A 43,492-nucleotide genomic window follows, 5' to 3' on the forward strand; every position below is an offset into this window, starting at 1 on the left:
GGATTTGAACAACGGCACGTTTGCCTGGCGCATCCCGCTGGGCTCCTACCCCGAGTTGGCCGATAAGTCCACGGGCTGCGAGAACTTCGGCGGCTCGATAGTCACCGCAGGCGGCCTCATTTTTATCGCCTCCACCCGTGACGAGCTGCTCCGCGCCTTTGACAAAGACACCGGCAAGCTCCTCTGGCAGCACAAGCTCCCCGCAGGTGGCTACGCTTGCCCGGCAACTTACTCGGTCAACGGCAAGCAATTTGTGGTGATCGCAGCAGGCGGAGGCGGCAAGATCGGCACCAAATCCGGTGATAGCTATGTTGCTTTTGCGCTGCCGTAACGAGACGTTCGATGATTTTCAATAGAGAAGCCTCCGTCGAAGATCGGACGACTCTTTCCACGCAACTGCCGATAGAATAGAGCCATGGGAAACAAAGACGAAGAAGTAAAGGCACTTCAAGAGGCCTTCAAGGCGGAGTTTATCGAGCACCAGAAAAGCGAGGATGCAACAGTCCCCCTTCGCTTTCTCGCCGAGGCACTGGAAGCCGATACTGCGGGCTATAAAAAGCGCTTTAAAGAGAGTGCACTGGCCATGATCGGCCTCGTCTTTCTGCTGATCCAGTTCCGCGACACGCCCTACGAACAGTGGGCCTTTATCATCGTTCCGCTGGGCCTCGCCTACGCCGCCCAGCGCGTCGGGTCGCCCAAGCGACCCGCGATTCTGGCCGCCGCCAGCGAGACTCTGCTCTCTCCCGTCCTCTACACCCCCGAGCAGCAAGTGCTCATTCGCCGGATCGAGGAAGCGGCCTTTGGCAGCGAGCGCGGGCTGAAAACAGCCTGCGAGCAAGCCCTCCAGCAGAGCGCCTAGCCCCCCTGAGTTCCCCCATCGGACGGGGGCTAGGGGGCAGGATACGGCTTCTCCCCATGTAGGTTGTGCCAGAGCACGCGGTTGAGCGTGTTGAAGTCCGCAGCGTCCATCTCGCTCCAGTCCAGTGAGGCGGAGAGGTCGTACCACTTTTTCTCACTTGGTGCGAGGGCGGTGCGCGGCGTGTTCATCTCACCGATCTTGGTGCGATTGGGAACGGAAGCGAAGGCGGTGAAATTCGGCGTGTCGGTAAAGCAGGCGGCCATCGGCGGCGTGTTGGCATCGAACTTGTTCATGGGGTCCAGGCCGAGCATCTTCTCAATAGTGGCAAGCATGGTCACCGTGGTGTAGAAGTTCGAGTCCACGAAACCGCGCTTGACGTAGGGTGAGTAGCAGGCAAAGACCGTCCGGTGACCGTCCACGTGGTCAGGCCCCGCCTGGGCATCATCCTCGATCACGAAGATTGCGGTGTTCTTCCACTGCGACGACTTGCTCACGGCCTCGATAATGCGCCCGAGCGCCAGATCGTTGTCGGCGACCATGCTCTTGGGCTTGGGGTACTCGGCGGAGAGTCCCTCGGTATGATCCGAAGGCAGTGAGAGTACCATTAGGTTCGGTACGGTGTTGGCCTTACTGAATTTCCCATACTCCGCGATAAAAATATCCGCTTTGACCTGATCGCTCTGGAGCAGCGGCCAGTACAGATAGTTCGGGTGCGCGAGCGCCTTGACACTGTGCACACGCGGCACGGACTGATACGTGAACTTGTTGGTGCCCCGCGCCTGCCAGACCTCCAGCCAGTCTTTGGGTTTAGGTGTGATGATATTGCTGCCATCGTCGCAGAACTCCCCGTAGATGCGGACACTCTTTTTCTTCCTCAGTGCTGCATCCCAGAGCGTCCCCGACGACGCCACGCCCATTGGGTCATCGCCATCGTCGGGGTAAGTCCGGTAGCCGGTGTACATGTGCTCTAAGTAATCGTTGGCCTGCGCGGTATCGGTCCAATGGTGCCCGTCGGCGGAGTTCGTCCCGCTGACGTAGCCATTGTCAAAGAGCGTGAAAGCGCGGGCGAGTGCGTGGTGGTTGGGCGTCACCTCCTCGCCAAGTCCGCAGAGCTTTGCATCTCCATTGCCCTCTTTCATGTCGCCAAAGACCTCATCGTAGGTGCGGTTCTCTTTAATAATATACAAAATGTGCTGGATCGCGCCGTTAAAGACCTTCAGCTTCGGCGTGATGCGTGGCGCGTCCCAGCCATTGAGCTTGGCAACTTTGGCCGTCGCCGCTTTTAAATCCGTGCTGCGGTCAATCACCGAGATGCTTCCCTGGAAATCATGCGCGTTGCCCGGCTGTCCCAGAAGGGTTTTACGGACGGAGCCATTGCCTTTGGTGTTGAGGGCGAAGACTTTGCCTACCCCCTGGCCCCCGTCCGATGGGGGAATGGCAAGTGCCATGGGGTAGTAGCCTGCGGGCCGGTAGCCAAGCACTTTCCCCGTCGCCGCATCCATCTCGGCGATAGCGTTGTCACCGCCACACGCAACCAATAAAACGCCCCCAACCGCATCGTCCCCCCGCCGGGTGGGGGTTAGGGGGGAGGCCATCGCAAGCGCCCCTGGCATCGCGCCTAGGAGTTTATTTTTGCCCCAAGTGAGCGGCCAAGTGGCGGCGACGCGCTTCTGCGCGAGATCAATCACGCTGATGCTGTCGCTGGCGGCGTTAGTGACAAAGGCGCGGTTGCCATCTATTAAAAGCGTGGTCGGGTGCAGCCCGATGGGCACGTGCGTTGTGGCACTGCCATTGCCCTCCCGCGCCACTAAACTGACGCTGCCCGTGGCGGTGAAGCCGCGCGGGTCGCTCACGAGCCAGGCTCCGTTGGACTCGGCCCGCTCCCCGTTTTCCAGCTTGTCGTCATCGGTGACGGGCCGTCCCCCCCAGTTACTGGCGACCAGTGTCTTCTCATCGGCGGAGAGCGCTACCATGAACGGGAGTTTTTGGGTCGGGAAAGTGCGCGTGATCTTGCCACTGACAATCTCCAGCTCTGCCACGGCATCGCGATCCATGAGGGCCACAAAGAGTGTCCTGCCATCGCGCGTGATGCACATCCCACCGGGGCGCGGGTTGCCCTTCCCGCCAAACTCCAGCTTGCGCCCCGCGCTCAGCTTACCGCTTTCGTAGAGGCACTCTTGCACCATCCCATTGCTCACGCTCGCAAAGAGCCGCGTGCCATCGGGGCTCCAGAGCAAGCCGTGAAAGCCCGCCCCCGCCGCCAGTGGCACGTCGGTTCCCGCGATGACACCCGATTCCGTCGCCAGAAAGACTTTGTTTTGCCCTAGCACCGCGAGGGTCTTGCCATCGGGATGCAACGCGATATCTACTGGGCGACCGTCGAAGGCAATCGTCCCCGGCTCAACAGTCTGCCCCGACGAGACTAAAAACGTGCCATCGAACTGCTTGCCTAACTTTCGTGTCTGAGTGGCCTGGAGCGTAAAGCCGATAACGGCGATGCCGAGCACAGCGGCAAGAATTGTCTTCATACGGGGATTTTACCTGACCCCGCCGGTTGGAGCGGTAGGACTACGCCAGTATCTTCTTGACCACAGTGCCTTCCACATCCGTGAGGCGGAAGTCGCGGCCTTGGTAGCGATACGTCAGGCGGGTGTGGTCTATGCCCAGCAGGTGCAGGATCGTGGCGTTGAGATCATGGACGGCCACGGGATCTTGGGTGATGTTATAGCCGTACTCGTCGGTGGCTCCGTGAATGACGCCTTTCTTCACCCCGCCGCCTGCCATCCAGAGCGAGAACGCCCGCCCATGGTGATCGCGACCGTAGTTGTCGCGCTTCAAGTCCCCCTGGCAGTAGACCGTGCGCCCAAACTCCCCGCCCCAGATCACGAGGGTATCGTCGAGCAAGCCGCGCTCTTTCAAGTCCAGCACCAGTGCCGCCGATGGCTGATCGGTGTCCTTGCACTGGCTCCGAATCGCGCCGGGCAGGCCGCCGTGCTGATCCCAGCCTCGATGATACAGCTGGATGTAGCGCACCCCGCGCTCCGCGAGCCGCCGGGCCAGCAGGCAGTTGGCGGCAAACGTCCCCGGCTTGCGGCTCTCGGGGCCGTAGCGCTCAAACGTGGCGGACGACTCTTTGCTCAAGTCCATCAGATCGGGGACGCTCGCCTGCATCTTAAAGGCCATCTCGTACTGGGCGATTCGGGTGACAATCTCCGGGTCATGCACCTTGGCAGACTGCATCGCATTGAGTTTCTCCAGCGCATCCAGCATCCGGCGGCGATCGTCGCGCGTGAAGCCCGCCGGGTCGGTGAGGTGCAGCACGGGAGCGCCGACGGAGCGCAGCTTCACGCCCTGATTGATGCTGGGAAGAAAGCCACTGCCCCATAAGCGCCCAAAGAGTGGCTGGTCATTGGCCCCGCTGGAAGCCAGCGAGAGCAGCACCAGAAACGCGGGAAGCTCACTATTTTCGGACCCGAGACCGTAGCTCAGCCACGCGCCCATGCTCGGCCGTCCCGGCTGCTGTGAGCCGGTCTGGATAAAAGTCATCGCGGGATCGTGGTTGATCGCTTCCGTGTGCATCGAGCGGATGAGGCAAATCTCGTCCGCGATCTTGCTCGTGTACGGCAATAGCTCCGAGAGCTCAATGCCACTCTTGCCACGTGGCGCGAACTTGAACATCGAGGGCGCGACCGGCAGGCGCTTCTGCCCGCTGGTCATTCCGGTGATGCGCTGGCCTTGGCGAATGGCATCGGGCAGGTCTTCGTCGAAACGTTTCTCCAGCCCCGGCTTCGGATCAAAGAGATCTAAGTGGCTGGGCGCACCGCTCTGGAACAGATAGATCACGCGCTTGATCTTGGCCGGGTGGTGTAGCGCCTTCAGCGCCCCCTTACCCTCCAGGCTTGCCAGTGCCGCCGCGCCCAGTCCCGTTCGGGCAGAGCTCGAGAAAAGCTGGCGTCGCGTCTCGATCAGTGCGGCTTCGCGTCGTGGGTCCATAAGGCTATTCTAGCAGATTCGCTGGCCGTATTGGAGCAGTGTGGGGTTCCAGCCGGAGTAATTCAGCGGGAGCTTGCGCCAATAGTACTGGAGCTCGTCGGATTCCCAGCCCTCGTAGATTTGCTTCCAGGTGAGTCCGCAGTGTGGTAGGAGCGATTTCTCCTCAACGGGCTCCGAGAGAGCCTGGTAGCGTACGTCAAAAGAAAGGCGAATCCGATCTTTGAACTGGCTCGGGAGCGCCTTGTGAACCGTGAGCGCCGGAAACGTCAGCACATCCCCGAGGGCGAAATCTCCTTCCACCCAGTCGTCTTCGCTCTCCTCATCTGGGCAAGTCTGCACCGTGATCCCGCCCGCACCTAGGGCACGCTTTAGGGGCAGGTAGCCCAGCTTGTGCGAGCCGCTCAGAACCTTGAGAGAGCCCATGGTACGTGGGCACTCTCCAAGGGGAAACCAGCACGTCCAGGTGTTTTGGGTTCCCTGCACCAGCGGAAAATCCTGGTGCGCGGGGGTGGGAAAGATGGCGGGATGGGGGGAGATCATGCGGATAATATGCCGCGCATGCACCAACACCTCGTCGGCGAGGAGCATTTTATAGAGCGCAAGTAGCCTCGGGTGGTGTGGAAGCCGGTGCACGTTTTCCAGCCGCTGCACATCATCGTAGGCCGCCACTGAAACCCCAATATCGGTGCGCATTGCACTCTCTGGCACGGCGGCGAGGGCTTCGACATTCAGCGTCCCCGTAGCTTCGTCGGCAAGCCAGCCGTGTTTTGCCACCACCTCCAGCAAGTCGGCGCGAACCGGCAAGATCGCTTCGGCAGGGAGCAGACCGCGAAAGAACAGATAGCCGTCGGTTGCAGCGCGGGCGCGGAGAGCCTCGCCCTCGCTGAGGAGGGGTGTGGAGTCTGTGAAAGGCATCGGCATGGCGTCTAGCCCGGCTTCTTCCAAACCAGCGGGTTGAGTGCGTCGTTGTTAAGAAGATCGCCAATCTTGAGCGAATGGAAGTAGTCGTCAGGGAGGATATTCTGCGTCCCATTAAAAACGGAACCGTCGGGCAGGTAACCGCAGGTCATGGCGCGGCGGGGCTTGTTGGTCATGTTCGCCCCCGCTCCGTGCGCGGTCAGGCCGTTGTGAAACACCGCCGAGCCCGCCGGGCACGGGCAGGCAACGGGCTCGATCTCGCGCCACTGGGGGTAAACTTTGAACAGATCGCTCATATTTTGGCCGATTCCCGAGTTTTCCCAAGTCGCCGTTTTATGTGAGCCGGGAATGTACCACATGCAGCCATTGCCCAGAGTCGCATCATCGAGCGCCACCCAGAGTGAGAGCGTGTCGCGCGTCGAGAAGCTCCAGTACGGGTTGTCCAAGTGCCAGCCGGTCGGGTTGCCAAAGGGCGGCTTAAAGAGCGCTTGATCGTGCCAGATCCGAATCCCCTCAATGCCCGCCAGTGTCGCCGCCAGCTCACCCAGGCGCGGGTCCAGCATGAGTTCCTTCATGCCCGCGTGGGTTTCCAGCAACTTAATGCACTGGGTGAATACTTGGGCGTAGTAGCTATCGGGATTCTGCTGGTTGGAGAGAATCCGGTTCGTCTCCGTAGATTTCACCCCTGCCGCCGTCATGGCAAGCCGCTGATCTACCGCCTCCTGCGTGGTGTTCTGCCAGTGCGCCAGCTCGTTTGCGTCTAGAAAGTTCTCTATCACCAGAAAGCCGTTCTCACGGTAGGAGGCAATCTGCGCCCCGGAAAGTTCGTTCCTCATAGTAGCTTGTATTGTACAGTTGATTTTGGTATCGTATCAGCGCACCGATGCACCGAGATTTCCCCCTTGCCCCCCACTACGACATCGCCATTGTTGGCGGTGGCGCGACGGGTCTGGGTGCGGCGGTAGATGCGGCATCACGTGGACACTCCGTGATCCTGATCGAGCAGAGCGATTTTGCAAAGGGAACCTCAAGCCGCAGCACGAAGCTCGCGCATGGGGGCGTGCGCTATCTCAAACAAGGCAATCTCTCGCTGGTGCTGGAAGCGCTTCAGGAGCGCGAGCGACTCTATCGCAATGCCCCCGGCATCGTCCAGCCCCTGCCCTTTGTGATCCCCAGCTACAGTGCCCTCGACCAGCCGTTCTATGGCATAGGCCTGAAGCTCTACGATCTGCTGGCAGGCAAGGCGAATCAAAATCCGTCTCGGTTGCTCTCACGTAACGATGTGCTTAAGCGCGTGCCGACGGTGTCGCCAAGGAATCTGCGCGGGGGCGTGCTCTACTACGATGGGCAGTTCGACGATGCCCAGCTCGCGCTCGCGCTGGTGCGAGCCGCGCAAGAACACGGCGCGACTCTACACAACTATGTCCGCTGCGATGGTCTGCTCAAGCATGAGGATCGCGTGGTTGGAGTGCAGGCCACGGACACAGAGACGGGCTGTAAGTTTGACGTGCGAGCAAGCTGCGTGATTAATGCCACGGGGGTCTTTGCGGACACGCTACGCCAGCACGATGCGCCCAAAGCGCCTCCTCTGCTAACGATCAGCCAAGGAGCACATCTGGTGCTTCCCCGAAAATTTCTGCCGGGAGACACTGCACTCATGATTCCCAAAACTTCTGATGGGCGGGTGCTCTTTGCAATCCCTTGGCACGGCGCGACACTGATCGGCACTACGGACACGCCCGTTACACAAGCGACACTAGAGCCCCGGGCAAGAAGGGAAGAAGTCGAATTCCTGCTCACCCACGCCGCAAAGTACCTCACGCAAGCCCCATCTCCCACGGACGTCCTCAGTGTCTTTGCCGGACTACGGCCCCTCGTTCAGCGCGGTGGTCGCTCTCTACACACAGCCTCGCTCTCACGGGATCATCATCTCGAAGCGTCGGAGTCCGGGTTGTTGACGATTACGGGCGGCAAGTGGACCACGTACCGCAAGATGGCCGAGGACGTGGTCAATCACGCGGAGCGCCTCGGGAGGCTTACTCCACGTCCCTGCCGCACGCACGATTTGCCGCTTGACGAAGTGCGCAGCGGCGCGGAGCCCGGCACGCCCGATGATATCCGCTGGCACGTGCAAAATACGCAAGCCCGCACGGTCGAGGACTTTCTTGCCCGCCGCACCCGTGCGCTACTTCTGGATGCAAAAACCAGCGCCGCGACGGCTCCACAGATCGCCGACGAAATGGCTCTTGCGCTGGGCTGGAGCCCCGACGAAACGCAGCGCCAAGTAGCGAGCTACCGCACTCTAGCAAAGGACTATTGTCTATGAACCCTCCCGATGCCGACTATCCCCGGCTCCGTCGCCAGGTCTTTTTTGCCATCTTTATCGGCTACGCGGGCTACTATCTCGTCCGCAAGAACTTCGCGCTCGCCATCCCGGACATCCTCAAGGAGTACCCACAGTACACCAAGGCCAGCCTTGGCACCGTCATGACCGGCCTCTCGTTTGCCTACGGCTTTTCCAAGTTCCTGATGGGCGCAGTCTCGGATCGGAGCAATCCGCGCTGGTTTCTACCACTGGGCCTGCTGCTCTCCTCGGCAATTCTGATGATCTTTGGCTTTGTCAAAGAAGTCTACACATCGCTGGCTGTCATGATCGCCCTCCAGAGCCTCAATGGCTGGGTGAATGGCATGGGCTGGGCTCCCTGCGGCAAGACCATGGTGCACTGGTTCAGCGCCCAGGAGCGTGGGCGCGTGGTCTCTTTCTGGAACGTCTCGCACAATATTGGCAGTGCGCTCGTGGCGACCATCGCGCTCTGGGGCGTGACTCTCTTTCATGACTGGGGCGCAAAGTTCTATTTTAACGCCGGGATCGCCGCGCTGATTGGCGTGCTGGTGTTTTTTCTGATGCGCGATACCCCGCAGAGCTGCGGCCTGCCGCCTATCGAGCACTACAAAGGCGACATCCCCGAGGGCTACTCCGAAACCCATGAGAAGGCGCTCTCGTTTCAGGAGATCTTCTTTGAGAACATCTTCAACAACAAGCCGCTCTGGCTCATTGGAATCGCCAACGCCTTTGTGTATTTTGTGCGCTACGGGGTAGTGGACTGGGTGCCCACCTATCTGGAGACGTCCAAGCACTTCTCTTTTAAAGAGTCCAGCTTCGCCTGGGCCGCGTTCGAATGGGCCGCTGTGCCGGGGACAATTCTCTGTGGCTGGGTCTCGGACCGCTACTTCAGGAGCCGCCGCGCACCGGCAACCATTTTGTTTATGGGCATCACGCTGCTCGGGCTGGTTGTCTACGGCCTGAACAACAAAGGGCCGCTCTGGCTGGATGTGGCCTCGCTGATCTGGATCGGATTTTTCATCTACGGCCCTTTGATGCTTATCGGGCTGCACGCGCTGGAGCTGGTTCCCAAGAAGGCAGCGGGCACGGCGGCAGGCTTTACGGGCTTCTTTGGCTATGTTTTTGGCTCCGCGCTCGCCGGAACGGGAGTCGGCTGGATCGCGGATAGCTTTGGCTGGGGCGGCGTCTTTGGCACGATGATCGCCTGCTGCCTGCTCACCATGTTTTTTGTCGGACTCACGCTAAAAGGAAACTCAAATGAAAGAACTAATGCTTAAACCAACCGTCATCGCGCACCGAGGCGCCAGCGGCTACCTGCCGGAGCACACGCTCGAAGCCAAGGCGATGGCCCATGCCCTGGGCGCGGATTATTTGGAGCAGGACCTAGTGCTCACCAAAGACGACATCCCGGTTGTGCTTCACGATATTCATATTGACACCATCAGTGATGTCGCCACCAAGTTTCCCAGTCGCAAGCGCCCCGATGGCCGCTACTACGCCCTCGATTTCACGCTGGCGGAGCTCAAAACGCTACGAGTCTCGGAGCGCTTCGATCCTAAAACGGGCGCGGCGGTCTTTTCGGGGCGCTTCCCCGCGCACTCGGGCGCGTTTGAGATTCCCACCCTGATCGAGGAAATTGAGCTCATCCAAGGCCTCAACAAGAGCACGGGGCGCAAGGCGGGGGTCTATCCTGAGCTAAAGTCACCCGATTGGCACCGGCAACAAGGCCACGATATCAGCAAGATCGTCCTGCCGATTCTCCAGCGCTACGGCTACGCAACTAAATCGGATGACTGCTTCCTCCAGTGCTTCGAGCTGGGCGAAGTCAAGCGCCTGCGCACGGAGCTAGGCTGGAAAGGCCGCTTGGTCATGCTGATAGATGATGTGCCCAAGGGCGACGATGGCACGGACTATCGGGCGCTCCACACGGCGGAGGGGCTGAAAGAGCTGGCAAAAATCGCCGATGGGATCGGTCCCGCGCTCACCAGCGTCTTTGATAAGAACGGAAAACCGACGGGTTTAGTGAAGTTTGCCCATGCTGCCAAGCTGGTAGTGCACCCGTACACTCATCGAAAAGATGCGCTCCCCAAGTACGTGAAGTCCAGCGAGGAGCTGTTCCAGAAACTCTTTGTGGAAGCCAAAGCCGATGGCATTTTCTCAGACTTCTGCGACATGGTCGTGCGCTGGCGGGCAAAAACCAGGTAAAACACTCAGTATGGCACGAAATGTTCTAGGCGACCCGCTCGTCCCCTGCTCCCACGCCCCCCTGACGGGCTTCTACCGCGATGGCTGCTGCAACACAGGCCGAGAGGATCTCGGTCTGCATCTTGTGTGTGTGGTACTGACAGCGGAGTTTCTGGCGTTCTCCAAAACACGCGGCAACGATCTTAGCACACCGCATCCCGAGTATAGCTTCCCTGGTCTGAAGCCCGGCGACCGCTGGTGCCTGTGTATGCAACGCTGGGTAGAGGCCTACCAAGCGGGCTTCGCTCCCGGTATCGTTCTGGAGGCGACCAATGAGCTGGCACTGGAGTGGGCGGATCTCTCAACGATGAAAGAGTACGCCGTATGAACCGTCTTCAGCCACACATGCTTAGAACGGCGGCTCGCGGTCGGTGCTCACGGCGTTGAGCCATACGGGGGTGGGAGGAATATCCCCTGGTTGCCACAAGTGTGAAATATTCCACTTGCGGGGGGGGGATATGTTAGACTAAGTAAAGTAGTCCACTGAAGGAAATTATTCAATAATGTTATTGGTTATGATTTTGCCCGCGATATTATCAATAAACGCATTCAAGAATGCACCTGCTCCCAAAATGGTTTTTCAAACCGAAGGAAATATTAATGAAATAGCAATTTCAAATGGGTCAAATGGAAACCCCATAATAGAAACAACACTAACGGTATTCACGGGAATAGGAAATACACCAAAAGAAGGTGAGGAGGTATCTTTTGAAATTGCTTCTGGTTTTCAAAATGATGTAGTTCTGTCTTCAAGTAGTGCAAGTACAGATTCATCTGGTCGTTGTTATATAACTGTCAAATCCAGCAATTCTATGCCAAATTCTGTAGTGCCTATCAAAGCAATTTGGACTCCATCTTGGTCTGAGCCTGTACCCATAGAAAAATCAATAGAGATAACTCTGGTGGGAGTAACTGGAAGTTTTACAACTACTACAACTTGGCTGGTTCCACTCGAGCCGAGTAATCCTTGTCATTATATTGATAATTCACCATTTTATATTTCGGATTATGTAGCATTATCACGTAGTTCCTGTATCGTAAGTGGAAAAATATCTTTTTCAGCGTCAATATCGAACCCCCAAATCACATGGAATTCCACATCATTAGATGAAGAAAATCCTCATTGGGGTGAGTGTAGTGAAGACAGAGATATTTCATTCAATGAGAACCATATTAACCATGATCCTTTTGGAAATGGCTTTGTTGGTGCTCCAATTACTGAGAGGAAAAACATATTAAATCTTGTGAATCATGAATTAGGCCATGCAATTTTCCTTGATCACAACATTACCTATCTATCATTAATGCGAGACGATTGTAGTGCAGCATATTTCTTGACGGGCATAAAAACATTACAATTATGGGATTTTACAATTATCAACAGCACTTATCCGAGACCGTATTAAATTCTCTTAAAAATGGAGTTCTAAAAATGATAGTTTTCATCCCCCTAGTACTATGTTTACAACAGATTCAGCCTACTGTACCGTATAAATTTCTTACGCCATTAGACCCTAAGTTCAAAGCTGACTATTCTGTTATGGGATCGTCAATGGGTGTGCCTTCAACATTAGCATCACTGGTAAGTAATTCCGATATTATTGTCGTAGGGAAATTTGAAGGAATTATCCAACACCGTCATAATCCTCATAACAGTAAGGGTTATGAACAATCAACAATTTATAGTTTCAATGTTGAATTATATCTCAAAGGTTTAGGAAAAAACAAAATTAAAATATATCAAGTAGGAGGCCCATTAGATTGGATTGATAGTAAACGTAATAAATCGGGTCTAGGATATAGACTGCGGGGAGACCCGTTTCCTCTCATTGGTGCCAAATATATTCTTCTCCTAAATGACCCTTCGGAACACAACCTAATAATGGCAGAAAAAGGATTCCGAGAATCGGAACGTAATGGAGTGAAAGGTATCAGCCATTATGCAGATGAGTTCAACTATTCTTTTCCAACTCGAAGTAAAATTATCATCCAAAATGGAATAACTTTTCCAGGTCAAATAGTTGAAGACTCTAGTGCTTCTTGGGTACTTGTACCAGGGACTTTTGGTGGAAATTTACAACTAACTGGCATACCAGAACAAAAAGCAATTGATAATATCCGTCTTGCCGTCAAGGAGACAAGTCTGGATAGCATCAATCGTCGCTATAAATTTGTTCCGCCTACTGTCTCTGGCAAAAAATAGCGATTCTAATTTTAGAACGGCGGCTCGCGGTCGGTGCCCACGGCGCTTAACCGTACGGTAGTGATGGTGGTGGGTGGCTGGTCGCGCTCGAAGTAGCCCTCGACGGAGGTCTTGCGGGTCGTCTCGAAGCCACGCGGGAGGCCGTCTTTGCCCAGCCAGACCTGGTAGCTGGTCTCGGAGGTAATCCGGCGGTCGCCTCGGTTGTTCGTGATGGTGGTACGTGTCAGCAGAATACTCTCGGCGAGAGCGCCATCGGGCAAGGCAGCCGCAGGGAGGGCGCGGACGGAGTCGTAGCCACTCAGCGACGGGGGGCCTTCGAGGAGCCACTGAAGCGGGTCCAGCGCACTGCGGAGCGCGGCCTGCTGGAGAGTCTGCTCCAGGCGTGCGCCCTCGCGGACGTTCGCGGAGCGTTTCTTACCCGCGCTGTCCTCCACCACCACCTGAATCGCATCCGCTTTCATGCTCTGGGTCACGGGGAAGCCATCTACCCCCTTGATTGTCACGAGCGCACGGTCGGGCCGCTCCAGCCAGAGCTCGTAGGTGCCGTTGTAGCCCATGCCACCCCGAGGAGGGCGGGAATCGGTGCTACGGATCTGCTGCTGGGTGGTCACGAATGCGCCCGCGTGGAGCGTAAAGAAGCGCTGGTGGGCACGCTCCCACGCTGCCAGCAGAGCAACGGCGGCCGGATCGCGCTGGGCGGGAGGGATTTCCTGAGGGCGCTCTGGGACTTTCAGAGGCTGCTCGGTGTAGTTCTCCGGGAGTGCCTGAGAAAACGGCGCGGCGTTCTTGGGAGCGGGCTGGTAGGTCTCTTTACGGTAGGTTGTCCGTCCGTCGCGCACTTCCCACTCCTCGGCCACCGAGAGGTTGTGCGCGGACGTAAACTTATAGCGCCGGATGCGCTGAGGACGGCCCGCTCTGGGTGCAAGGCTACTGGCTTCCAGAACGGTGCCATCGGGAGCTTGCCAGAGACGAGTGAGCATTGCCACCTCGGGCTCCGTGGCGAGCTGAGCCCCACAGCTTGCTCCGAGCGGATCGAGGCGTGCGTACTGGAGCGCCCGCGAGACCTGCCCCAGCTCACTCAGATAGAGGCGAGAGAACTCTCGTGTGGTCTGTTTCCCCCTCTCGTCGAAGCGCACGGCCAAGAGCGAGTCGCCGTCACAGATTGCCTTACGCACCGTCTGCCGCCCCGTCGCCCCGAGCGCATGGCTCACCGCCAGCTTGTTGCCGGGCGCAGTATAGAGGATCTCCGTGGCCGTCACGGCAGGGGAGACACGTCCCCGGTCGCTCCGCAGAACGCTCAGTGCGCACTGAAAGCTGTAGCCCCCAGTGGCATGGGCAGCATCGCGGGCGGCGAGGTAGGCCCGTCGCCCGGCCAGCTCCTCACGAAACGAGAGACGAGCGGGAATGCGAGGCAGCGCCGGGAGTTCAGGGGTCTGCACGGGCTTTGCCTGCATGAAAAATAAAAGAGCGAGAAATTGCACAAGCCGCAGACGACAAAGTGGCAGCGATTGTTCAGCCCAGAAGTTGGCGAAGCAGCGCGGGCCGTGCGATCTGGCTCCGGAGCGAGTCGCCCTGCCCCAGCGCAAGAATCGCCCCAGCGAACACGACAGGCTCCAGTGCGTCTGCGAGCCCCAGCAGCCCGGCGAGCCGTCGGTGAGAGAGCAGTTCCAGCGCCTCGCTCTCGCCCAGTGCCTCCGCTGTGGAAATGCGCTCGTGGCTACGTTCCCAGGTCTGTCGCAGGGTCCAAGGCTGCACGCGCGGCAAGCGCTCCCGAGCCGCTTTCTCAGCGGCAATGAGAACCTGGGCGGCTCCTTGGACGCTCCAGACAAAGATCAGCGGGTCGTTTTCGGGGCGGTAGGTGATCTCGTGGCTGACCTGGTAGAGTGCCCCGGAGCGCAGCGAGCCCTCACCATGGATCCCACGCACCGTGCCCCCCAGCGCACAGACCGCCTCAATTTTGGTGTCCAGCTCCTCCAGCCAGGTCAGTGCGGGCAGGTGCAGGAGCACCGAGAGCCGCAGCCCAGTGCCGACATTGGCCAGTGACGCCGTCAAGAAACCCAGGCGGTCGTCGTGGGCAAGCTCCAGCCCTCGCGCCAGGAGCTGCTCCACCATGCTCACGCGCTCGTAGACACGCTGGGGCTCACAGCCGGGGGCGAGTGCTTGTAGCCTCAGGTGATCCTCCTCATTGACGAGAACCGAAAGAGCACCGTCTTTTGCGAGCAGTGCCCAGCGCCCGGGCTTCCCATCGGCCATTTTCGGGGAGATACTCTGCCCCGCCACCAGTGCCTGCCGCTCGCTCTCGCTGAGCTTCTCCAGCTCACAGGGCTTGAGCAGTGTCAGATCACCGATCTTAGCGGCCTCCCGCACAAGCTGCGCCACCCGCTTGCGCTGCGCCACACTGGCGCGGTGAGGAAACGGAAACTCCGCTAAGTTACGCGCCAGCCGCGCCCGCGTCGAGACCGCGATCTCCCGCTCCGCCCCTTCTTGCTCCAACCAGCCAAAACTCACGGGCTATTATACTTGCCCTTTCCGTCCGTGCGCCCCGGCGAGGAGTCTCTGGCGGTATAATTCTGTCACATCGCTATGCTTACGGAACTGTCAGTCGAGAATTTTGCGCTTGTCGAGCGGGTGCGGCTTCGCTTTGGGGCGGGGCTGAACCTGCTGACCGGGGAGACGGGAGCGGGTAAATCTATCCTACTCGATGCCTTAGGGTTAGTCCTGGGTGAGCGCACGAGTGCGGATGCCGTGCGCCACGGGGCGGAGAAGGCACGGGTTGAGGCGGTCTTTGCGCTCACAGTGGGCGATTCGCGCCTGGCTCCCGCGCTGGAGAGTACGGGAATCGAGCCCGAGGACGGCCTGCTCATCCTCTCCCGGGAGCTGAGCGCCAGCGGCAAGAGCAGCGCACGCATCAACGGTCGCCCTGTGACTGTGGCCGTTTTGAAAGTGATTGGCGATGCGCTGGTAGACATTCACGGGCAGCACGAGCACCAGTCCTTAATGCTGGTGGAGCGCCATGTGGAGCTGCTGGATGCCTGGTGCGGCGATGAGACACGGGCGCTTAAAGAGGCAGTGGCCGATACCTGGGATGTCTTTTCCGCCGCACGCGCCGAGCGTGAGGCGCTTCTGCGCGAGGCCCGTGAGCGCACCCGAAACCTGGACATCTATTCCTACCAGCGCGACGAGATAGACGCCGCCGCACTGGTGCCCGGTGAAGAGGAGGAGCTGCAAGCCGAGCGACGACGCCTGGGAAGTGCCGAGCGCCTCCACGCCGCGTCGGCGGCGGCCTACGAAGCGCTACAAGGCGGCGCACTCGATGGTTTATCGCAGGCAGTGCGGGAGATAGAGCGAGGACTGAAGTTCGATGACAGCCTTTCCAGTATTCTGGAATCGCTCAACAGCGCCCTCTACGCTGCCGATGACGCCATGCGCGAGGTGCGCACCTACCGCGACTCCGTGGAGTTCAACCCGCAACGCCTCTCCCACATTGAGGATCGGCTTGATCTGCTCAAGAGCCTCAAGCGCAAGTACGGCGAGGACATTGCCGCGATGGTGCGCTACCGCGAGGAGCTCGGGCAGAAGCTAGAGACGCTGGAGAACGCCGAGGAGCGCTTAGCCGCGCTGGAGGCGCTGGAAAAATCCACGTTTGCCGAGGTCGAAAAATGCGCCGCCGTGCTCACCAAGGCCCGCAAGAAAGCCGCCGAGCCCTTTGCAAAAGGCATCCAGACCGAGCTCAAGGATCTAGCGATGGCGGCGACCCGGTTCTCCGTCTCAGTTGTGCCACGCGAGCCAGGGCCGGGCGGGGCGGATGCGGTCGAGTTCTTGATCTCCCCCAACCCCGGCGAGCCGCTCAAGCCGCTTGCTAAGATCGCGTCGGGTGGCGAGCTCTCGCGCGTGATGCTGGCCCTCAAGTCCGTGATGAGTAAGCACGTCGCCCCGCCCACTCTGGTCTTCGATGAGATTGACACGGGAATCGGGGGGCGCACTGCCACGGTACTAGCGCAAAAGCTCCACGCGCTGGGGCAAGCCGCACAAACGCTGTGTATCACGCACCTGCCCCAGATAGCAGCACGCGGCGACATGCATTTTTTTATCGAGAAGCGCACCGAAAAAGGCCGCACGACCGTCAGTGTGTTACCGCTCGAAGGCGAGGCTCGGGTACAAGAATTAGCAAGAATGCTCGGTGGGAATAACTCCGAAACCGTCCTTGCCCACGCCCGCGAGATGCTGGAACATAATAAAATATTTCTTACTACCACTTGACAACAAATTTCTCATGTGTTAGACCTTTATTATTCGAGAACAATAGGGTTCTCACACTGACCAAGTAAATTGGGGTTGTAGTACAGTCAGATCGGGTGAAAAACCCAAAACTCCGGGTGAAAAACCCAAAACTCTCAATCGAGAATCAGGAATAACTATGAAGACACGATTCGTGGTATTTACGATATTGGCATGCCTTTCGGCAATAGGTTTTCCATCATCTGCTCATGCAGGAAATTGGACAGTTCAATATGTTCAAGAAGATTCGACACGCCATGTATGTGACTCTGGTACATTGGTTGGCAATGCTACCAACGATCCAATTACGATTGTTTGGGGATATGAGTCAGCACCGGATACTGAGGAAGTACAAACTCCTTGTGCACGTTTTGAAGAATCATCATCATTTGATAATTTCTTCCAAAATGCAACAGCCGTAAAATCTCATGGGAGTATCTTAGATAATCAACCGGCAGGAGTGAGTATGTATGCACGAGTAAAAGGGCAAGCAGAGTTTGCTTGGGATGCAAATGCGACACAAAATGGAACGATACCAGGCAATACAGGTACATTTCAGGTAAACTGGACGAAACACTGGAATTCTTCGCATACAAACTACTCGGGTTCATATGTGGCATTTAATGGAGGTTCTCCTGGGAGTGCGCATGAGGGACATACTTATATTGATTCTTCGCCCCAAGATGATGATTTGGCTTTTTGGGATTGGGAAACGGAATCAGGTGGAGGAGGATTCACTGCATCGGAATATGATACATACTCATTTTCGGCATATGCTACATGGCAAGTCGAATTTAATGAGCTCCCTAGCTTTTAATATTCCTCAATAAAAAATCCAGTGTCCAGAGGTTTTACAAAAATTATTTGAACACTGGATACCTGATCTTAAGCATATCGAGTCTGTAAATTATGAATTCTAGTCAATTAGAGAATATATCAAAAATACTCAACGTAAAAATTCTCCAAACAGGATTTGAAATCCACAATCCTGACAATAATAAGATTAATATCAATCCTAATTCTAATAATTCCTCAATAATTAATGAGTATTGTAAAAAATACAGATACGAAATAAATAAAGATAAATCTGCTCTTTTGATATTAAATCCTATTAGAGATCCAGAACATTGTGATAAACTAATTAACCTAAATGTGGAAGATATTAATCATTACTGTCACAGACTCTTGAGTGTGTTACCGAATTTCGACAATGATTCAAAAGATGTTCCAGGCATTTATTTCACATCAAGATTCGTACAATCTTTAAGCTCATCAGAAAAGCAGGCTGCATTTACGAAAGGGGTTTCTTGCAATAATTTATCAAATACATCTCAAAAAATGCTTGATAAATATTTACTGTACACATATTTCGGAAGGATAGTCGGTCAATGCACAGACATAACAACAATTTTTAAATCAAAACACGAATTAAAAATTTCTAAACAAGATAAAATATTATTTTTAAAATATAAAAACAAAAACGGTGAATATAAAAAACGCATTATCGATTTAGAAGGAAATAATAGCAGTATTAATTATTCCTTTACATCAATGAGTGTTGCCGATTTTTTCGATAAACTAAAGCAAATATCGGGAGAAAATATAATTTACCCACCAGATCTAATAAATAAAGGTCTTTCTTTTTACAATATCGCTGATTGTGATGTTATCAGGTCGGTTTATAGCATATCAAGATTTTTTGATTTAGAAGTTAATAAAAAATCTAAAACTATTGTGATTAGCAGAAAAAAATATGCACCAACAGGAGATTATATTAATGACATCAAAAATTCTACTCCAATTATAATTAAAAGAGAAATGCCATATTTCAACCGACTCAACATAGTAAAATCAATATTGGATAAATACATTATCAAGCCGAGTAAAGAAATAGATTTTATAGAATTGCCAATGCATATCCAATGTGCAATTGTTAATTACATTTCAGATGATCTTATCAGAAATGTATCTGGTCTAATTATTTCTGGAATGCCATATTCTTGGGATATAAGACAACAATTAATATTCAAAATTGAATATAATCCAGTAAAAACTCTAAAATATACTATATATTTAGGAGAAAATACGAATTATGGATTCAAAAATCATGTAAAAGCCAGCATGAAGCATGTATAGTCCCTATAAATATCGAGTCAGTTGGATTTATAAATATTCTCGCCCACGCCCGCGAGATGCTGGGTAAGTCGCTCGCATCGGGTACAACCACTCTGTGAATGAAGCAACGGATTTTCTGGTGATCGGCGCGGGGCTGGCGGGGCTGGCCTTTGCGCGTGCCGTGCAGGCGCAGGGTGCGACGGTTCAGGTTCTGGACAAAGGGCGCGGTGTCGGGGGGCGGGCGGCGACCCGGCGCTTTGGGGCGGCGCGCATAGACCATGGGGCGCAGTTCTTCACGGCACGCGATGCGGCGTTCCAGGCGGTTGTGGACGATGGCTTGCGTGACGGCTGGGTGCGCGAGTGGTACCGCTCGGTCCCGGAGTGGCGCGAGGGGGCTATTCACTCCCGCCCCGACGGCCACCCGCGCTATGCCTGCCCGGAGGGGATCAGCGCTCTGCCGAAGTTTCTGGCGCAAGGGCTCACCGTCACCACTGAGGCCGAAGTGCAGAGCATTAGCTGGGACGATATTGGCTACGTCGCGACGGCCAAAAACGGGCAGCACTTTGCGGGCACGACCCTGATTCTCAATGTCCCGCCGGTGCAGCTTCTCACGCTCGCGGAGCTCTTGCTCACGCCTGAAGACGCCGAACGCATCGCCACTGCCACGCTGGAGCCGTGCTGGGCGCTATTGGCTTTGCTCGAAACCGACCTCGCTGTGGACTGGCCCGCTCTGGAGCTCACCGACCATCCTGTGTTCTCGTGGATCGCACGGGACCATACCAAGCGCGGCCCGGGTGCTCCCCCGACTCTCATCGCGCACACCGCCCCCGTCTGGACAGCGGCACACCTAGAAGACAGCACGGAGGCCGTCGCCGCTGCACTTTCGTCCGAACTGGCCGCGCTGCTCGGGCCGCTTGCCATCAGACAAACGCAAGCCCATCGCTGGCGCTACGCCAAGCCTATCACCCCGCTCGGGCAGCCGTTTTTCTGGGACACTGCGCGGCAGCTCGGCGCGTGCGGCGACTGGTGTGAGGGAGGACGAATTGAAGGCGCGTTTCTCTCCGGTCACCGGCTGGCCGGAGCGTGCTAGCTAAGGCCGGAGCGTGCTAGCTAAGGCCGGAGCGTGCCAGCTAAGGACAGACGCCACGCACGCGCCAGATGAGGTTCGCGCCCTTGTCCTGGGACAGCATCCCATTGGCGGAGTAGGCTTTCACGTGACCGTCACCGTGGAGCACCATCGCAAGTCCCTGGCCCTGGCCGGTGCGCTGGTGGCGTGCATAGACCGGCTTGAGAACGCCCGCCCCCATCGCCGGATTAGTCGCCACCAGGTCATTGTCCGAGATCAGCGGGGTGCTCAGACGAACATCCGTAACATTGACCTTCGCCGTAGGGACGCAGGGATCGAAGTTGTGCCCCCGGTAGCGCCCGATGCTCCCACTGCCAAACGGCGAGTTCGGGGTATCGGTGAAGAGCGCCAGCCGTGCGGGCTCGTCCACGGCGGCCAGCCCTAGTGTGCTGGTAAACGCCTCGGTGGCATTGGCAGCCGTGCTGGGATCGCGGTAGGCAAGCTGGGCGTTCATCCCGATAGAGGCGTAGCCGCGCGCCGCCCAGTCGGTCGGGTAGCCAGGTAGGACGGCACGGGGGCACTTGAAGATGCCGTCGTTTTTCACATACGGCTGGATCATCTCGGACCATATTGTCGGTGTGAGCGCCCCCGTGTTGTAGTTAGCCGTCATCGGGTACTGCTCATCATAGTCTTGTACATACATCATCACAGCCGTCGAGAGCTGCCGAACATTGGAGAGACACGCCGCCTGGCGGGCCTTCTCCCGGGCTTGGGTAAAAACAGGGAAGAGAATAGCAGCAAGAATCGCGATAATAGCGATCACGACTAAGAGTTCTATAAGAGTAAACAGATGACGGGCCATCATAAGCACACCTTACTCGGGCAGATGACCAATTATACCGAAATATTCACGGATTCGCGGCTAAAAACTCCGTGTCTAGCAAGTACCAGTTCTTATCCATGGGGCCATGCTGCAGATCCGCCTCGACCCGTCGGCGCACCAACTTGCTTTCACCATCCGTCCACTCCACTTCCCCCCGCACTTTATAGCGATGCGGCTTAAGATGCGTCAGTGTCAGGGCGCGAAGCTGCGCCGTCGGAGCGATTTGCTTTGACAGGAGCTGACTGCGGACAAACTTCTGCGCGGAGGCATAGGCATCCCCTTCGAGCTCCTTTCGAAACTGGCGTAGGATAAGCTGCCGCGCCTCCGTAGCGGCTTGCTCATCCTCCTGGTGTGTTTTCAACCAGCGCTGCCCAAGGGCACCCAGCAGCAGAAGTGCGGGGAGAAGGAGAAGAAGCGCACGACGGAGTGTCACTCTGGCAGTGTACCTCGACACGGTATACTTCTGGGTGTTATGGACCCCACCACGCTGCTCAAGACAATCGTATCGCTGATCGTGGTGGTCGAGCCTCTGGGAGCCGCGCCTCTCTTTCTCTCACTCACCCACAACCAGAACACGGCGCAGCGCAACCACACGGCCCGCCGCGCGATTGTGGCTGTCTTTTTGATCCTACTCATCAGTGCGCTTATTGGCAAGCTCCTTCTGGAGCTCTTTGGGATCAGTCTGGCGAGCTTCAAGGCCGCCGGAGGAATTCTCTTTCTTTTTATGGGCCTAGAGATGATCAATGCCCAGCCCAGCCGCTCCCGTCAAACCCCTGAAGAAGCGGAGGAAGCCGAGCACCGCGACGATATCGCGATTGTGCCGATGGCACTACCTCAGCTCGCGGGGCCGGGCGCGATTGGCTCGGTGATCTTGCTGGCGCAAAAGGGCCCGTTCTTTCCCCATATCCTCTGGGTGACAGGCGTGATTGCGGTGGTCTGCTTTGTTGCCTGGCTCTGCCTGCGCCTCGCGGACCCGATGGGAAAGGCGATGGGAAAAACGGGGCTCAATATCATGACCCGTGTGATGGGCCTGATCGTGGTCGCGGTTGCGGTGGAGTTTATGATTGGCGGTATCAAAGAGCTCTGGGCAGGCTAGCTCAGGCGGCTTTACGCTGATCGAGGAGGCGCATTGCTGCCGCATCGTCCAGGAAGGTAGGTGCGCTCTTTTCTTCCTCACCCGAGCGCTGGAGCACATAACCCGAGCGCTGGAGCACATACGACTGGAAGCCATCGAAGAAGACAATCACCCCGGTCATTTCGTCTACTTTTGTCAGTAGCTCCTGACGATGCTCACGTCCTTCTTGCTCCCGTTCGGCAAGCTGCTCATGCATCTGGGCAAGCTCCGCTTCCAGGAACTCAATGCGCCAGCGGGTGGCCTGAATAGACTCACTATACTCACTGGTGTGCCGATTCAGCTCCTGGCGAAGCTGGACAAGCTGGGCGGCTGCATCCCCCACCAGCTCTGCGGGATCACTCTCAGAGCGCTGCTGGAGCTCCTCCTCCATACACCGGTAGCGAGAGTCCTGGGAAAGATGCCCCGGCAGTGAAGAGAGAAAAGCCACAACATCATCCGGACTGTGGCGTGCCGACGAAGGCGGTGAAGCGGTGGCGCACTCCGAAGGATCCGGTTGCTCGTCTTCCGCAAGCCCCGCGTGGGAAAAGACGGCGGCAAGGGCTTCGTCGTAGGAGCTCAGCCCACTCGGGGAAGTCGCGGGGGGCGTGTGCTCTCGGCGCGACGGCTCTTCACGCGGGCTGGAGAGCACCAGTGGCCGTGTCAGCGCTGCGGAGTTGACCACAACGTCGTCAGAGCTTACTTTTGTAGGGAGCGCTTCGGGTACATTCAAGCCAGGATCGTAAGGCATTGTTCTCTAATTATCGGCAGAAATCCCTAGAATTACTAGAATGACTAAGATTCTTGGATTTTTTAGTTATACTGAGCTCATGCTCTCCGAACGCCTCATCCAACAGCTCGCCTTTCTCGTGGAAGCCGACCAGCTCAAGCGGGTGCTGCGGCGCACGTCACTAATCGGTAGCGACCGCAAAGAGAACACGGCGGAGCACTCCTGGCACTTCGCCTTGATGGCCCTCACGCTTGCCGAACATGCAACCGAGCAAATTGATGTGCTCCGTGTTCTCAAGATTGCCTTGATCCATGATCTTGTGGAGATAGATGCGGGCGATAGCTTTGTGTATGACAGTGCTGCGATGGCCGACAAGGCCGAGCGGGAACAGGCCGCTGCCGAGCGCATCTTCGGGCTCCTGCCTTTGGATCAGGCAGCCGAGTACCGCACACTCTGGGACGAGTTTGAGGCGCAGCTGACTCCCGAGGCGAAGTTCGCCGCCGCTGTGGATCGGCTCTGCGGGATGCTCCCCAACTATAAAAATCAGGGCGGGAGCTGGACGGAGCATAGGATTACGGCAGTGCAGGTGACCGAGCGTAACTCCCCCATTGGCGAGGGTGCCCCGGCGGTCTGGGAAGTAGCACGCGGCTGGATCACCGAGGCGGTCGCCAAGGGCTGGATTCTACCACAGTGAGCCGACGGAAAAAATAATCCCGTGCCTTCCTAAATCAGTTCACTTTGTCCGAAAGAGTAATTATGAAAACGCTTTTTGGCACACGGCGGGGCTGGGCCGCACTCTCCAGCTTTCTGATGCTCGCGGCGCTGATCACGGAGCGCCTGACCCACCCCCTGGCGGCGACACTCTTTGATGTGGCATCGGACTTCTTCAGCCTGCTAGGCGTGCTAACCCTAACACTTGCCCCGCTTGTGCTGGAGTGGATTCTGACGCGCTCCCTGGTGGTCGAGAGTGCGGAGCGGGCGCGCTGGGGCCGGGCACTGGGCGCGGTGGCACTTTGCTTTGCCTGCCTGCTGCATCTCATGATGTGGCCGATCTACTGCGTGGCTTGGGGAGGCTTGATCGCGGGGCCACTCATGACTTTTGGGAGCCTCACGGGAGCGAAGTACAACCCGAAACTCACGGAATCGCTTCAGCTCTGGCTCTACGGGTTTCTGGCCTACGCACCGTTTGTGGCGAGCATCGTTCTGCTCTGCCAGATGGCGGCGCTCAAGCACCTGACGGACAGCCTGGCGCGCTCACGGCGGATCTACTGGCTCGCCCTCACCGGGGCATTTGTGGTCTTTCTGCTGCGCCCGGCAGTGATTGGCTACCACGTGCACCAAGCGGTGAGCACAAAGAGCGACGGGGCACGCGAGAAGTCTCTGGCACTGCTGCGAGCCTTTGGTGCGGAGTACGATCTGCGCGTGCTGGCCTTCCGTCGCCCACCGACCTACGCGACATTTCTTGCCAGCGGCGGCGTCTTTGGCAGCGAGATCTTCGGGCGGCGCTGGGACTCCCAAGACGATGCTCGCAAGGTCTACTTTCTGATGACCGGGACTCCGTTTAGCAAAGCGCCCACACCGCCCATTCAGAAGAGCCTGCTGGATCAGAACGACCAGATGCGCCTTGAGGAGACCGGAGGCGAGCGGGTGGGCGCGACGATCACCGGGCTGCGGCTGGCCCTGTCCGAACGAACCGTACGCTACTCCCCCAAGACACAAACCGCGCAGACACACTGGACACTGGCCTTTGAGAACACCACCGACGAATCCCAGGAGGCGCGTGCGACCATCACGCTTCCCGAGGGTGCCGTGGTCAGTGATGCCTGGCTCTGGATCAACGGCGAGCAGCGCCCGGCGGCGTTTGGCGGCAAGGCCCAGGTACGAGCCGCGTACCAGGAAGTGGCGGTCGTGCAGCGCCGCGACCCCCTGCTTGTCACCTGCACCGATCCAAGACGGGTGCTGATTCAGTGCTTCCCCGTGCTCCCGAAAAAGACCATGCAGATCCGGCTGCAAGTGACGCAGACGGCGCTTGGCGGCAAGCTGGTTCCCGCGCAGCTCACCGACATCAACTTCGAGCAACCGAAGACCACGGCGGAGACAACACGCGTCAATGACAAGCCCTGGAGCGGCGAGGTGCTGGCCGTCGAGACGCTTGCACTGCCTGCCGGGCTGGTACAGAAAGCCACCCCCACGATTTTACCCACCGATGTGATCGTCGCCGTGGACTCGTCGGCGAGTGTGGGAGCGAAAATAGAGATCACCAAGCTGACTGCGGCACTGAACTCGCTGCCCACGGGCTCACGCGTGAAGTTTGTGGACACACGCCTTGCAAAAGGCGAGGAGAGCGCCTGGACAGACGCGGCGCAAGTGACGGAGACGTTCCTCAATTCCCGGCGTTTCGTGGGTGGGGTGGACGCCGTGCCCGCTCTCAAGCGCCTGAGCCAAACAGAAAACACCGCGCACCCCACCGCGATTCTCTGGCTACACGGCCCGGTGCCCCAGGAGGCCGTGAGTCCTCAGCCACTCCTCGAAGTGCGAAGCCTGCACAAAAATACGCCGTCGCTGGTGGGCCTGTTGGTCACCCCCGGTCAAGATGTCGTGATGGACGCACTCTCCACCGACAAGCGCATCCACACACAGGAGGGCACCGACTGGGCCGGGGCGGTTCAGCGTGCCGCACAAGCGGCACAAAGCACCACGGATGCGAGATCTATTCCCCTGGGTGGCCGGGAACCGGCACTCGGAGGAATCTATCTCGCGCCAAGCACCGATGCCGACAGCCAGACCGACTGGGCACGCCTCGCGGCCACAAGCCGCGTGCTCCGGGCCTGGTACACCGGCTACGATCAAGATGCCCTCGCCAAAGCCGCCGCCCGCCGCCGCCTCATCACCCCGCTCTCGGGTGCTGTCGTGCTGGAAAACAAGGAGCAGTACGAGCGCCACGGCCTCGATCCCAATAACGGCCAGCCCAAAGCAGGAGCCCCTGATGTCGTCAGTGGCCTTGCACCGGAACCAGGAACACTCGCCTTCTTTACTTTGGGGAGCGTTATTTTCGGGGTGCGGGCACGAGGACGAGCCAGTCGGCTTCGGTCTTAAACGCAGACGGGTCGGCGGTGCGGACATCGGGAACGGGAATCGCTTTAACAATCGCGAGCTTCGTTCCCAGCGGGCGCTTAAAGAGGGTGCGCGCCGCCGTGCCCATGCCACCGTCGGAGTGGAAGCTGCCATTGACATGGTAGACCACGTGACCCTTATCCAATGCCTGAACAATCGTCTCCGCCATCGTGTCGTCACGCAGGCACTGCGCTTCGTAGATTCCCCGGAGCCGGGACGCATCCATGGCGGGGCCGTGGCTGGCCCCCATTCCCGTCATGGTGGCGAAGAACTTCCTCTGGTAGGTGTCTCCCATGGGGGCCGTGATCGCGGCGGCGATCAGTATCTTTTCCGCAGGCGTGAGGCTCTCCAGCCCCGCGAGGCCCTTCTGCCCAACAAGGCGGACGAACTTCGCGGGCGCATTGGAGCCAAACACCGCGAGCTTATTGGCCTTGGCGTACTCCACCATCGCTCGGTAGTCCGTCGGGTAGGTTTTCCAGAGCATGACGGCTTTTGCGAACGCCGCTTCATCAATCTTGCCCGTGAGATAGTCGTCAAGGCCGGGCTGCCCGTCGCGCTCGATCATCTCCATCGCCAGTGCTAACTTCGGCCCGACTCTCTTATGAACCTCGGCAAAGAGCCTTGCCTCCAGCTTATGCGTCTCGGGATCGTCGTGCTGCTCCCCCACAAAGATCGCACTGGCCTGGGCCAACCGCCCGGCTAAGTCTCTCCAGCGCAAGCCCCGCCCCGTCGCCGCCTCAACGACCCGCCAGTTCTCTGTCTCATCACGCATCATGGCCGGATGATACCTGAAAGCGCTGCCTGGAAGCGCTCCCTCCAATTCCAGCCCTCGAAGCCCATGAGGGCAACGACACTAATCTCAGCTCCTGGCTCACAAAGCACCTCAAGCTCGGCGGCGATAACCTGCGCGTGCTCGGTAAAACGCAGGTAGGCGGTGGCGGCAAAAGTCTCGTCGCCCAGGGTTGCCATGAGATCGGCGTAGCCGATGGAGAGTTGGATGTGGGCGGCTTTGACTCCCATTTCTTTCCACTGGGGAATCTGGACGTAGCGCACGGCGGCAATCGTGGCATCGGGGCGGGCGAGCGGGATTATCCGTAGGCCGGGACGGGGCTCGGGAGTGTGGAGCGTGTCCCCAAGAGCGATTAAATAGCGTGGTGCAGCGGCCCCAAGAATCGGTAGGCTTAGTCGCACGCGAGCATTTCTCCCACGGCGACGCCCTCCAGCCCTCCTGCGACAAGCTCCCAGGCCACCGCGGCTCCAGGCACGCGCGGTGCGATTCGAAACGGCGGGAGAGTGAGCACGCAAAGTACGCAGTCGTGGCTATCACAGTAGGCGATGGTGAGCGCGAAACGCATCCCTATCGTGTGCAGACGCTCGCCTTCAGTTAGGGGGATTCCCAGAGCGACCGTGGGAGCGGGTGGGCGGGCGAGCCAGCCACGCCCACGTGCCCAGAACCCTCCCAGCCAGCGAGCATCGGTGGCGAGCACTCGTCCGCTCTCACGAGAAACAAGCCTCACGGAGAAACAAGCCTCACAGCAGACGTGCTTGTTGTTTGGCGGCACGCTTGTCTAGAAACGTCATGACATCGGAGAGCTTGAAGCGCCGCTGCTGCCCCAGTGTTCTATGGTGGGTCAGGTTCCCCCGGTTGGCATAGCGCCGCACGGTCGCGGGACAGACATCCAGCAGCTTGGCCGTCTCCTCCAGTGTCAGAATCGGGTCGAGCAGGCGGATAATAAGCTGCTCACGCGTCTCCTCAAAGGTTCGCGACGGGGGAACAGTCTCGGGAGCCATCGAGGCGAGGATCTGGACATGGCGCGGCAGCCCTTCCCAGAGATCCGCCCCCTCTGCATCAGTCGTCGGATGCTGTGGTGGCAGAAGCGGGATGAGAAGCTGCTCCGTCGCCTGCTTCGGGTTAGGAATCTTGAAGGTGGGCCGCACCATAACCCGTGGAACAGTAGATTCTTTCCCCGAGAGGAGATCCAGCGGCAACGTGATCTGCGCTGCCTCAGTAGTAAAAGATTCCGCAGTCAGCAGGAAAGTATCGGGCGCATCGAGCGGGACAGCAATCGTGATGCCACCACGCACGACGTAGCGGACATTTTCTATCGTGCCAGGTTCGGGAACGGGGGGGCGCTCAGGAGAGGCAGGCTCATCGGCTTCCTTCTCCTTGCGCTCAATGTAGCGGTAAAACTCGTCAAGGCCAGGCATGTGTGTCTCGCATTATACCGCAAGCATTGCATCCCCAAAACTTAAAAATCGGTAGCCTTTTCCAAGCGCTTCTTCATACGCGCTTCGCATACTGGCATAGCCCATAAACGCCGCCACGAGTAAGAGCAACGAGGAGCGCGGCTGGTGAAAATTGGTGATGAGGCCGTCCACAGCGCCAAAGGCATAGCCCGGCGTGATGAAGATCCCCGTCTCCCCTTCCACTGCCACCACACGCTCTCCACTCCCTTGTCCGTCCGCCAGCCGCCCCGCCGACTCCAGCGCCCGGAGCGCCGTGGTTCCCACCGCGATCACGCGCCCACTGCACTGATTCACCGCCATCGCCGTGGCTTCCGAGACAGCATAGGTCTCCGTGTGCATAACATGCTCGGCGATATTCTCGGTCTTGATGGGCCGAAACGTCCCAATCCCCACATCCAGCCGCAGCCGTGCGATCTCTACGCCCTGTGCCTGGAGTTTTTCTAAGAGCTCAGGCGTGAAGTGTAGCCCCGCCGTAGGAGCCGCCGCCGAGCCGGGCGTTTTCGCATAGACCGTCTGGTAGCGCTCTTTGTTTGTCAGTGGTGCCGTGATATAGGGCGGCAGTGGCACGCGCCCAATGGCAACGAGTTTCTCTAGGACATCCTCCCCGAGAAAACGCAGCAGTCGCCCGCCATTGTCCAGCGTTGCCAGCGCCTCCGCCTCTAGGTCAACCTCAGGAAACTGCACGCGCTGCCCCGGAAGCAGCTTCTTGCCGGGCCGCACCAGTGCCTCAAAAACAGAGTCGCCGTGCTCAATGGCGGGACGAAGTATAAAAACTTCGATCTGTCCACCGGTGCCAGGCCGCTCGCCAAAGAGCCGTAGCGCCGAGACGCGTGTCTCATTGAGCACCAATAAATCGCCAGAGCGAAGCAGCTCCGGCAGCTCGCGAAATATCCGGTGCTCCCGTACGCCACTTGCCCGATCCACGCAAAGGAGCCGCGAGGAATCTCGCGGCTCCAGCGGGATCTGCGCAATGCGCTCCTCAGGCAGATTGTAGTCAAAGTCAGAGAGGCGCATGGGTAGGCATCCATCCCCCCAGCCCCCTTCCTTCCCCGTATTTCCGACTTCGTCGGCGGGAAGGAAGGGGGAGCCTGAGGAGGTCTTTCTATTTCTTACCCCTCTCCTCCCATTCTTACCCCCTCTCCTCCCGACAAAGTCGGAAAAAGAGGGAGAGGGGGTGGCGAAGTGAGGCACGAACGAAGCCGGGGGAGTGCCCCGGGGGAGTGCCCCGGGGGAGTGCCCCGGGGGAGTGCCCCGGGGGAGTGTCCCGGGGAATACCCCCGAGTTCTAAGAGAGAACTACAGCAGCTCCTCCGGCTTGAACCAGAGTGCGATCTCATCAGCGGCGGTCTCGGGGGCATCGGAGCCGTGAATCAGATTCAACATCATATCCGACGTGTAGTCGCCACGGATCGTACCGGACGTCGCATTGACGGGCTTGGTGGCCCCAATCATATTGCGGCAGAGCTGGATCGCATCGGAGCCTTCCCAGACCATCGCGACCACGGGGCCACTGGTGACAAAATCAACCAGCTCACCAAAGAAAGGACGCGCGGCATGAACAGCGTAGTGCGCCTCCGCCGTGGCGCGGCTCGGGACAAGCTGCTTGAGCCCGACAAGCTTCAGGCCCCGGTTCTCAAAGCGACCAATGATCTCTCCGACCAGACGGCGCTGGACACCATCGGGCTTGACCATGATATAGGTTCGTTCCATCGTGTTTTATGTATCCTGACACAAAGTTTGGGCGCACCACGGTTCGCGGCACGCCCACCAAGGAGTTATTTTATCATATTCCGCTCGTTTTAACGGACGGAGAGCGGGTTCTGAGATTCAAGCTTACGGAGCGCCTCTAGCTGCTTGAGGCGCACTTTATCACCAGACTTGCGCAGGCGCATCTCCAGTACGACCGACTTAGCGATTCGCACAAACCGAAACCAGCGGGCATCCTCAATGTCTTTGGCATACCCCCCCTTGCTCGCCTCTTCCACCGCAAGCCGAACCTGTGCGAGATCGGCGAGCTGTGTCGGGCGCTCCTCAAGGTAGGTATTGGCCTGAGCAACGGCCTCTTTCCACTCCTCCGAAGTAGCACGACGATTACCCAGGCTAGGGAAGCGCTGGTTGAGATCCTGACGGGCGGCAGCATAGCGCTTCTGAACATCTGGCTCCAAACGAATCCCACCCGAGCTGCTAGGTTTCATATCCCGTGCGACGCGCTTTCGGAAGCGCTCGTAGGCGACTTTCACCCGGTCTTCCCCTTGGGCTGTCGGCCCCAGTTTCTCACTCAGCCCCTCCAGCGCTGCGCGTTGTGCAGGAGTAGCGGCTTTCTTGAGCTCGTCCCAGGAAATCGCCGTGATCTCCTCATCGGTCTCGATGGGCACGAAGCGCCGCAGAAAGACATCGCTGGTCACGACGGGCACATCAATGGACTCCTCGTTGATCTGGGTCCAGGCGAAGGCCTCGTCCATCCCAACCTTGCCATCTTTGTTGTAGTCCGGCTGAACCGACTTACGCCCCAAGCGGTCTTTTCCCGTGAGTGCCGCGAAGAAGTAGCTGGTAAAGTCGTGGTACTCCTCCTCCTCGACCTCGGGCGTGCAGCCTGCCGCCTCACGCTCTTTCACCGTCGCAAAAAAACCACAGAGGGGATGGTTTGTCAGCTCGCCCTCAGGCAGGCCACCAGCAAAGAGGAGGTTCCCAAACGCGCCGGAGAAACACTGCACCATCACGACCGTCACCGGGCGCTTTGCAGGCAGCTTCTCTAAATGTCCGGCAAGGGCCGTGGTGGTCAGTGCGCTATTGCCCCAGAGATCGTAGCGGTTGTTGTCGTAGGACTGCCGCCCCGGCGAGCCATGACCGGTGAAGTAGAGCATGAGGGGCGCTTTATCCCCCTCACCTGCTAGCTTCTCAAAGATGCCCGTGACGGTATCAGACGTACTTGCTCCATCGCGGCGGGGCACGTCGCTCTTGCGGTACTGCAAAAACGGGGCGCCTTTTGCGGGGCGGGGGCCATCCCCAAAGAGCGTCCGAAGAGACTTCTGCGCCTCGGTCTTGGTGGCGAGAAACTGCACAATGGGTGTGTCGGTCTGGCCATCGGCAAAGAGAATCGTGGAGCTTACCTGCGTCGGCAAGAGCCCGTAGACATAGCGCACATTGCTCTCGATAGCCACCTGGTTGTACTCAGGTGACGGCCCGCCGCCAAAGATCACGCAACGCAGCGGTGCGGGAGCGAGCAGAAATGGAGCGAGGAAGATCGGTGCAATCATGTAACATTTTACCGCGTTTTCTAATGCTGCTATTTAGAGCGAGGGCATTCTCCCGCCAGGGAGGACGAACTTGATACCAAGTGTCCGTAGATACGTTTGCAGCCCGGCGTCTTGCATGGGGATTAAGTGTGCTTCGCGAGGGGATTCATTGAAGTGCGCGTGCCAGTAGCCCGGTGGGGTAATAAACGACGAGAACGGCTTCCAGTCCACCTTCACGGGGTCGAGGATCTCGCCTTTATCGTTGATCTTCGTCCCGACCAGCGTGTAGCAACCAGGGTCACAATCGAGGATCAAATCCAGCGCCACGGACTCGTGTCGGTGCGGTAGCTGTACGGCATTTAGAGGAAGCACCCCGAGCATCGCCCAAAGCGTGTGTGTTACCGTGAGTGTTTGATTTAGTTCTTTGTTGACAAGCAGGACGCTGATGCGGCTCCGGTTGATGGCATCGCCTTCACTCTTGGCTCTATCCAGAGCTTTGAGAGAGTCTTCGGAGGTGTAGAGAGTGGGCTTGAAGCGCTGCGTGTCGGCCTTTGCCCCTAAATACCGAAGCAGCGGCTCATCGTGGACGAGATAGAACGCGGAGTCGGTCTCCGCGAAGTGGCGCGTCTCTTTTCCCGTTGGCAGAACCACAAAGTCGCCGGTCTTCCAGGGAATCTCCAGGCCATCGAACTCCGTACGGCCCTTGCCTCGGATGACGTAGTAGAGCTGCGAGGTCGCGTTGAAACTTACCGTGAGGCTTTCGCTGGGCAGGATATGCACGAAGTTGGCACAGAGCGCCGGGCTGGTCGCGGGGCCTTCACAGCCGAGTTTCTCGCTCACATCGAGCGGGATGAGCTGCGTGCCACCGGCCTCGTGGAGCGCACTACTGAACTCGGCATACGGAATTTTCGAGATCGCGCCCGATCCAATCGGATCGGCGGCTTTCGTGTACTCGTAGTAGAGACCGTTTTTCGTTAAATTCTTCAGCATAAAATTAATCTCGGGGTTGTTTCGCACACGTCGTCACTAAGGGATCAGCGACTTTGGGCCGCGCAGGAAGTAGTAGGCAAGCGCGAGGGCAAGGACGGCGCAGACGATAACCCAGACGGGGCTCCCAGAGCGTGGCGTGTCGTGGGAGGCTGTTGTGGCGGGGATGTGCCCTAGCTCGACTGCTTCCTTGGCTTCCTTCAGACCAAGCCCCGTTGCCTCGCGCAAGAGTCGAATCGCCTGGATCTTGTTTCCCTGTTGTAGCGCCTCCATCACACTCGCAGGCAGGACGGAGGGGGGGGGCGGGGCGGAGAGGGGGGTAGACCTTGCTGTCGGGACGCTGCCCGTGCCGTGTGTGTAGGCATCAATGGCATCCTTAGACTCTTTCAGCCCGAGGCTCGTCTCCCTATGAAGGCGCTTGATAGCTTCGAGGGTATTGCCCGCCTCAAGTGCCTGGAGCACACTGGCAGGAAGTGGTGTTTTCTGTGTCTGCATTCTGTGCTCATTGTGCCACAGATTAGCCCCTTCCCGCAGACCACAGACAATAATCAATCGGGGCAAATTCATCGGGGCGTCCAACTTCTTCGTTCATGTCGTTTCTTCCTGTGCCGGGGCGATCTCAAAAACCGACTGGGAGCGGAAGAAGCAGACATTGAACTCCTTGAAGAAATTCATCTGTCCCAGAAGAAGTGGAACCTGATCCGTCTGTGCCCAGGCAAAGGCAAGCTGAACAGGTGGAAAGTGGGCGACCGTTGCCACAAGGACGACCCCTCTGGCCGGAACGGAGGATAGGTTGCCGGAGAGGGTCAGAGGCCGATGCGAGTCTTCCCACACCAGCCCAAGTGCCAGCCCTGCCGAATGGGGAAGTACACTGATCGCTGCCCCGCTGTCCAACATTCCCGCCGCTGTGATGCTTTGCCCTTGATACATCAGTGTAACATGACCTGGATTTCTTGTCGGCTTCCAAAACCTCTTGAAGAACTGCCGCCACGTCATAGTTCTCCGTGGGCGACCAGATCGGATACTCCTTGTGCGGGAAAATACCCAATCGAGCAAGTTCGTCTTGTTGGTCAAGCTCCTCCAGAAGCTCTTGAACTAGCAGGAGCTTTTCAGGACGCGGGAGCAAGTGAATGGCAGGGCGTAGCTCTGTGAGGGACATGCCGTCATTTTATCCGACGGGCACTTCAGACGGCAAGCAAAAACGCGGCGGCGGCGGCGGGGGTGCGGTCTACGGCGACCACGGGGCGTCCGACTTCTTCGTTGACTTGTGTGAGGGTCATTTCATCCAGAAAGAACTCGGTGCCGTCGCGGAGCATGACGTTAGGAATGAGGATTTCGTCGCCCAGATTCGGGAAGGCTTTGAGCGCATTTACTAAATCTCGCCCGACAATCAGGCCGGCGATATTGATATTTCCCTCGAAGAACGTGTTGTGGATCGCGCAGACATTGATCTGTAGCCCTTCGACTTTATTAAAAATCTCCGCGAGCTGCGTCAGGAGCGGCCCGGCGATCTCTCCGGTGGCAAACGTGACGCGTCTCGGGCGCGGCGCACGCTTGGGGAGATCACGCTTGAGCTTCTCGCACTCGTCCAGAAACAGCCGCACCAGCCCGACACCGTCTTCGAGCTGTGGAAAACCCTCGTACTGGGAGCGCGACGGGATCGGGAGGCCGCCGCCGAGATAGAACTCGTCGGACAGATAGACAAAGCGCGTGCCCAGCTCTTTTAAGTACCAGCTTCGGAGCGGCTCGACTTGCCCTACCCACCAGGCTTTCTGCTCACCGTTCCAGGTTTCGACGGGCGCGAGGCGCTCACGGAACTGCGTGATGCCAATCGGGACAACCGCCACCGAGATCACGCCACCAAACTCCCCGCGCTTCTTGGGATGAAGATTGGCCAGGTCCGTGATGGTCTCAAAGAAGATCTCGCCGTCGTTGTAGTGCGGCACAAGCACCACTTGCGCATGAATCTGAATCCGCGCCTCAACAAGCTTCTGCAGAATCTCCCGGATCGGCTCCGGGCCACGACGACCTAGGATCTTGCCACGCGCCTCGGGGTCGGTGGCGTGAACCGAGACATAGAGCGGTGAGAGGCGCTGCTCACAGATGCGCTCTAATTCGCCAGGCTTTAAGTTGGTGAGCGTGACATAGTTGCTGTGTAGAAATGAGAGCCGGAAGTCATCGTCTTTGATGTAGAGGCTCGGGCGCAGGCCCTTGGGCTGTTGGTAGAGAAAGCAGAAGACGCACTTGTTCTTACAGATATGCATCCGGTCAAATAAGTCCTCCGCAAACGTAATCCCGACAGGTGCATCGAAGCCTTTCTCGATTTTCAGTGTGAGTAGCTCGTCGCCCCGCTTCACGGCCAAGCTCACTTCCTCGGCGGCGGAGTAGAAGCGCCAGTCCACCACATCGGTGAGCGGGTGGCCATTGACGGAGAGCACCACGTCCCCCACCAGAAGCCCAGCGTCCTGGGCGATGCTGCCCGTTTCGATGGACTCGATCGCATTGCGGGGAAGCCGAGGGCGCTCAAGATGCTCAAGGCGCTCGTGGGTGGCGACGGGAAGGGTTAGGGCCATAGGGCTCTATTGTATCGCTCGTAATCTCTCTGAGTCTCGCCCCCATAAACGGGAGCGTCTTTTTGTCGCTTCGCGACACGAAGGGCGTCCCGCCCATGCCGAGCACCGAGTAAACTCGGTATGGCCCGAAGTGGCCTTTGTGTCCGAGGCACGAGGACAATAAGACGCCCCGGTTCATCGGGGCGGTCTCTCCAAGGCGACTAAATCCGCAGCAAGCCGCAGGCTTGCTCGTAACCGTCGGCACGCTTGCCAAACTCGCTGGCAGTCACCCGAGCCAAGGCGACTAAGTGATCCCAGCGGTGCGCTTTTCGGGTACGACGGAACTCCTCTGAGACCGTGCGATAGTACTTTTCGGCGTGGAGAGTACCATCCTCGCTGATCGCGTAGTTGAGCAGAAGTGGGAAGACGCGGGATTCGGAATGGCCTAGTGCGCCGTAGTGTTCCATCAGCGCAGCGGCGTGGGCTTGGTTGTTCTCCCGAATCGCACCGTCGAGCTCGCATAAAAGTGCTGCTGGGTCGGTGGTGGTGACCTGCGCCTTTTCCTCAACAAAGGGATAGGCGGGCAAATTTTTCCAGTCACGCCCCGTCGGCGCTTGTAGGTGGTAGCCCGCCACAATCAGCCCGGCCACGGCGTTCTCGTGGGAGCTGACGGCGGCGATATTGCGCCAGGCGTTCATCGAGTCCGAGGCATGGACACCGTAGGAATCGCCGTGGACACTGCCAATCGGTTTGCCGGGAAAGGCTTGCGTCCGGCCTGGATCGCGGAGCACTTGCTGGGTAGCCGCCAGCGAGAGCGCCTCGCCAATCGCACTGAGGCCAAAGCCCTCCGCGAGCGCCCCTCCCACAGCATCGGCAGCCTGCGCGGGCGTGGAGGCGAGGAGCGTGTTGCAGAAAGCCCGTACCCAGGCATCGTCAGCAGTGCGAGTACCCGGTGAGCGGCCCACCAGCTTATGCGCGTCCAGAACTTTCGGGAGGATGCTGCGGATCGCGGGCTCAGGCCGGCCCTGGGCAACCCGCTGTTTCTCCGCACTGACACAGTAGTGCACCGACTGCCGCAGGGTGGTGTGCGCATGCTCTTTCCCCGTCAGGCCCAGCAGATCCCACGCCCGATACGCTAGCACCACACGGTGCACATCCACCTCGTCCTGAACCAGTGTCTGGAGTGCATTAAATGCAGCGTGGGGAGATTGTGCCACGAGCCCCGCAAAGAGTGTCTCGGCCTTGTCCAAGTCCTGACGGCGCATCGCCTCACGCAGCGTCACGCGCGTGTCCAGCGGCAATGCAGGCACAGGGTGGAGCACTTCCGCGCTCCGTCCGCCCTTAGCCTGAATCTGGCTGGTGCTCCGGTAGATAACTTTGAGCACCGGCAGCGCACGGCGGGCGGCGGGGAGCTCGGCGGTCATCTGGTAGGCGGGCAACAGCGCCATGAAGGCGTGGTAGCCGACATAGTCCTCGCCACCAAATGTCCGGGCATTGGCAAGCGCGGCAGCGGAGACCAGCTCTCGAAGCGATGTTCCTTGCGCGAGGCGATTCACCACAAGCGGGAGCATCTTCTCGGCGGAGTTCTCTTGCAGAAGCGAGACGAGCGGCTCCAATCGCCCGAATGTTAGTGCATTGGTATCGCCCTCGTGTTCGGTCTCTGCGCGAGCGGGGGCAATCCCCAGCTCAGCGGCGAGCGGGACTCCCACACTTGCCACCAGCATTCCCTTACCGACATCCGCCAGAAATCCACGACGTGTTTGCGATTCCATTGTAAGTAGCCTCCCTTGGCAAACCTACTATACCGCGCTTCTGTTACTGGCTGCTGGCGTGCCGCACAATGGAGCAGCCAAACGGTGTGGTGGACTTGACTGTGGGGTTCTGGCCTGCGAGCAGAAAGTCGAGTGCGTTGCGCAGATCGTGCGAGAGAATCGCTTTCTCGTCGCGACTGTCATCAATGCGCCCGTGGTAGCGCAGCACGCCGTTTGAATCCATCACGAAGGCTTCTGGCGTCACTTGCGCATTGAGTGCATCGGCGATTTTATGGTCCACATCACGCAGAATGGGAAACGCGAAGCCATGCGTTTTGGCATGATCCGTGATCTCGGCGTTGGTTTCGTCCGCGCTGGAGTTGACCGCGACAAAGCGCACACCCTTCGACGTATACGCAGCAGCGAGGGCTTGATTACGTGTGTCGTAGCCACCAGAACACGGGCAGCGCGACGAAAGAAAGAGTACCACGGTGGCCTTTTGCTTCTTATCGCCGTAGAGCGTTTCGGAGCCTGCACCGTCTGCCCGGCGAAGTGTCGCATCGGCGATGGGTTTATCCAGCAGGGGATTACTACCCGACGCGAACGTATCAAAAAAGCAAGCCGCCAGCTCGACAAGCTGTGTGCCGTGCTCTTTTGGCTGCACCGTGGCGAGCGGTAGAAGAACTTTGCTCTCTGGCCCCAGCACATACGAAATATAGGGCCGCCCCGGCGCGACGCCAAATTTCTGCCCAATCAAGCCGCCCGCATCTAATAAAATGGGGAAGTTAAGCTTCTCACTCTCATAAAGCGCAAGCGCAACGGCTTTCTCAATAGGCGCGATGGCAAAGACCTTCACCCCGATCTTATCGAAGCGCTTCATCTCATTTTTGAGCGAGCGTAGCTCGGCCCGCACTTCGTCGCTGACGCCGGGCAGAAAAACCAGAGCAATCGAGCGCTTGTCGTAGTCCGCCAGATTGTGAACCCGCCCGACCTGGTCGGAGAGCACAAAGACGGGTGCCTTGCTACGTGGCAAGAGCATGGTGATATTTTGCTGGCGGTCAAGGCGTGTGAGCGCGTAGATCCCTAGGCCCGCTGCGGTCCAAACCCCGGCGAGAGTGAAGAGTAGAGCTTTGAGAGGTGGTTTGCGTTTCATGTTTGTGAATCCTTTCACAATGTTACCGCCGCAATATTAAAGGCGCAAAGGTTTTTGCCAGGTCAAGCGCGAATAGTGCGCCATGAAAGTAAAGCTTCTTGCCGCGCTTGCCGCGCTCGTGTTGGTGGTGCCCTCGGCCCTGGCACAAAAATTTGAGAAGGCCTTTGATGGCACCAGCCTCAAGGGCTGGCAGCTTATCGGTGGCCACGGCCCGGGCTACGTCCCCAATAACGGCGTTTTGACCTGCCCCGCTGATGGTGGTGGCAACCTCTACACCGAGAAGGAGTTCTCCGACTTCCACATGAAGTTTGAGTTCAAGCTCTCCCCCGGCGGCAACAATGGCATCGGGATTCGTGCCCCACTCCAGGGCGATGCAGCCTATGTGGGGATGGAGGTTCAAGTCCTCGATGACCCTGCCCCGATGTACGCAAAGCTAGAGCCCGGTCAGTACCATGGCTCGATCTACAAAGTCTGTGCGGCCAAGCGGGGTGCGCTCAAGCCCACGGGCGAGTGGAACAAAGAGGAGATTATCGCCACGGGCCGCCGGATCCAGGTGATCGTGAATGGCAAGAAGACCGTGGACTGTGATCTGAACAGGATCACGGATCCGGCGATACTGGCGGGCCATCCCGGCATGCTGCGCGAGAAGGGCCACATCGGCTTTCTGGGCCACGGCTCGCTGGTGGAGTTTCGCAATATCGAGATTAAAGACACCAGCAAGCCCAGCATGGACAACACGGCCCCGAAAGGCTTCATCGCGCTCTTTAATGGTAAGGATCTCACGGGCTGGAAGGGCTTGGTCGGCAACCCACTCACCCGGGCCAAGATGGCCCCCGTCGAGCTCGTCACTGCGGAGAAGACCGCCACTGAGAAAGCACTCGAGCACTGGAGTGCCAAAGAGGGCGTGGTCTGCTACGACGGCAAGAACGACAGCCTCTGCACCGCCAAAGACTACAAAAACTTCGAGCTACTCGTGAGCTGGAAGATCGGCCCCGGCGGCGACTCAGGGATTTATTTACGTGGCTCGCCCCAGGTGCAGATCTGGGACATGGCGCTGACCAATGTCGGCGCACAAGTCGGCTCAGGTGGGCTCTACAACAACCAGAAGAATCCCAGTAAGCCCACGCAAGTCGCGGACAACCCCGTTGGGGAGTGGAACGAGTTTCGCATTCTCATGGTCGGGGAGCGCGTGACGATCTATCTGAACGGCAAGCTAATTGTGCAGAACGTGGTACTGGAGAACTACTGGGACCGCAAGATCCCCATCTTCCCCACCGGCCAGATCGAGCTCCAGCACCACGGAAACCCGATCTTCTTCAAGAATATCTACGTGAGAGAGTTGCACTAAACTATCTAGCGTGATAAACAATCCATATGATAGCTAATCTCCCCTTATTATTAATGAGGGGAGATTAGCTATAAATCAATATCCTTTTTAGAAAGAAATACAGAGTTAGCTGAAAGCCTAATATAGTTATGCAAGAAGAACAATTTTCAATCCATGCAGATATCGAAGAGAAACACTGGTGGTTTGTTGGCCGAAGAAAAATATTAAGCAATATCGTTAATACGCTACTTATACCAAATAAAACAACAACAATTATCGATATCGGATGCGGAACAGGAGCAAATATTGCCTGTTTAGCAAAGCAATATAATTGTATCGGAATTGATACTTCAAAATTGGCAATAAAACATGCTACAAAACGCTTTCCAAGTGTGAATTTCATATGTGGTTTTGCTCCTGAGGATCTAGGAGATCTAGCTAAAAGTGCAGATATATTTATTATTACAGATGTAATGGAGCATATCGATGATGACTTCTTATTTCTATCCAGTTTAATTTCAGTGAGTAAACCTGGGGCATACTTTTTGATAACAGTACCCGCTGATATGAATCTATGGAGTAATCATGATGTCGCATTTGGACATTTCAGACGTTATGATATATCACGACTGAGGGCATCTTGGGATGGCTTACCCGTTAAAGAAGTTTTAGCATCTTACTATAACTCTCGACTGTATCCAATCGTCCGTTGCTTAAGAACAATCAGTAAAATTAGAAATAAGAGTTGGGGAGAGAATTCGACTGACTTCTCTATGCCACTGGATTTTGTAAATAGAGCACTAACAATTCTCTTTTCAGGCGAGTTTAATCAACTCAAAAAACAACTCATGCATACAAATCCGATACCAAGTTTTGGGCACGGGGTTAGCCTAATTGCAATCCTCCAGCGCCAAACAGGGAATTTCCAACCTCGTATAAAACCACTTGATGTTCAGAAAGATTCACATCAGCCTCTGCTACAAAAAGAGTTTAGAAATTAATGCACGGTAATTCTAATGATATCATCATAATGATGCCTATCTATAACGATTGGACATCAGTCAATTTATTATGTAACAAAATTGACGAAATATGCCCAAAAATATTACATCCTCTGCATATACTTCTAATTAACGATGGATCAACAGAAAAACAACCAGATGATTTATCTTCAAATAATTTCCAAAACATTAAATCTATCTCAATCTTAAACCTCAGGCGAAATTTAGGCCATCAGAGGGCAATCGCGATAGGCCTTTGTTATATTGAAGATAATTTAGAAGCAGAATCAATTTTAATTATGGATGGTGATGGTGAAGATTCCGCAACAGACATACCACTATTGGTTGCGAGTTGTAGACAAAATAATAATGAGAAAATCATTTTCGCAGAACGCTCTAAACGTAGTGAAAATGTAACATTTAAAGTATTTTATTCTCTTTATAAATCATTACACTTAATTTTAACGGGACAAAAAGTACGCGTTGGAAATTTCAGCATAATTCCAAAGAAACAAGTAACTCGTATCGTTATCGTATCTGATCTCTGGAATCACTATGCAGCATCTGTATTTAAAGCACGACTTCCTATTGATACAGTACATACCATCAGGGCACATCGTCTAGATGGTAAATCACAAATGAATTTCACATCACTTATTATCCATGGTCTAAGCGCTATGTCTGTTTATGGAGATAAAATAGGAGTAAGACTATTATTGGCGTTATCCATAGCGTCTTCAGCTCTTATAATTACTATAATTACGCTTTATTTATTAAATCATATACTTGGACTACACATATATCAATATATAAACTTGGCATTAATTTCTATATTACTGCTCGTCCCTCAAATTTTCTTCATATTGTTAATTTTTGTATTCCTCATCCTTAGCGGTAGAGATAGTTCTTCTTTTCTACCCATTCGAGACTACCATTACTACATATCAGAGTTTATAACAATGTAGTGTCGGTGTAATATTTCTTCTAGCGGCTTTGTTGCATAACATTATCGCCGAGGCGAGCCTCACCGCATTTTTCAACTATTCTGTTGACTTCATCAGTCTCCTGATGGGCGAAGTTCTCTATCGAGGAAAGACCTGTATGACTCTCACCAGGAAGAATCACATGCCCTGTGCACCCGGTTCCCCTCTTCGAAGCGGTGGTCACCTGGTGCGTGGTGCGCCATCGCTGCCTTTGCATATGGCGAAAATCACCTTGCCGATCCAGAAAGAAAATGTTACAATCTCGTAGTTCAAAAACTGTCCAGACAAACGTCAGGATTATAGGAAGTATGAGAGTAAGTGATGTTTTTTTCTCCGAATGATAAAAATAGGATATTTATAGCGCCTTTACTATTAGGGATATTTTTAGTGTATGTATTTGTTTTGAAATACCATACATGTTTTTTCTGGGGTGATGAAGTCTTGACATATCATGAAATGCAATCAACGTCGCTTCGTCATATGCTTAATTATAATCGAAAATTAGAGTTCGTACCTCCGCTTTACTTTATTATTTCGTATTTTATTTGCTATATTTCCGAAGTCAGTGTTTTTATTTTACGCATCCATACATTCACATACATATTATTATCAATGTTTCTGATTTGGAATACACTACGACTTAAATTCTCCAGCATAAGCTCAATATTAGGAGTCTCTATAGTATTCCTTTCTTATCCCATAGTAAATCAGATGTGGCAAGCTAGAATGTATGGGCTGTATGTCTTTTCGATAGCATTAATGCTTCATGTTTTCAACAAAGGCCATAAAAACAAAAAAAACACACGGCTATATTATCTAACAGTATTTATCTGCTGCTTGTTGATATTATTTACCCATAGTACTGGATCTTTATATGTTTTTAGTTTCGTACTGACTAAATTTATTATTGATTTTAAACGTTGTGTTGGCAATGATCGATTTTTAATCCAAATAAAAGCATTTGATATTATGTTTTATTGTTCCGTACTTTTGAGTTGGATTGTTTTTTTTACAATATGGCTAAATCCAACACTAGTTAACATTCATGAATTTAATTTTAAATCTTGGATTCCAGTTCCTGGAATAAATGACCTATATGCACAAATTTTCACACAGAAAAAAATGTTTTTTGTCTTGATTACTTTAATTTTATTTTTATCTGCATCACGTATTTTAAAAAAGAAAGTAATTATAGAATCTGAAAAAGACAATTTATTATTGCTTGGTTTTATCCTAGCTACATTTCCTATCCTTTCTGGATTTATAGTATCGACAATAGGTGGGACTAGTATTTTTCTAGATAGATATTTTACGCCTTCAGTTGTTGGGTGGTGCATTATTATTTCATACCTGGCTGACCATTTATATATAAACTATGGGAAGATACTTCCAATTAAAAATAAGACAGTTAGATTTCTGATTTCACCTATACTAGTCATACTAATAAACTTCTGGTTCATGATGCCTAATATACGTCAATTAGTTTTACATCCGCGTACATTTATATTTTCTCCTATTCCAGGTAAAGAAGTCCAATCTTACATACCACACAAAGACACACAAAAAATAATCCCTATTATATGTGAAGTTTGGAGTGAGTTTCTTCAATTAAATTTCTACAGAGATATAAAGTATTCTTATTATTTTCTAATTAATGGAACTACAGATATTAGTAATTACGGAGTCCCACTTGCAATGTTTCAAACAGAAAAAAATACAAATATAGAAATACGAAGCAAGTTCCTCGCTATGAATGATAATTTTTATATAATAAAAAGAAAAAAGCCTACAGATAAAGGCAACTTAGCGCCACATAAAGAGAGTGTTTCATTAAAAGAATGGCTCGAATTCGATAATTGGTTTAAAGACAAAATAGTAAATGGAAGTAGATATCATGTCGAATCAATAAGAGCGGATACTTATAATGGTGAAATATACTATGTATCCTCCAATACCTTCGCCAAAAACGGTTGACTTCTCCGGGATAGCGGCCGCCTGGATATCGGAGATCTAAAAAACAAAATAGGGCTTTGGAAGTACAGTTGAAGCGACTAAACAGCAACTCTTCTCCCAATGCCCATGCCCAACATTCTATCGCTCCTACTGTGCCTACAACCCGCCCTCTCCAAAACAACGATTCGACAACTGGCTCGCATCGTCCAAGCCATCCTGGTGATGCCAGCACGCATTAACCAACTCAGCATCGCAATATGGGCAGACAAAGGAGCAAGCTACAGAAGCGTACAACGCTTCTTCCAAACCGACATCGACTGGCTACAAGTCAAGTGGCTCTTCTTTATAACTGTACGGACGATTTCATAAAGCCGGTACCTTTACGGGGGCTTTTTCGGGTCTAGGTACAGGGTCAAGCAACGAAATTGCAGCTTCAAAACGACTC

The 43,492-nt window shown here is 55.8% G+C and carries 41 protein-coding genes (1 of these 41 running past the window's edge); 19 read left to right on the forward strand and 22 right to left on the reverse strand.

The features are described 5' to 3' along the window. On the forward strand, positions 1 to 331 hold the final stretch of the coding sequence (locus tag ACH2ED_RS20590; protein ID WP_395094606.1) for a ThuA domain-containing protein. It extends 3,377 nt beyond the left edge of the window; the window shows 331 of its 3,708 coding nt (coding positions 3,378–3,708); its start codon lies off the left edge, out of view; the stop codon is at positions 329 to 331. 84 nt (positions 332 to 415) lie between these two features. After that, entirely contained in the window at positions 416 to 859 is a 444-nt protein-coding gene (locus ACH2ED_RS20595; protein ID WP_395094607.1) for a hypothetical protein, read from the forward strand. 29 nt (positions 860 to 888) lie between these two features. Here ACH2ED_RS20595 and ACH2ED_RS20600 read toward each other — a convergent pair whose 3' ends face one another. The 4 genes from ACH2ED_RS20600 to ACH2ED_RS20615 are packed head-to-tail and all read right to left on the reverse strand — an operon-like array spanning position 889 to position 6,606. Beyond that, complete coding sequence (locus ACH2ED_RS20600) at positions 889 to 3,387, reverse strand: bifunctional YncE family protein/alkaline phosphatase family protein (RefSeq protein WP_395094608.1); 2,499 nt, start codon at positions 3,385 to 3,387, stop codon at positions 889 to 891. Between the two features lie 40 nt (positions 3,388 to 3,427). Continuing rightward, positions 3,428 to 4,852, reverse strand: a complete 1,425-nt coding sequence (locus ACH2ED_RS20605) for a DUF1501 domain-containing protein (protein WP_395094609.1) — start codon at positions 4,850 to 4,852, stop codon at positions 3,428 to 3,430. Between the two features lie 9 nt (positions 4,853 to 4,861). Continuing rightward, complete coding sequence (locus ACH2ED_RS20610) at positions 4,862 to 5,773, reverse strand: phytanoyl-CoA dioxygenase family protein (protein WP_395094610.1); 912 nt, start codon at positions 5,771 to 5,773, stop codon at positions 4,862 to 4,864. Positions 5,774 to 5,778: 5 nt separating this feature from the next. After that, complete coding sequence (locus ACH2ED_RS20615; RefSeq protein WP_395094611.1) at positions 5,779 to 6,606, reverse strand: phytanoyl-CoA dioxygenase family protein; 828 nt, start codon at positions 6,604 to 6,606, stop codon at positions 5,779 to 5,781. Between the two features lie 47 nt (positions 6,607 to 6,653). On the opposite strand from ACH2ED_RS20615, the gene ACH2ED_RS20620 reads away from it, so the two are divergent. From ACH2ED_RS20620 to ACH2ED_RS20645, 6 genes are all read left to right on the forward strand, one after another. Next, the gene (locus tag ACH2ED_RS20620; RefSeq protein WP_395094612.1) at positions 6,654 to 8,096 is read left to right on the forward strand and encodes a glycerol-3-phosphate dehydrogenase/oxidase; all 1,443 of its coding nucleotides are present in this window, start codon (positions 6,654 to 6,656) and stop codon (positions 8,094 to 8,096) included. Then, positions 8,093 to 9,391: a phosphoglycerate transporter protein PgtP gene (gene pgtP / locus ACH2ED_RS20625; RefSeq protein WP_395094613.1), complete on the forward strand. Its 1,299-nt coding sequence runs from the start codon at positions 8,093 to 8,095 to the stop codon at positions 9,389 to 9,391. Before ACH2ED_RS20620 ends, pgtP begins: the two co-directional genes overlap by 4 nt. Continuing rightward, complete coding sequence (gene glpQ, locus ACH2ED_RS20630; RefSeq protein WP_395094614.1) at positions 9,372 to 10,319, forward strand: glycerophosphodiester phosphodiesterase; 948 nt, start codon at positions 9,372 to 9,374, stop codon at positions 10,317 to 10,319. The genes pgtP and glpQ overlap by 20 nt, the downstream gene beginning before the upstream one ends. 10 nt (positions 10,320 to 10,329) lie before the next feature. Continuing rightward, positions 10,330 to 10,686, forward strand: a complete 357-nt coding sequence (locus tag ACH2ED_RS20635) for a DUF2237 domain-containing protein (RefSeq protein ID WP_309686761.1) — start codon at positions 10,330 to 10,332, stop codon at positions 10,684 to 10,686. A 187-nt stretch (positions 10,687 to 10,873) separates the two neighbouring features. Then, the gene (locus ACH2ED_RS20640) at positions 10,874 to 11,764 is read left to right on the forward strand and encodes a hypothetical protein (protein ID WP_395094615.1); all 891 of its coding nucleotides are present in this window, start codon (positions 10,874 to 10,876) and stop codon (positions 11,762 to 11,764) included. 26 nt (positions 11,765 to 11,790) lie between these two features. Then, positions 11,791 to 12,561 (forward strand): hypothetical protein, encoded by a 771-nt coding sequence (locus ACH2ED_RS20645; RefSeq protein ID WP_395094616.1) that lies wholly within the window; start codon positions 11,791 to 11,793, stop codon positions 12,559 to 12,561. Between the two features lie 11 nt (positions 12,562 to 12,572). On the opposite strand, the gene ACH2ED_RS20650 is transcribed toward ACH2ED_RS20645, so the two are convergent. Then, positions 12,573 to 14,000 carry a hypothetical protein gene (locus ACH2ED_RS20650; RefSeq protein ID WP_395094617.1) on the reverse strand — a complete coding sequence of 476 codons (1,428 nt, stop codon included), beginning with the start codon at positions 13,998 to 14,000 and terminating at the stop codon, positions 12,573 to 12,575. Between the two features lie 73 nt (positions 14,001 to 14,073). Beyond that, complete coding sequence (locus tag ACH2ED_RS20655) at positions 14,074 to 15,069, reverse strand: ATP--guanido phosphotransferase (protein ID WP_395094618.1); 996 nt, start codon at positions 15,067 to 15,069, stop codon at positions 14,074 to 14,076. A gap of 75 nt (positions 15,070 to 15,144) precedes the next feature. On the opposite strand from ACH2ED_RS20655, the gene recN reads away from it, so the two are divergent. The 4 genes from recN (at position 15,145) to ACH2ED_RS20675 (ending at position 20,044) form a co-directional block, all read left to right on the forward strand. Further along, on the forward strand, positions 15,145 to 16,821 hold the full coding sequence (gene recN, locus ACH2ED_RS20660) for a DNA repair protein RecN (protein ID WP_395094619.1): 1,677 nt from the start codon (positions 15,145 to 15,147) through the stop codon (positions 16,819 to 16,821). 157 nt (positions 16,822 to 16,978) lie between these two features. Continuing rightward, positions 16,979 to 17,656, forward strand: a complete 678-nt coding sequence (locus ACH2ED_RS20665; protein ID WP_395094620.1) for a hypothetical protein — start codon at positions 16,979 to 16,981, stop codon at positions 17,654 to 17,656. Positions 17,657 to 17,748: 92 nt separating this feature from the next. Then, positions 17,749 to 18,975, forward strand: a complete 1,227-nt coding sequence (locus ACH2ED_RS20670; protein WP_395094621.1) for a hypothetical protein — start codon at positions 17,749 to 17,751, stop codon at positions 18,973 to 18,975. A gap of 94 nt (positions 18,976 to 19,069) precedes the next feature. Next, on the forward strand, positions 19,070 to 20,044 hold the full coding sequence (locus ACH2ED_RS20675; protein ID WP_395094622.1) for an NAD(P)/FAD-dependent oxidoreductase: 975 nt from the start codon (positions 19,070 to 19,072) through the stop codon (positions 20,042 to 20,044). A 40-nt stretch (positions 20,045 to 20,084) separates the two neighbouring features. Here ACH2ED_RS20675 and ACH2ED_RS20680 read toward each other — a convergent pair whose 3' ends face one another. Together ACH2ED_RS20680 and ACH2ED_RS20685 are read right to left on the reverse strand one after the other, a co-directional pair. Continuing rightward, positions 20,085 to 20,885, reverse strand: coding sequence for a DUF1559 domain-containing protein (locus ACH2ED_RS20680; protein WP_395094623.1), 801 nt, complete (start codon positions 20,883 to 20,885; stop codon positions 20,085 to 20,087). 43 nt (positions 20,886 to 20,928) lie between these two features. Next, positions 20,929 to 21,336 (reverse strand): hypothetical protein, encoded by a 408-nt coding sequence (locus ACH2ED_RS20685; RefSeq protein WP_395094624.1) that lies wholly within the window; start codon positions 21,334 to 21,336, stop codon positions 20,929 to 20,931. A 39-nt stretch (positions 21,337 to 21,375) separates the two neighbouring features. Here ACH2ED_RS20685 and ACH2ED_RS20690 point away from each other — a divergent pair, with 39 nt between their 5' ends. Beyond that, positions 21,376 to 21,999, forward strand: coding sequence for a MarC family protein (locus tag ACH2ED_RS20690; protein WP_395094625.1), 624 nt, complete (start codon positions 21,376 to 21,378; stop codon positions 21,997 to 21,999). A 1-nt stretch (position 22,000) separates the two neighbouring features. Here ACH2ED_RS20690 and ACH2ED_RS20695 read toward each other — a convergent pair whose 3' ends face one another. After that, complete coding sequence (locus ACH2ED_RS20695) at positions 22,001 to 22,765, reverse strand: hypothetical protein (protein WP_395094626.1); 765 nt, start codon at positions 22,763 to 22,765, stop codon at positions 22,001 to 22,003. Between the two features lie 40 nt (positions 22,766 to 22,805). On the opposite strand from ACH2ED_RS20695, the gene ACH2ED_RS20700 reads away from it, so the two are divergent. Together ACH2ED_RS20700 and ACH2ED_RS20705 are read left to right on the forward strand one after the other, a co-directional pair. Then, positions 22,806 to 23,438 (forward strand): HD family hydrolase, encoded by a 633-nt coding sequence (locus tag ACH2ED_RS20700; RefSeq protein WP_395094627.1) that lies wholly within the window; start codon positions 22,806 to 22,808, stop codon positions 23,436 to 23,438. A gap of 62 nt (positions 23,439 to 23,500) precedes the next feature. Then, the gene (locus ACH2ED_RS20705) at positions 23,501 to 25,840 is read left to right on the forward strand and encodes a VIT domain-containing protein (protein WP_395094628.1); all 2,340 of its coding nucleotides are present in this window, start codon (positions 23,501 to 23,503) and stop codon (positions 25,838 to 25,840) included. On the opposite strand, the gene ACH2ED_RS20710 is transcribed toward ACH2ED_RS20705, so the two are convergent. From ACH2ED_RS20710 to ACH2ED_RS20770, 13 genes are all read right to left on the reverse strand, one after another. After that, positions 25,791 to 26,633 carry a ChaN family lipoprotein gene (locus ACH2ED_RS20710; RefSeq protein ID WP_395094629.1) on the reverse strand — a complete coding sequence of 281 codons (843 nt, stop codon included), beginning with the start codon at positions 26,631 to 26,633 and terminating at the stop codon, positions 25,791 to 25,793. The two genes, ACH2ED_RS20705 and ACH2ED_RS20710, sit on opposite strands and share 50 nt — an antisense overlap. Continuing rightward, positions 26,630 to 27,049, reverse strand: coding sequence for a hypothetical protein (locus ACH2ED_RS20715; RefSeq protein ID WP_395094630.1), 420 nt, complete (start codon positions 27,047 to 27,049; stop codon positions 26,630 to 26,632). Before ACH2ED_RS20715 ends, ACH2ED_RS20710 begins: the two co-directional genes overlap by 4 nt. Beyond that, on the reverse strand, positions 27,040 to 27,375 hold the full coding sequence (locus ACH2ED_RS20720) for a hypothetical protein (RefSeq protein WP_395094631.1): 336 nt from the start codon (positions 27,373 to 27,375) through the stop codon (positions 27,040 to 27,042). Before ACH2ED_RS20720 ends, ACH2ED_RS20715 begins: the two co-directional genes overlap by 10 nt. Positions 27,376 to 27,388: 13 nt before the next feature. Further along, the gene (locus ACH2ED_RS20725; protein WP_395094632.1) at positions 27,389 to 28,066 is read right to left on the reverse strand and encodes a helix-turn-helix domain-containing protein; all 678 of its coding nucleotides are present in this window, start codon (positions 28,064 to 28,066) and stop codon (positions 27,389 to 27,391) included. 12 nt (positions 28,067 to 28,078) lie between these two features. Beyond that, entirely contained in the window at positions 28,079 to 29,119 is a 1,041-nt protein-coding gene (queA, locus tag ACH2ED_RS20730) for a tRNA preQ1(34) S-adenosylmethionine ribosyltransferase-isomerase QueA (RefSeq protein ID WP_395094633.1), read from the reverse strand. A gap of 281 nt (positions 29,120 to 29,400) precedes the next feature. Continuing rightward, positions 29,401 to 29,814: a nucleoside-diphosphate kinase gene (gene ndk / locus ACH2ED_RS20735; RefSeq protein ID WP_395094634.1), complete on the reverse strand. Its 414-nt coding sequence runs from the start codon at positions 29,812 to 29,814 to the stop codon at positions 29,401 to 29,403. Between the two features lie 89 nt (positions 29,815 to 29,903). After that, positions 29,904 to 31,361: a hypothetical protein gene (locus tag ACH2ED_RS20740; protein ID WP_395094635.1), complete on the reverse strand. Its 1,458-nt coding sequence runs from the start codon at positions 31,359 to 31,361 to the stop codon at positions 29,904 to 29,906. Between the two features lie 33 nt (positions 31,362 to 31,394). Beyond that, on the reverse strand, positions 31,395 to 32,330 hold the full coding sequence (locus ACH2ED_RS20745) for a cupin (protein ID WP_395094636.1): 936 nt from the start codon (positions 32,328 to 32,330) through the stop codon (positions 31,395 to 31,397). Positions 32,331 to 32,366: 36 nt separating this feature from the next. Next, positions 32,367 to 32,822, reverse strand: coding sequence for a ribosomal protein L7/L12 (locus ACH2ED_RS20750; protein WP_395094637.1), 456 nt, complete (start codon positions 32,820 to 32,822; stop codon positions 32,367 to 32,369). A gap of 93 nt (positions 32,823 to 32,915) precedes the next feature. Beyond that, positions 32,916 to 33,257, reverse strand: coding sequence for a hypothetical protein (locus ACH2ED_RS20755; RefSeq protein WP_395094638.1), 342 nt, complete (start codon positions 33,255 to 33,257; stop codon positions 32,916 to 32,918). A gap of 254 nt (positions 33,258 to 33,511) precedes the next feature. Further along, on the reverse strand, positions 33,512 to 34,900 hold the full coding sequence (locus tag ACH2ED_RS20760) for a DUF512 domain-containing protein (protein ID WP_395094639.1): 1,389 nt from the start codon (positions 34,898 to 34,900) through the stop codon (positions 33,512 to 33,514). Between the two features lie 200 nt (positions 34,901 to 35,100). Next, positions 35,101 to 36,651, reverse strand: a complete 1,551-nt coding sequence (locus tag ACH2ED_RS20765) for a hypothetical protein (RefSeq protein ID WP_395094640.1) — start codon at positions 36,649 to 36,651, stop codon at positions 35,101 to 35,103. Between the two features lie 43 nt (positions 36,652 to 36,694). Next, positions 36,695 to 37,783 (reverse strand): redoxin domain-containing protein, encoded by a 1,089-nt coding sequence (locus ACH2ED_RS20770; RefSeq protein WP_395094641.1) that lies wholly within the window; start codon positions 37,781 to 37,783, stop codon positions 36,695 to 36,697. A gap of 82 nt (positions 37,784 to 37,865) precedes the next feature. Here ACH2ED_RS20770 and ACH2ED_RS20775 point away from each other — a divergent pair, with 82 nt between their 5' ends. The 4 genes from ACH2ED_RS20775 to ACH2ED_RS20790 all read left to right on the forward strand — a co-directional run bounded on the left by ACH2ED_RS20775 (position 37,866) and on the right by ACH2ED_RS20790 (position 43,068). Then, on the forward strand, positions 37,866 to 39,131 hold the full coding sequence (locus ACH2ED_RS20775) for a DUF1080 domain-containing protein (protein ID WP_395094642.1): 1,266 nt from the start codon (positions 37,866 to 37,868) through the stop codon (positions 39,129 to 39,131). Between the two features lie 128 nt (positions 39,132 to 39,259). Beyond that, positions 39,260 to 40,111, forward strand: coding sequence for a class I SAM-dependent methyltransferase (locus ACH2ED_RS20780; protein WP_395094643.1), 852 nt, complete (start codon positions 39,260 to 39,262; stop codon positions 40,109 to 40,111). Positions 40,112 to 40,140: 29 nt separating this feature from the next. Next, positions 40,141 to 41,076, forward strand: coding sequence for a glycosyltransferase (locus ACH2ED_RS20785; RefSeq protein WP_395094644.1), 936 nt, complete (start codon positions 40,141 to 40,143; stop codon positions 41,074 to 41,076). A 729-nt stretch (positions 41,077 to 41,805) separates the two neighbouring features. After that, a complete protein-coding gene (locus ACH2ED_RS20790) occupies positions 41,806 to 43,068 on the forward strand; it encodes a hypothetical protein (RefSeq protein WP_395094645.1) in 1,263 nt (420 codons plus the stop codon). The last annotated feature ends 424 nt before the right edge of the window (positions 43,069 to 43,492 follow it).

It is taken from the genome of Armatimonas sp. (assembly GCF_043757465.1).
Taxonomy (GTDB): domain Bacteria; phylum Armatimonadota; class Armatimonadia; order Armatimonadales; family Armatimonadaceae; genus Armatimonas.

Bases quoted from the DNA above. Each gene is read 5' to 3' on its own strand.
- ACH2ED_RS20595 (WP_395094607.1), top strand. From the start codon at position 416: ATGGGAAACAAAGACGAAGAAGTAAAGGCACTTCAAGAGGCCTTCAAG.
- ACH2ED_RS20600 (WP_395094608.1), bottom strand. From the start codon at position 3,387: ATGAAGACAATTCTTGCCGCTGTGCTCGGCATCGCCGTTATCGGCTTT.
- ACH2ED_RS20605 (WP_395094609.1), bottom strand. From the start codon at position 4,852: ATGGACCCACGACGCGAAGCCGCACTGATCGAGACGCGACGCCAGCTT.
- ACH2ED_RS20610 (WP_395094610.1), bottom strand. From the start codon at position 5,773: ATGCCGATGCCTTTCACAGACTCCACACCCCTCCTCAGCGAGGGCGAG.
- ACH2ED_RS20615 (WP_395094611.1), bottom strand. From the start codon at position 6,606: ATGAGGAACGAACTTTCCGGGGCGCAGATTGCCTCCTACCGTGAGAAC.
- ACH2ED_RS20620 (WP_395094612.1), top strand. From the start codon at position 6,654: ATGCACCGAGATTTCCCCCTTGCCCCCCACTACGACATCGCCATTGTT.
- pgtP (WP_395094613.1), top strand. From the start codon at position 8,093: ATGAACCCTCCCGATGCCGACTATCCCCGGCTCCGTCGCCAGGTCTTT.
- glpQ (WP_395094614.1), top strand. From the start codon at position 9,372: ATGAAAGAACTAATGCTTAAACCAACCGTCATCGCGCACCGAGGCGCC.
- ACH2ED_RS20635 (WP_309686761.1), top strand. From the start codon at position 10,330: ATGGCACGAAATGTTCTAGGCGACCCGCTCGTCCCCTGCTCCCACGCC.
- ACH2ED_RS20640 (WP_395094615.1), top strand. From the start codon at position 10,874: ATGATTTTGCCCGCGATATTATCAATAAACGCATTCAAGAATGCACCT.
- ACH2ED_RS20645 (WP_395094616.1), top strand. From the start codon at position 11,791: ATGATAGTTTTCATCCCCCTAGTACTATGTTTACAACAGATTCAGCCT.
- recN (WP_395094619.1), top strand. From the start codon at position 15,145: ATGCTTACGGAACTGTCAGTCGAGAATTTTGCGCTTGTCGAGCGGGTG.
- ACH2ED_RS20665 (WP_395094620.1), top strand. From the start codon at position 16,979: ATGAAGACACGATTCGTGGTATTTACGATATTGGCATGCCTTTCGGCA.
- ACH2ED_RS20670 (WP_395094621.1), top strand. From the start codon at position 17,749: ATGAATTCTAGTCAATTAGAGAATATATCAAAAATACTCAACGTAAAA.
- ACH2ED_RS20680 (WP_395094623.1), bottom strand. From the start codon at position 20,885: ATGATGGCCCGTCATCTGTTTACTCTTATAGAACTCTTAGTCGTGATC.
- ACH2ED_RS20690 (WP_395094625.1), top strand. From the start codon at position 21,376: ATGGACCCCACCACGCTGCTCAAGACAATCGTATCGCTGATCGTGGTG.
- ACH2ED_RS20695 (WP_395094626.1), bottom strand. From the start codon at position 22,765: ATGCCTTACGATCCTGGCTTGAATGTACCCGAAGCGCTCCCTACAAAA.
- ACH2ED_RS20700 (WP_395094627.1), top strand. From the start codon at position 22,806: ATGACTAAGATTCTTGGATTTTTTAGTTATACTGAGCTCATGCTCTCC.
- ACH2ED_RS20705 (WP_395094628.1), top strand. From the start codon at position 23,501: ATGAAAACGCTTTTTGGCACACGGCGGGGCTGGGCCGCACTCTCCAGC.
- ACH2ED_RS20710 (WP_395094629.1), bottom strand. From the start codon at position 26,633: ATGATGCGTGATGAGACAGAGAACTGGCGGGTCGTTGAGGCGGCGACG.
- ACH2ED_RS20725 (WP_395094632.1), bottom strand. From the start codon at position 28,066: ATGCCTGGCCTTGACGAGTTTTACCGCTACATTGAGCGCAAGGAGAAG.
- queA (WP_395094633.1), bottom strand. From the start codon at position 29,119: ATGCGCCTCTCTGACTTTGACTACAATCTGCCTGAGGAGCGCATTGCG.
- ndk (WP_395094634.1), bottom strand. From the start codon at position 29,814: ATGGAACGAACCTATATCATGGTCAAGCCCGATGGTGTCCAGCGCCGT.
- ACH2ED_RS20740 (WP_395094635.1), bottom strand. From the start codon at position 31,361: ATGATTGCACCGATCTTCCTCGCTCCATTTCTGCTCGCTCCCGCACCG.
- ACH2ED_RS20745 (WP_395094636.1), bottom strand. From the start codon at position 32,330: ATGCTGAAGAATTTAACGAAAAACGGTCTCTACTACGAGTACACGAAA.
- ACH2ED_RS20750 (WP_395094637.1), bottom strand. From the start codon at position 32,822: ATGCAGACACAGAAAACACCACTTCCTGCCAGTGTGCTCCAGGCACTT.
- ACH2ED_RS20755 (WP_395094638.1), bottom strand. From the start codon at position 33,257: ATGTATCAAGGGCAAAGCATCACAGCGGCGGGAATGTTGGACAGCGGG.
- ACH2ED_RS20760 (WP_395094639.1), bottom strand. From the start codon at position 34,900: ATGGCCCTAACCCTTCCCGTCGCCACCCACGAGCGCCTTGAGCATCTT.
- ACH2ED_RS20765 (WP_395094640.1), bottom strand. From the start codon at position 36,651: ATGGAATCGCAAACACGTCGTGGATTTCTGGCGGATGTCGGTAAGGGA.
- ACH2ED_RS20770 (WP_395094641.1), bottom strand. From the start codon at position 37,783: ATGAAACGCAAACCACCTCTCAAAGCTCTACTCTTCACTCTCGCCGGG.
- ACH2ED_RS20775 (WP_395094642.1), top strand. From the start codon at position 37,866: ATGAAAGTAAAGCTTCTTGCCGCGCTTGCCGCGCTCGTGTTGGTGGTG.
- ACH2ED_RS20780 (WP_395094643.1), top strand. From the start codon at position 39,260: ATGCAAGAAGAACAATTTTCAATCCATGCAGATATCGAAGAGAAACAC.
- ACH2ED_RS20785 (WP_395094644.1), top strand. From the start codon at position 40,141: ATGATGCCTATCTATAACGATTGGACATCAGTCAATTTATTATGTAAC.
- ACH2ED_RS20790 (WP_395094645.1), top strand. From the start codon at position 41,806: ATGTGGCAAGCTAGAATGTATGGGCTGTATGTCTTTTCGATAGCATTA.